Origin of the sequence: Streptomyces sp. NPDC018693, from assembly GCF_044391385.1 — a bacterium.
GTDB lineage: Bacteria > Actinomycetota > Actinomycetes > Streptomycetales > Streptomycetaceae > Streptomyces.
In genome coordinates, this window is record NZ_JBIRZZ010000002.1 from 634,018 (window position 1) to 691,558 (window position 57,541).

General features: G+C 70.3%; 47 protein-coding genes, 1 tRNA gene and 2 pseudogenes (2 of these 50 running past the window's edge). 30 read left to right on the forward strand and 20 right to left on the reverse strand.

All coding sequences use genetic code 11. From position 1 onward, the window contains the following. From ACH5AC_RS07340 to ACH5AC_RS07355, 4 genes are all read left to right on the forward strand, one after another. On the forward strand, positions 1–1,971 hold the 3' portion of the coding sequence (locus tag ACH5AC_RS07340) for an ATP-binding protein (RefSeq protein WP_398860704.1). The gene continues 576 nt to the left of window position 1, outside the view; the window shows 1,971 of its 2,547 coding nt (coding positions 577–2,547); its start codon lies off the left edge, out of view; its stop codon occupies positions 1,969–1,971. A gap of 150 nt (positions 1,972–2,121) precedes the next feature. Further along, positions 2,122–3,534, forward strand: a complete 1,413-nt coding sequence (locus ACH5AC_RS07345) for a TrkH family potassium uptake protein (protein WP_398860705.1) — start codon at positions 2,122–2,124, stop codon at positions 3,532–3,534. Next, complete coding sequence (locus ACH5AC_RS07350; RefSeq protein WP_398860707.1) at positions 3,527–4,249, forward strand: potassium channel family protein; 723 nt, start codon at positions 3,527–3,529, stop codon at positions 4,247–4,249. Before ACH5AC_RS07345 ends, ACH5AC_RS07350 begins: the two co-directional genes overlap by 8 nt. 182 nt (positions 4,250–4,431) lie before the next feature. After that, positions 4,432–4,800, forward strand: a complete 369-nt coding sequence (locus ACH5AC_RS07355) for a hypothetical protein (RefSeq protein WP_398860708.1) — start codon at positions 4,432–4,434, stop codon at positions 4,798–4,800. Positions 4,801–5,021: 221 nt separating this feature from the next. Here ACH5AC_RS07355 and ACH5AC_RS07360 read toward each other — a convergent pair whose 3' ends face one another. Together ACH5AC_RS07360 and ACH5AC_RS07365 are read right to left on the reverse strand one after the other, a co-directional pair. Continuing rightward, on the reverse strand, positions 5,022–7,646 hold the full coding sequence (locus ACH5AC_RS07360; protein ID WP_398860709.1) for an RICIN domain-containing protein: 2,625 nt from the start codon (positions 7,644–7,646) through the stop codon (positions 5,022–5,024). 158 nt (positions 7,647–7,804) lie between these two features. Then, positions 7,805–8,266 (reverse strand): GNAT family N-acetyltransferase, encoded by a 462-nt coding sequence (locus tag ACH5AC_RS07365; RefSeq protein ID WP_398860710.1) that lies wholly within the window; start codon positions 8,264–8,266, stop codon positions 7,805–7,807. A 206-nt stretch (positions 8,267–8,472) separates the two neighbouring features. On the opposite strand from ACH5AC_RS07365, the gene ACH5AC_RS07370 reads away from it, so the two are divergent. The 7 genes and pseudogenes from ACH5AC_RS07370 to putP all read left to right on the forward strand — a co-directional run bounded on the left by ACH5AC_RS07370 (position 8,473) and on the right by putP (position 20,409). Then, positions 8,473–9,174, forward strand: a complete 702-nt coding sequence (locus tag ACH5AC_RS07370) for an SDR family oxidoreductase (RefSeq protein ID WP_398860712.1) — start codon at positions 8,473–8,475, stop codon at positions 9,172–9,174. 28 nt (positions 9,175–9,202) lie between these two features. Then, entirely contained in the window at positions 9,203–10,081 is an 879-nt protein-coding gene (locus ACH5AC_RS07375; RefSeq protein ID WP_398860713.1) for an alpha/beta fold hydrolase, read from the forward strand. Between the two features lie 157 nt (positions 10,082–10,238). Further along, positions 10,239–10,697, forward strand: coding sequence for an SRPBCC family protein (locus ACH5AC_RS07380; protein WP_398860714.1), 459 nt, complete (start codon positions 10,239–10,241; stop codon positions 10,695–10,697). A gap of 280 nt (positions 10,698–10,977) precedes the next feature. Beyond that, positions 10,978–13,812, forward strand: a complete 2,835-nt coding sequence (locus ACH5AC_RS07385) for a glycoside hydrolase family 2 TIM barrel-domain containing protein (RefSeq protein WP_398860715.1) — start codon at positions 10,978–10,980, stop codon at positions 13,810–13,812. Positions 13,813–13,915: 103 nt separating this feature from the next. Then, positions 13,916–14,727 (forward strand): annotated as a pseudogene (locus tag ACH5AC_RS07390) (DUF418 domain-containing protein). A 138-nt stretch (positions 14,728–14,865) separates the two neighbouring features. Then, positions 14,866–16,671 (forward strand): ABC transporter ATP-binding protein, encoded by a 1,806-nt coding sequence (locus ACH5AC_RS07395; RefSeq protein ID WP_398860716.1) that lies wholly within the window; start codon positions 14,866–14,868, stop codon positions 16,669–16,671. A 147-nt stretch (positions 16,672–16,818) separates the two neighbouring features. Beyond that, positions 16,819–20,409 carry a sodium/proline symporter PutP gene (gene putP / locus ACH5AC_RS07400; protein WP_398860717.1) on the forward strand — a complete coding sequence of 1,197 codons (3,591 nt, stop codon included), beginning with the start codon at positions 16,819–16,821 and terminating at the stop codon, positions 20,407–20,409. Between the two features lie 112 nt (positions 20,410–20,521). On the opposite strand, the gene ACH5AC_RS07405 is transcribed toward putP, so the two are convergent. Then, on the reverse strand, positions 20,522–21,667 hold the full coding sequence (locus tag ACH5AC_RS07405) for an FHA domain-containing protein (RefSeq protein WP_398860718.1): 1,146 nt from the start codon (positions 21,665–21,667) through the stop codon (positions 20,522–20,524). 163 nt (positions 21,668–21,830) lie between these two features. Between ACH5AC_RS07405 and ACH5AC_RS07410 the strand changes: the two genes are divergently transcribed. After that, complete coding sequence (locus ACH5AC_RS07410; RefSeq protein ID WP_398860719.1) at positions 21,831–23,729, forward strand: serine/threonine-protein kinase; 1,899 nt, start codon at positions 21,831–21,833, stop codon at positions 23,727–23,729. 29 nt (positions 23,730–23,758) lie between these two features. Here ACH5AC_RS07410 and ACH5AC_RS07415 read toward each other — a convergent pair whose 3' ends face one another. Further along, the gene (locus tag ACH5AC_RS07415) at positions 23,759–24,298 is read right to left on the reverse strand and encodes a hypothetical protein (RefSeq protein WP_398860721.1); all 540 of its coding nucleotides are present in this window, start codon (positions 24,296–24,298) and stop codon (positions 23,759–23,761) included. A gap of 471 nt (positions 24,299–24,769) precedes the next feature. On the opposite strand from ACH5AC_RS07415, the gene ACH5AC_RS07420 reads away from it, so the two are divergent. Then, the gene (locus ACH5AC_RS07420; protein ID WP_398860722.1) at positions 24,770–26,107 is read left to right on the forward strand and encodes an FtsX-like permease family protein; all 1,338 of its coding nucleotides are present in this window, start codon (positions 24,770–24,772) and stop codon (positions 26,105–26,107) included. A gap of 175 nt (positions 26,108–26,282) precedes the next feature. Here ACH5AC_RS07420 and ACH5AC_RS07425 read toward each other — a convergent pair whose 3' ends face one another. After that, a complete protein-coding gene (locus ACH5AC_RS07425) occupies positions 26,283–27,338 on the reverse strand; it encodes a hypothetical protein (protein WP_398860723.1) in 1,056 nt (351 codons plus the stop codon). Positions 27,339–27,572: 234 nt separating this feature from the next. Between ACH5AC_RS07425 and ACH5AC_RS07430 the strand changes: the two genes are divergently transcribed. Both ACH5AC_RS07430 and ACH5AC_RS07435 read left to right on the forward strand, forming a co-directional pair. Continuing rightward, positions 27,573–28,253, forward strand: a complete 681-nt coding sequence (locus ACH5AC_RS07430; RefSeq protein WP_398860724.1) for a hypothetical protein — start codon at positions 27,573–27,575, stop codon at positions 28,251–28,253. 208 nt (positions 28,254–28,461) lie between these two features. Then, a pseudogene (locus ACH5AC_RS07435) lies at positions 28,462–28,741 on the forward strand (transposase); the annotation flags it as partial. 128 nt (positions 28,742–28,869) lie between these two features. Here ACH5AC_RS07435 and ACH5AC_RS07440 read toward each other — a convergent pair. Further along, the gene (locus ACH5AC_RS07440) at positions 28,870–30,315 is read right to left on the reverse strand and encodes a family 43 glycosylhydrolase (RefSeq protein ID WP_398860725.1); all 1,446 of its coding nucleotides are present in this window, start codon (positions 30,313–30,315) and stop codon (positions 28,870–28,872) included. 589 nt (positions 30,316–30,904) lie between these two features. Continuing rightward, the gene (locus ACH5AC_RS07445) at positions 30,905–31,561 is read right to left on the reverse strand and encodes a TetR/AcrR family transcriptional regulator (RefSeq protein ID WP_398860726.1); all 657 of its coding nucleotides are present in this window, start codon (positions 31,559–31,561) and stop codon (positions 30,905–30,907) included. Positions 31,562–31,664: 103 nt separating this feature from the next. Between ACH5AC_RS07445 and ACH5AC_RS07450 the strand changes: the two genes are divergently transcribed. The 3 genes from ACH5AC_RS07450 (at position 31,665) to ACH5AC_RS07460 (ending at position 33,971) form a co-directional block, all read left to right on the forward strand. Further along, positions 31,665–32,696: a medium chain dehydrogenase/reductase family protein gene (locus ACH5AC_RS07450; RefSeq protein ID WP_398860727.1), complete on the forward strand. Its 1,032-nt coding sequence runs from the start codon at positions 31,665–31,667 to the stop codon at positions 32,694–32,696. Positions 32,697–33,294: 598 nt separating this feature from the next. Then, complete coding sequence (locus tag ACH5AC_RS07455; protein WP_398860728.1) at positions 33,295–33,576, forward strand: hypothetical protein; 282 nt, start codon at positions 33,295–33,297, stop codon at positions 33,574–33,576. Further along, entirely contained in the window at positions 33,573–33,971 is a 399-nt protein-coding gene (locus ACH5AC_RS07460) for a PIN domain-containing protein (protein ID WP_398860729.1), read from the forward strand. Before ACH5AC_RS07455 ends, ACH5AC_RS07460 begins: the two co-directional genes overlap by 4 nt. Positions 33,972–34,697: 726 nt before the next feature. Here the strand turns inward: ACH5AC_RS07460 and ACH5AC_RS07465 are convergent. Next, positions 34,698–34,771: transfer RNA gene (locus tag ACH5AC_RS07465), tRNA-Gly, on the reverse strand. A 525-nt stretch (positions 34,772–35,296) separates the two neighbouring features. On the opposite strand from ACH5AC_RS07465, the gene dcd reads away from it, so the two are divergent. Then, positions 35,297–35,872: a dCTP deaminase gene (gene dcd, locus ACH5AC_RS07470; RefSeq protein WP_398860730.1), complete on the forward strand. Its 576-nt coding sequence runs from the start codon at positions 35,297–35,299 to the stop codon at positions 35,870–35,872. A gap of 12 nt (positions 35,873–35,884) precedes the next feature. Continuing rightward, positions 35,885–36,382: a phosphoribosyltransferase gene (locus ACH5AC_RS07475; protein ID WP_398860731.1), complete on the forward strand. Its 498-nt coding sequence runs from the start codon at positions 35,885–35,887 to the stop codon at positions 36,380–36,382. Between the two features lie 88 nt (positions 36,383–36,470). On the opposite strand, the gene ACH5AC_RS07480 is transcribed toward ACH5AC_RS07475, so the two are convergent. From ACH5AC_RS07480 to ACH5AC_RS07490, 3 genes are all read right to left on the reverse strand, one after another. Continuing rightward, positions 36,471–37,529 carry a Yip1 family protein gene (locus ACH5AC_RS07480; protein WP_398860732.1) on the reverse strand — a complete coding sequence of 353 codons (1,059 nt, stop codon included), beginning with the start codon at positions 37,527–37,529 and terminating at the stop codon, positions 36,471–36,473. Between the two features lie 187 nt (positions 37,530–37,716). Then, positions 37,717–39,993: a (Fe-S)-binding protein gene (locus ACH5AC_RS07485; RefSeq protein WP_398860733.1), complete on the reverse strand. Its 2,277-nt coding sequence runs from the start codon at positions 39,991–39,993 to the stop codon at positions 37,717–37,719. A gap of 99 nt (positions 39,994–40,092) precedes the next feature. After that, complete coding sequence (locus tag ACH5AC_RS07490) at positions 40,093–40,758, reverse strand: hypothetical protein (protein WP_398860734.1); 666 nt, start codon at positions 40,756–40,758, stop codon at positions 40,093–40,095. 165 nt (positions 40,759–40,923) lie between these two features. On the opposite strand from ACH5AC_RS07490, the gene ACH5AC_RS07495 reads away from it, so the two are divergent. The 5 genes from ACH5AC_RS07495 to ACH5AC_RS07515 all read left to right on the forward strand — a co-directional run bounded on the left by ACH5AC_RS07495 (position 40,924) and on the right by ACH5AC_RS07515 (position 46,242). Next, positions 40,924–41,979, forward strand: coding sequence for an undecaprenyl/decaprenyl-phosphate alpha-N-acetylglucosaminyl 1-phosphate transferase (locus tag ACH5AC_RS07495; protein ID WP_398860735.1), 1,056 nt, complete (start codon positions 40,924–40,926; stop codon positions 41,977–41,979). Positions 41,980–42,074: 95 nt separating this feature from the next. After that, positions 42,075–43,913 carry a molecular chaperone DnaK gene (dnaK, locus tag ACH5AC_RS07500; RefSeq protein WP_398860736.1) on the forward strand — a complete coding sequence of 613 codons (1,839 nt, stop codon included), beginning with the start codon at positions 42,075–42,077 and terminating at the stop codon, positions 43,911–43,913. Next, a complete protein-coding gene (grpE, locus tag ACH5AC_RS07505; RefSeq protein WP_398860737.1) occupies positions 43,910–44,566 on the forward strand; it encodes a nucleotide exchange factor GrpE in 657 nt (218 codons plus the stop codon). Before dnaK ends, grpE begins: the two co-directional genes overlap by 4 nt. A gap of 45 nt (positions 44,567–44,611) precedes the next feature. After that, positions 44,612–45,790 carry a molecular chaperone DnaJ gene (gene dnaJ / locus ACH5AC_RS07510; RefSeq protein WP_398860738.1) on the forward strand — a complete coding sequence of 393 codons (1,179 nt, stop codon included), beginning with the start codon at positions 44,612–44,614 and terminating at the stop codon, positions 45,788–45,790. Between the two features lie 5 nt (positions 45,791–45,795). After that, positions 45,796–46,242: a heat shock protein transcriptional repressor HspR gene (locus tag ACH5AC_RS07515; protein WP_398860923.1), complete on the forward strand. Its 447-nt coding sequence runs from the start codon at positions 45,796–45,798 to the stop codon at positions 46,240–46,242. A 70-nt stretch (positions 46,243–46,312) separates the two neighbouring features. On the opposite strand, the gene ACH5AC_RS07520 is transcribed toward ACH5AC_RS07515, so the two are convergent. Further along, positions 46,313–46,612: a hypothetical protein gene (locus ACH5AC_RS07520; protein WP_398860739.1), complete on the reverse strand. Its 300-nt coding sequence runs from the start codon at positions 46,610–46,612 to the stop codon at positions 46,313–46,315. A 14-nt stretch (positions 46,613–46,626) separates the two neighbouring features. Here ACH5AC_RS07520 and ACH5AC_RS07525 point away from each other — a divergent pair, with 14 nt between their 5' ends. Beyond that, positions 46,627–46,818 carry a TraM recognition domain-containing protein gene (locus ACH5AC_RS07525; RefSeq protein WP_398860740.1) on the forward strand — a complete coding sequence of 64 codons (192 nt, stop codon included), beginning with the start codon at positions 46,627–46,629 and terminating at the stop codon, positions 46,816–46,818. Between the two features lie 121 nt (positions 46,819–46,939). Then, positions 46,940–48,043, forward strand: a complete 1,104-nt coding sequence (locus ACH5AC_RS07530) for a sugar ABC transporter substrate-binding protein (protein WP_398860741.1) — start codon at positions 46,940–46,942, stop codon at positions 48,041–48,043. A gap of 2 nt (positions 48,044–48,045) precedes the next feature. Here ACH5AC_RS07530 and ACH5AC_RS07535 read toward each other — a convergent pair whose 3' ends face one another. From ACH5AC_RS07535 to ACH5AC_RS07545, 3 genes are read right to left on the reverse strand one after another with little or no spacing between them, the layout of a single operon-like run. After that, on the reverse strand, positions 48,046–48,591 hold the full coding sequence (locus tag ACH5AC_RS07535) for a hypothetical protein (protein ID WP_398860742.1): 546 nt from the start codon (positions 48,589–48,591) through the stop codon (positions 48,046–48,048). 31 nt (positions 48,592–48,622) lie between these two features. Then, positions 48,623–48,985 carry a Uma2 family endonuclease gene (locus ACH5AC_RS07540; RefSeq protein ID WP_398860743.1) on the reverse strand — a complete coding sequence of 121 codons (363 nt, stop codon included), beginning with the start codon at positions 48,983–48,985 and terminating at the stop codon, positions 48,623–48,625. Continuing rightward, positions 48,975–49,280, reverse strand: coding sequence for a hypothetical protein (locus ACH5AC_RS07545; RefSeq protein WP_398860744.1), 306 nt, complete (start codon positions 49,278–49,280; stop codon positions 48,975–48,977). The genes ACH5AC_RS07540 and ACH5AC_RS07545 overlap by 11 nt, the downstream gene beginning before the upstream one ends. A 722-nt stretch (positions 49,281–50,002) precedes the next feature. On the opposite strand from ACH5AC_RS07545, the gene ACH5AC_RS07550 reads away from it, so the two are divergent. After that, positions 50,003–51,037 carry a LuxR C-terminal-related transcriptional regulator gene (locus ACH5AC_RS07550; protein WP_398860745.1) on the forward strand — a complete coding sequence of 345 codons (1,035 nt, stop codon included), beginning with the start codon at positions 50,003–50,005 and terminating at the stop codon, positions 51,035–51,037. On the opposite strand, the gene ACH5AC_RS07555 is transcribed toward ACH5AC_RS07550, so the two are convergent. After that, positions 51,000–51,992, reverse strand: coding sequence for a response regulator transcription factor (locus tag ACH5AC_RS07555; RefSeq protein WP_398860746.1), 993 nt, complete (start codon positions 51,990–51,992; stop codon positions 51,000–51,002). The two genes, ACH5AC_RS07550 and ACH5AC_RS07555, sit on opposite strands and share 38 nt — an antisense overlap. Before the next feature lie 13 nt (positions 51,993–52,005). Further along, on the reverse strand, positions 52,006–52,986 hold the full coding sequence (locus ACH5AC_RS07560; protein ID WP_398860747.1) for a helix-turn-helix transcriptional regulator: 981 nt from the start codon (positions 52,984–52,986) through the stop codon (positions 52,006–52,008). A 327-nt stretch (positions 52,987–53,313) separates the two neighbouring features. Here ACH5AC_RS07560 and ACH5AC_RS07565 point away from each other — a divergent pair, with 327 nt between their 5' ends. Next, a complete protein-coding gene (locus tag ACH5AC_RS07565; protein WP_398860748.1) occupies positions 53,314–53,652 on the forward strand; it encodes a hypothetical protein in 339 nt (112 codons plus the stop codon). Positions 53,653–53,805: 153 nt separating this feature from the next. Here ACH5AC_RS07565 and ACH5AC_RS07570 read toward each other — a convergent pair whose 3' ends face one another. Beyond that, on the reverse strand, positions 53,806–54,219 hold the full coding sequence (locus ACH5AC_RS07570; protein ID WP_398860749.1) for a pyridoxamine 5'-phosphate oxidase family protein: 414 nt from the start codon (positions 54,217–54,219) through the stop codon (positions 53,806–53,808). Positions 54,220–54,338: 119 nt separating this feature from the next. Between ACH5AC_RS07570 and clpB the strand changes: the two genes are divergently transcribed. Continuing rightward, entirely contained in the window at positions 54,339–56,936 is a 2,598-nt protein-coding gene (gene clpB, locus ACH5AC_RS07575; RefSeq protein ID WP_398860750.1) for an ATP-dependent chaperone ClpB, read from the forward strand. A 9-nt stretch (positions 56,937–56,945) separates the two neighbouring features. Here clpB and ACH5AC_RS07580 read toward each other — a convergent pair whose 3' ends face one another. Both ACH5AC_RS07580 and ACH5AC_RS07585 read right to left on the reverse strand, forming a co-directional pair. Beyond that, on the reverse strand, positions 56,946–57,437 hold the full coding sequence (locus ACH5AC_RS07580) for a hypothetical protein (RefSeq protein WP_398860751.1): 492 nt from the start codon (positions 57,435–57,437) through the stop codon (positions 56,946–56,948). 47 nt (positions 57,438–57,484) lie between these two features. Next, positions 57,485–57,541, reverse strand: the 3' portion of a protein-coding gene (locus ACH5AC_RS07585) for a hypothetical protein (RefSeq protein WP_398860752.1). Its footprint extends 234 nt past the window's final position; the window shows 57 of its 291 coding nt (coding positions 235–291); its start codon lies off the right edge, out of view; its stop codon occupies positions 57,485–57,487.

Sequence of the window (57,541 nt, forward strand, 5' to 3'; positions counted from 1 at the left end):
CCCGGCAACCTGACCGCGCTGCGGGAGCTTGCGCTGCTGTGGGTGGCGGACCGGGTCGACGAGTACCTGCAGCAGTACCGCGGGGAGCACAACATCCGCTCCACCTGGCAGGCCCGTGAGCGGATCGTCGTAGGGCTGACCGGCGGCCCGGAGGGGCGGACGCTGATCCGGCGGGCGGCGCGGCTGGCGGAGAAGGGCGCCGGCGGCGAGGTCATCGCCGTGTACATCGCGCGCAGCGACGGGCTGACCTCCGCCTCGCCGAAGGAACTCGCCGAGCAGCGCGCCCTCGTGGAGGGCCTGGGCGGTACGTTCCACCATGTCATCGGCGACGACATCCCGTCCGCGCTGCTGGAGTTCGCGCGCGGCGTCAACGCCACCCAGATCGTCCTCGGCGTGTCCCGCCGCAAGAGCTGGCAGTACGTCTTCGGCCCCGGCGTCGGCGCGTCCGTCGCCCGGGAGTCCGGACCCGATCTGGACGTCCACCTGATCACCCACGACGCGGCGGGCAAGGGGCGCGGCCTGCCCCTGGCGCGGGGCTCCCGGCTCGGCCGCTCCCGGATCATCTGGGGCTGGCTGGTCGGTGTGGCCGGCCCGCTCCTGCTCACCTACGCCCTCACCCACGTCGCCACGGGCCCGGACCTCACCAACCACGTCCTGCTCTTCCTGACGCTGACGGTCGCCGCCGCACTGCTGGGCGGCCTGCGCCCGGCCCTCGCCTCGGCGACCGCGGGGTCACTGCTGCTGAACTACTTCTTCACCCCGCCCGTGCACACCTGGATCATCGCGGAGGCGGAGGACGTCGTCGCCATCGCGGCCTTCTTCGCGGTCGCGGTCGCCGTGGCCTCCGTGGTCGACGTGGCCGCCCGGCGCACCCAGCAGGCCGCGCGGCTGCGCGCGGAGTCGGAGGTGCTGTCCCTGCTGGCGGGCAGTGTGCTGCGCGGTGAGACCAGCCTGGAGGAGCTGCTGGAGCGCGTCCGGGACACCTTCGCCATGGAGACGGCGGCCCTGCTGGAGCGGGCGAGCGACCTCGATCCGTGGACCTGCGTGGGCAGCGTCGGAGACACCCGTGCGATCGAGCGGCCCGAGGACGCCGATGTCGACATGCCGGTCGGCGACCACATGGCGCTCGCCCTGTACGGCCGTGTCCTGCCCGCCGAGGACCGGCGCGTGCTGTCCGCCTTCGCCGCCCAGGCCGCCGTAGTCCTGGATGTCCAGCGCCTTCAGGTGCAGGCCGACCAGGCCAAGGAACTGGCCGAGGGCAACCGCATCCGCACGGCGCTCCTCGCCGCCGTCAGCCATGACCTGCGCACCCCGCTCGCCGCCATCAAGGCGTCCGTGTCCTCGCTGCGCTCCGACGACGTCGCCTGGTCGGAGGAGGACCGGGCGGAGCTGCTGGAGAGCATCGAGGCGGGCGCGGACCGGCTCGGGGGTCTGGTGGACAACCTGCTGGACATGTCCCGGCTGCAGACGGGCACCGTCACCCCGCTGATCCGGGAGATCGACCTCGACGAGGTCGTCCCGATGGCCCTGGTCGGCGTGGACGAGGACAGTGTCGGCCTCGACATCCCCGAGACGCTTCCCATGGTCGCCGTCGACAAGGGGCTGCTGGAGCGGGCCGTCGCCAACGTCGTCGAGAACGCCGTCAAGTACAGTCCCGACGACCGCCCCGTGCAGGTCTCCGCCAGCGCGCTCGGCGACCGTGTCGAGCTGCGGGTCGCCGACCGCGGCCCCGGCGTGCCGGACGACGCCAAGGAGCGCATCTTCGAACCGTTCCAGCGCTACGGCGACGCCCCGCGCGGCGCCGGCGTGGGACTCGGCCTCGCGGTCGCCCGCGGCTTCGCCGAGGCCATGCGGGGCACCCTGCACGCCGAGGACACCCCCGGCGGCGGCCTGACCATGGTCCTCACCCTTCGCACCGCCCCCGGCCGGCCCCCGGCCCGCCCCGATGTCGCGGCCACAACGATGACGTAACACCTGCGCCGCCGGGTCGGGGCCGATCGCTGCCGCTCGCTCTTCCGTTCGGTTAGGGTGTGCCGCCGGGATCTGGGCGCCGACCTGTCGGAACCATGACGATGACTTGGCGGACACGACAGCGGACACGACAGGTGGAGGAGCCGAAGCGTGGCGGGACGTGCCATGGCGCGGTCGACGGGACCGACGCGCCCATCCAGGGCGGTGCGGGGATGGCACGCGCTGTTCACGGCTCATCCCGCGCGGACGGTGGTGACCGGATTCGGCGCGGTGATCCTGCTGGGGACCGTGCTGCTGATGCTGCCGGTGGCCAGCGAGGGCGGCGGCCGCACGGACGTGGTGACCGCGCTGTTCACGGCGACCTCGGCGGTCTGTGTGACGGGCCTGGTGGTCGTGGACACCGGCACCTACTGGAGCGGTTTCGGCGAGGGCGTGGTCCTGGCGCTGTTCCAGGTCGGCGGCTTCGGCATCATGACGATGGCCTCGCTGCTCGGCCTGCTGATCTCCGGCAAGCTGCGGCTGCGCATGCAGCTGACCGCGCAGGCCGAGACGAAGAGCCTGGGCATCGGGGACGTACGGCGGGTGCTGCTGGGTGTCGCCGGGTGCACCGTGGCGGTGGAGCTGGCGGTGGGCGCGGTCCTGGCGCTGCGGCTGCGCTTCGGGTACGCGGAGTCGATCGGCGACGCGACGTATCTGGGGTTCTTCCACGCGGTGTCCGCCTTCAACAACGCCGGGTTCGGCCTGCACGCGGACAGCCTGACCCGGTACGCCCAGGATCCCTGGATGACGCTGCCCGTCGCGGTGGCCGTGATCCTCGGCGGCATCGGCTTCCCGGTGCTGCTGGAGCTGCTGCGGCACCGCCGACGGCGGCAGCTGACCGGCCGGCGCGGCTGGTCGCTGCACCTCAGGCTGACGGTCGTCACGACGGCGGTGCTGCTGCTGGCGGGCACCGTGCTGACGTGCGTCCTGGAGTGGACCAACGCGGGCACGCTGGGCCCGTTCGACTGGTACAAGAAGATCCTCGCCGGGTTCTTCCACTCGGCGATGTCCCGCACGGCCGGGTTCAACAGTGTCGACGTCGGCGCGATGACGGACGCGACGCTGCTGCTGACCTGCATGCTGATGTTCGTCGGCGGCGGCAGCGCGGGCACGGCGGGCGGCATCAAGGTCACCACCTTCGCGGTGCTGGGCGCGGCGATGGTGGCCGAGGTGCGCGGCGAGCCGCACTCCGGCGTGATGGGCCGCCGGCTCGCTCCGCATGTGCTGCGGCAGGCGCTGACCGTGGCGCTGGCCGGGGTGGGCTTCGTGATGACCGCGACCCTCGCCTTGCTCGCCGTCGTCCACAAACCCTTCGAGCAGGTGCTCTTCGAGGCCGTGTCGGCGTTCGGCACGGTCGGGCTGTCCACCGGTATCACCGGGGACCTGCCGACCTCAGGGCGCCTGATCGTCATCGTGCTCATGTTCGTCGGCCGGCTCGGACCGGTCACCCTGGTCTCGGCGCTCGCTCTGCGCGAGCGGACCCGCCGCTACCAGCTACCCGAGGAGCGACCTGTCATTGGCTAGTTACCTGCACTCCCTGCGCCGCCGCCGCGCCAAGCAGCTCTCGGTCCAGTACGCCAACCCCCACGGCGACCAGCGCGTCGCGGTGATAGGTCTCGGCCGGTTCGGCAGCTCGCTGGCCAACGAGCTGATGCGGCGCGGCTGGGACGTCCTCGGTGTCGACACCGACCCCCACCTCGTGCAGAAGATGAGCGACGACCTCACCCACGCGGCCGTCGCCGACTGCACCGACTCCGAGGTGCTGCGGCAGCTCGGCGTGCACGAGTTCACCAGCGCCGTCGTCGGCATCGGCACCGACATAGAGGCGTCCATCCTCATCGCCTCCAACCTGCTGGAGGCCAGGGTCCCGAACATCTGGGCGAAGGCCATCAGTCGCCAGCACGGCCAGATCCTGGAACGCCTCGGCGTCCACCACGTGGTCCTGCCCGAACACGAGATGGGCGAGCGCGTCGCCCACCTGGTGACCGGCCGCATGCTGGACTTCATCGAGTTCGACGACAACTACGCCCTGGTCAAGACGGTCACCCCGGCGGTGGCCACCGGCGTACCGCTGGGCGAGAGCGGGGTCCGGACCAAGTACGGCGTCACCGTCGTCGGGATCAAGCGGCCCGGCGAGGGTTTCACCCATGCCACCGCCGAGACGGTCATAGAAAAGGGCGACGTCATCATCGTCACCGGCAAGATCCAGGCGGTGGAGTCCTTCGCCGAACTGGACTGACGGTACGCAAGCCGTCGACCGCGTACCCGATGAACCCGTACGGAACCCGTTAAGAAGACCGGCCGGCCCGCCCGGAACCGTTGTCGCTGCGCTGAGATGTCACCAGTGGTATGTGGCGCCGTGATCGGGAAGGGAAGCCGCCGATGGTGGAATGGCGGCCGTGGAGGGCCGGGATCCGGCCGGTGCCCGAGCCCGTGGCCACCCCACTGGTGTGGGCCGCCGCCTTCACCGGCGCGCTCCTGGTCACGGCCGCCCTGGCCGCGACCCGCGCGCTGACCGAGCCGCCCCACGCCCTGCTCGCCCTGTGTGCCCTGGCCGCCCTGCTGGGCCTGTGCGCCCGCTTCACCGCGGCACCGGGCACCGCACTGGTGTGCTGGCTCTTCCACAACGGCTTCGCCACCGCCCCGCACGGAGAACTCGCCTGGCAGCCCGGCACGGACGCCTGGCACCTGACCGCCCTGACCACGGCAACCGTCCTCGGCACGACGACCACCCACCTCGTCAACGCCCATGGCGCCTACCGCCGCGTCACCCCGGGCGGCGACGCGTAGCCGAGGGCCATTCGTCGATGGCCGAGCAGTGACCTGCCGGCGCCGACCGCGCACGCCGCAGGGGGCGTGAGCGGGTGCGCTCACGCCCCCTGGGGTACGGGGGTCTCCCGAGGGCTCTCACGAAGAGGCGGGCCCCTTTGGGCCACCGGGGCCTCCGCGAGGTGCCTCAGCCGTGGCGGGGCCGCAGGGCGTTGTGGCCGCGGCCCCGTTCGGGGGTGGGGTCAGGACGGGTCGCCGTACTGGAGGCCGCGGCCGTTGGTGCCGACGTAGACGCGGCCGAAGGTGTCGGGGTCGCCGGTGATGACGCCCGAGCTGCCGATGGCGCCCCACTGGTGGGCGTCGTCGTTGACGCGGAGCCAGGTGGCGCCCTTGTCGGTGGAGCGGAAGACTCCGGTGACGTCCTTGACGGTGCCGATCAGGTACAGCGCCTGGTAGGAGGCGCCCGGCGCGGCCTTGCCGAAGCCGAGGGCGGAGGCCGACTTCACCGTGCTGAGCGTGGTGAAGGTGCGGCCGCCGTCGGTGGAGTGCAGCAGCCCCTTGCTGTCGCCCGCGATCCACAGGTCCCCGGCGATGCCGGGGACGGCCTCGAGCCGGCCGTTGGGCAGGTTGGTGGCGCGGGCGGTGAAGGTCGCGCCGCCGTCGGTGCTGGCGTAGAGCGTGCCGCCGGACAGTGAGTAGAAGGTCTTGGCCGAGGAGCGGTCGGCGACGACCACGGCGCCGGTGCCCAGGCCGCCGACCCTCGACCAGCTGGCCCCCTTGTCGGTCGAGCGGTACGGGGCCTGCCCGTCCTGGGTCCAGACGATGGCGGAGCCGTCAGCGGCCAGCGCGATGTGGCCGTCCTGGGCGCCGGCCACCGGCTCCGACCTGAAGCCGGTCCAGTTGCTGCCGCCGTCGGTGGAGTAGGCGCCGTCCTTCTCGCCGCCACGGCCGACGCGGACCATCAACGACGGGTTGGACTGGGCGAAGTCGATGTCGGTGCTGTTGGTCATCATCGGGTTGTCCAGTCGCCCGTCGGGCACCTTGGTCAGGGAGTCGTGGCGGAAGCCGCCCTGGTCGCCCATGGCGGTGACGACGGTGGCGCCGCCGGGCGGGGCGACCGCGTCCAGCAGCGCGGTCTCCTCCAGTCCTCGAGCCCCCGCGGTCCAGTGGCTGGTGCCGCCGCTGTCGCTGGCGTTGGCGTTCTTGCTGCGCCAGATGCCGTTGCCGGTGCCGTACAGCACGTGCCCCGAGTTGAACGGGTCGATGGCCAGGGCGGTCATCCAGTGCCCGGTGTGGTCACCGATGTAGGGAGCGGCGGAGGCGTTCCGTTCCGACTGGTTGGCCAGCGCCTTCCACGTCCCGCCGCCGTCGGTGCTGCGGTAGATCTCGTCCTCGGGCCACCAGCGGCCGAGGGTGGTGACCATCACCGTGGACGGCTTCTGCGGGTCGACGGCCAGGCCGGAGAACCCGTAGTTGCCCTGGGACGGGGAGATGTTCTTCCACGTCCCGCCGGACGGCGTGTGCTTCCAGACCGAACCCGCCGTCACGCCGTTGGGTCCGAGGTTGTTGGTGTACGTCAAGTACAGCGAGCCGTCCCCGGAGAGCACGCCGTGCTGCGGCATCTGGCCGGTGGGCTGCCCGGAGACGGGCTGCCAGGTGCTGCCGCCGTCGGTGGAGCGGTACAGGGAGGTGGACCTGTCGTTGACGCCGACGTAGATCGTCTTGCTGCCGGCCGGGCCGTACGTCACGAAGGAGATGCCCGCGCCGCTGCTCGCCCCGTCCTTGACGGGGAACGAGGAGACCGGCTTCCAGGTCGCACCGCTGTCCGTGCTGCGCCACAGGCCGTTCTTACGGGTGCCCAGCAGCAGGTTGCGGTTGTCCGCGGGGTCGACCACGAGCCGCTCGCCCGCGCCGCGGCCGTCCTCGTTGGCGCCCAGCTTGAACGGCAGATCGGTGCGCTCGAAGGTGCGGCCCCGGTCGGTGGAGCGCAGGATCGCGCCGTTGCCCGCCCAGTTGTTGGTGTAGGTGCCCGCCGACAGGTAGAGCCGGTTGGGGTCGACGGGGTCGGTGGCCAGCGCGTCGATGCCCAGCAGGTTCCAGTCCTTCTCACCGATCCAGTCGGTCAGCGGGATCCACTGCTCGGCCGCGGGGTCCCAGCGGTAGGCGCCGCCCATGTCGGTACGCGCGTACAGCAGGCCCTTCTCCCGCGGGTTGAACACCAGCCCGGTGACATAACCGCCGCCCACCACCTGGGCGTTCTTCCACGCGTACGGTCCGGTCGCGGCCGTCTGCGCCTCGGCCACCTTCACCAGCTCCCACTGCTGGTTGGTGCCGCCGTGGCCCGGATACTGGATGACCACCGCGCCCTGGGCCGTGGAGCCCCCGTGGACGTCCAGGACCTGGCCGCTGCTGCGGGAGGTGAAGGTGACGGCGCCGGAACCGCCCACCTCGTCGATGCGCCACTCCTGGGAGGGGGAGGAGCTGTCGGTCTGCTGTTCGGCGGCGGCCGCCCGGGCGGTGGAGTTGCCCGCTATGCCAAGGACTTTGCCGCTGTTGCGGTTGACCAGCTCGTAGTAGCCGTCCCCGACGGGCCGCAGCTTCCACTGCTGGTTGGCGGTGTTCTGGTCGGTGTACTGCTGGATACGGGTGCCGTCGGCGGTGGAGAAGGAGCTGACGTCCAGCACCTTGCCGCTGCGCACGGAGACCAGCCGGTAGTAGGCGTCGCCGTCGACCGTCGCGGCCTGCGAGTCCTCCTGCGCGAACAGGAGATACGGCACCAGGACGGCGGGCACGCCGATCAGCAGACCAGTGGCGGTCCAGCGACGCCGGTGACGCCCGCGGCGCCCGCCGTTCGTGGGGTTCTTCATGGGGGGTGTTACTCCTTGCAGCCGTTCACCAGAGGGAGGTGGATCCGGTCACCGGAACTGACCGGATCCGCCTCCTTGTTGTCACAGGCGCCGCACAGGGTTGCCGCGAGTCGGGAAATTTTTTTCAGGGCACCTCGCGGTGCGGTCGGACCGCGGATTCAGTCCTGGATGGTGACGACCATCCGCGGCAGCACTCTGCCGACGATGGAGCCCGAGGGGACGTTCCCTGTGCGGACCGCGCCCATCGCGCGGTAGAACGGCTCGGCATGCGGGTCCGCGTCGATCGCGAGCCGGGTGAACCCCAGGTCGCGTCCGGCGGCGATGGTGTGTTCGAACAGCAGGCGGCCGATCCCCTGGCCCATGGCCTGCGGCTCGACGAACATCATGCCCAGAACGCCGGTGGGTGGCTCTCCCTCAAGAGTCGTGAAGCCCAGGATGTGGCCGTCCCTGTCAGCCACCGTGGCTCGTCGGCGTGCGATCTCGTCCGCGGCAACGGTGAGTTCGTCCCGACACGCCTCCAGGAACTCGGCGTCATAGCCCCAATACGCCTTGGACCGCAGGGCCAGGTCGGTGAGTACGCCGGCCTCCGTTGCCCGCGCGGGCCTGATCATCACGTCCATCTACGTCCCCCCGGTTCAGGTGTGGGTCCTTCGACCTTCGCACCCCGCAGCCGTGCGGGAACAGTACGCGATGGCCTCCGGCCGGGCGGGACGAGCGTGGGGGCGGTCGACTGACCCTCCCGGCACCGCCCTGCCGGGCTTGCGTATGGAAACCGATCGGTTTACCTTGGTGGAAACCGATCGGTTTCTCATCTGTGGAGGCAGTCATGACCGCACTGAAGGGCGCAAACGTCTTCGTCACCGGCGGCAGCCGCGGCATAGGCAAGGCGCTGGTGGAGGAGCTGTACGCGCGCGGTGCCGGCAAGGTCTACGCCACGGCCCGCGACCCGCGCGGCGTCACGCACCCGGACGCGGTCCCGGTTGCGCTGGAGGTCACCGACCCGGCCTCCGTGGCGGCGGCCGCCGCGCAGGCGGAAGACGTCACCGTGCTGATCAACAACGCCGGCGCCGCGGTCGGCGCGTCCTTCCTCGACTCCCCGGTCGACGACGTGCGCCGGGAGTTCGAGACCAACTTCTACGGCCCGCTGCTGGTCACCCGGGCCTTCGTACCGGTCATCGAGCGCAACGGCGGCGGCCACCTCCTCAACGTGCACTCCGTGCTCTCCTGGATCGCCCTCGGCGGCTCCTACAGCGCCTCGAAGGCCGCCCTGTGGTCGCAGACCAACTCCCTGCGCCTGGAGCTCCAGCCCCGCGGCATCGCCGTCACCGGACTGCACGTCGGCTACGTCGACACGGACCTGGCGGCCGATGTCGACGCCCCCAAGGCCGACCCTCGCGACGTCGCCGCCCTCGCCCTCGACGGGGTCGAGACGGGTGCGTACGAGGTGCTCGCCGACGACATCTCGCGGCAGGTCAAGACGGGCCTGGCCGGCGACCTGGCGGGACTGTACGCCCAGCTGGCGAAGTAAGCCCCAACGCACCCAAGGAGTCGGCGAGATGCCCACCCAGGAGTCCCGTCCCACGATCCACATTCCGGGGACCACCAGCCACACCCTCGCCCCGCGCGCGGGACGCCACAGCCGCGAGGGAACGCTGCGCCACCTCAAGGCGGGCACCGGTGCCCCCCTGGTCCTGCTGCACACCGTGCGCACCCAGGCCGAGCACTTCCGCCTCCTCATCCCGCTGATCGCGGAACACTACACCGTGTACGCCCTCGACCTGCCGGGGATGGGCCACTCCGAGATCGTGCCCGGGGCGTCGTACGACGAGCCGGCCATGCGCGCGGGCGTCGAGCGGCTCCTCACCGGACTCGACCTCCACGACGTGACGCTGGTCGGGGAGTCGATGGGGGCGGTGCTCGCCCTGACCACCGCCGCCGATCTCCCGGAGCGGGTACGGCGCGTCGTCGCGGTCAACGCCTACGACTTCCGCGGCGGAATCGCCCGGTCCGGCCTCCTGGCCCGTGTCGTGGTCAGTGGTGTCCTCGCCCCGGGGGTGGGCCCGGTGATCGCCGGGGTCGAGCCCAGGCCCGCCCTCAGCAAGATCCTTCAGGGCGGGCTCGGCGACAAGAGCGCGCTGCGGGAGGACTACGTGGACGAACTCCTCCAGGTGGGCAGCCGCCCCGGCTACCCGACCGTCGCCCGAGCCGTGTACCAGGCCCTGCCCAGCCTCATCGCGGCCCGCTCCCGCTACCCCGAGGTACAGGCCCCCGTCCACCTCGTCTACGGCGAGAAGGACTGGTCCCGTCCCTCGGACCGGGAAGCCAACAAGCGACTGCTTCCGGCCGCCGACTTCACGCAGGTCCCCGAGGCAGGCCACTTCATCGCCCTGGAACGTCCCGACGTGCTGGCCGACCTGTTGACCGCGGTGGCCTGACCGGACGTCCAGCGGTTCGGACGGAGCGGGTGGTGGGGGCAGGTATGTGACCGCCCTTCCCTACGCGCGGGTGGTCCGCTGCGGCCTCCGGTTGCCTCCGACCGTCCGGGGTGCCTCCATGGAACGGCGGCCGGGCATCCGGGGAACGGGGCGGCGGATGAGTATCGACGTGACGGTGGAGCGGGTGATCCCGCTGACGTGTGACCGGGTGGCGGCGTATGCCATGGACTGGCACCACGATGCCGAGTGGACCCAGGGGATCCGGACGGCTCAGCTGACGCGGCAGGCGGAGGCGGGCGGTTTCGGGGTCGGGGCGGAGGTGACGCGGACGGCGTACTTCCTGGGCAAGCGGATCGACTACGTGCTGCGAGTCGCTGAGTACGACCCGCCGAGGCTGCTGGACATGGTCTCGGTGGCAGGCCCGATGCCGATGCACGTGACCTACTCCTTCGACCCGCTTCCGGACGGCGGCACGCTCGCCCGGATCCGTGTGCGCGGTGACGCCTCCGGCCTCTACCGGTTGGCCGGGCCGATGATGGGGCGCCAGGTGCGCTCGTCCCTGGTCAAGGATCTTCGGGACCTGGAGCGGCAGGTGAGCCGGCGAGCGGGAGGGTGAGCGGATCGACCACGGGCACGCCTTCGTGGCGAGCATGACGCCCGAGTAACGCCGGTCGGCGGCAGGCATCCCGAAGATGCCTGCCCGTCCTGCGACTTCTGCTGCCCTCTTGTGTTCGATTCATTCGACTCCTAATGTCGTCGTCGCTCCCCCGAGTGTGCTCTGATCTGCGGCGTTGTGCGCGCAAGCGCTTCGACGATTGTGTGCCGACCGGGCTCGTCGGCCACCCCGCACGTCCCCGCCGCCCCTCCCCGATGACCACCTGAAGGCTGGAGATTTCATGCAGATGTCACGCCGTGGCGTTCTGATACTCGGCGCCGCCGGGGCCGCCGGCGCGGCCGTCGCCGGAGGCATTCCCGCAGGCTCGGCCCTGGCCGCCGAGACGGCCGAGGCAACGGACGCCTCCACCCGCACCGAGCGCCTGTATCTGTCCGGAGAGGACGCCGACCACCCGGTCGACTGGGACTTCCTGTGCACCAGCGGGCGGCGCAGCGGCAGTTGGGACAGCATCCCGGTTCCGTCCAACTGGGAGTTCCACGGCTACGGCACGTACAACTACGGGTGGAATCTGCGCCCGGAGGAGAACGGCCACTACCGGCACACCTTCACGCCCCCCGCCCACTGGCGTGACAGACGCGTCTTCCTCGTCTTCGAAGGGGCGATGACCGAGACCGAGGCGTGGATCAACGGCGAGTCGGTCGGGCCCGTCCACCGCGGCGGCTTCTACCGGTTCCGTTACGAGGTGACCGGAAAGCTGCGTCCGGGCCAGGACAACCTCCTGGAGGTGACGGTCAGCAAGGAGTCCACCGACGACTCCGTCAACCGGGCCGAACGCCTCGGCGACTACTGGAACTTCGGCGGCATCTACCGCCCCGTCCACCTGGAGGCGTTCCCGCTCCAGCACATCGAACGCATCGCCGTCGACGCCCGCGCCGACGGCACGCTGCGGATCGACGCCCATCTGTCGGGCACCGGTTCCGCCGACCGTCTCGTCGCCCGGGTCACCGACCTGTCCGGCCGCCCGGTCGGCGCCCCGTTCACCGCGGCCGTCGCTCCCGGCGACACGAAGGTGACCCTCAGGACCACTGTCGACTCCCCCCGCCAGTGGACGGCGGAGACCCCGCACCTCTACCGCGTCGAGGTCGCGCTCCGCGCCGGCGACCGCCGCACCGTCCACCGCGTCGACGAGAGATTCGGCTTCCGCACCGTCGAGGTGCGCCCCGGCGACGGCGTGTACGTCAACGGCGTCAAGGCCATCCTCAAGGGAGCCAACCGGCACACCATCTGGCCCACGTCCGGCCGGGCGACCAGCGCGCGCATCAGTCGCAAGGACATCCTGCTGATGCAGGAGATGAACATGAACGCGGTCCGGATGGCCCACTACCCGCCGGACACGCACTTCCTCGACCTCGCCGACGAACTCGGGCTGTACGTGCTCGACGAACTGGCCGGCTGGCAGAAGTTCTACGACGAGGAGCCGGGCAGGCCCCTCGTCGCCTCGATGGTCACCCGTGACGTCAACCACCCGTCGATCCTGTTCTGGTGCAACGGCAACGAAGGCGGCTGGAACACCGCCCTCGACGACGACTACGCCCGCCACGACCCCCAGCAGCGCACCGTTCTCCACCCCTGGGCGAACTTCGGCGGCATCAACACCGACCACTACGAGACGTACGAGAGCACGCGCCGCATCCTCCAGGAAAAGGGCGACGTCTTCATGCCCACCGAGTTCCTCCACGGCCTGTACGACGGCGGCGCCGGCGCGGGGCTCGACGACTACTGGAAGCTGATGGGGCATGAGCGTCTCTCCGCCGGAGGCTTCCTGTGGGCACTGCTCGACGAGGGCATCGTGCGCGACGACCTCGGCGGCGCCATCGATGTGGCGAACAACGCCGCACCCGACGGCATCCTCGGCCCCTTCCGCGAGAAGGAGGCCAGCTTCTACACGATCAAGGACATCTGGTCTCCCGTACAACTCGCCGAGCCGGAGCGGTTCACCTCGGGCCTGCCGGACGACTTCGACGGGCGGATCCGCCTCACCAACCACTACGCCTTCACCAACACCCGTACCTGCCGCTTCTCTTGGCGGCTCCTGAACTTCCACACCCCCTCGCAGCGGCGGGACGGCCACACCGTACGCGCCCAAGGCACCGCCTCCGCCCCGGACATCGAGCCCGGCGCGCAAGGAGTGCTGCGCCTGCCCCTGCCGTACGGCTGGCGGCGTGCCGACGCCATGGCGCTCACCGTCACGGACGCCGACGGCCGCGAGATCCGCAGCTGGACCTGGACCATCGCGTCCGCCGCCGACCAGGCCCGGCGACTGGTACGGACGGGCCCGGGCCCTGCCGTACGCGGCTCCCTCACAGCCGCTGACAGGCTCACCCTCACCTCCCGCCACACCACGGTCACGCTCGACGCCACGACGGGCTTGCTGGCCGGTGTCACCCACCGAGGGACGGACTTCGCGCTGTCCCGCGGCCCGCTGCCCACCACCGGAACGGCCGACCTCACCCGCCTGACGCACGGCCCCGACGGCAACGGCTACTCGGTGCAGGCCGAGTACTCCGGCGTCCTGCGCCACGTCCGGTGGCATCTGCACCCCAGCGGCTGGCTGCAACTGCACTACCGCTACCACCTCACCGGCGAGCACGACTTCTTCGGCGTCGGCTTCGACCACCCCGAATCGCAGGTGACCGGAGTGACCTGGCTCGGCCACGGCCCCCACAGGGTGTGGAAGAACCGGCTGCGCGGCGTGGCGCCGGACGTCTGGACGAAGCAGTACAACGACACCGCCACCGGTGCCGACGGCTGGGAGTACCCGGAGTTCAAGGGCTACCACGCGGACGTCCGCTGGGCGTCCCTGCACACCACCGCCGGACGTCTCACGGTCGTCTCCGAGGACGAGGACCTCTACCTCCGCCTCTTCACCCCCCGCTTCGGACCCGACCCCCGCCACACCGCGCCGCCCTTCCCGAACGGCGATCTGTCGTTCCTCGACGCCATCCCGGCGATCGGCACCAAGTTCGACCCGCCGGCCGCGACCGGCCCCAGCGGCGGCCCCACCACGGCGACGGGCGACTACGCCCGAACCCTGTACTTCTCGTTCTCCCAGTAGCGCGTCCCGTCCACCACAGCCGTTCGTGTACGGCCGAGACCGACCCCCGCCGATCGGAGGGGGTCGGTCTCGGCCGACCGGCGGGCCTCCCGAAGCCCGGCGGATGGTCGACCGCCGGTCCGCCACGGCGACGGAACGCCCCGCTCCGACGGCGCGGCCGGTCGGGGTGGACCTCGCCCGTGCACTGGCCGTGTTCGGCATGTTCGGGCGTCGGCGCTGTTCGCCACCCTCGCCGGGTTCTCGTTGACGCTGATCGCAGGCCGCTTCGAGCCGAAGACCGGACTGGCCGGCCGGCAGGCGAAGGCGCGGATCGTGATCCGGGCCGTGATCCTGCTGGCCCTGCCCTGCTGCGGCTGCGGGCCAGGACGCTCCGATCACCGCGGTCACGCTCGCGGTCGTCACGCCGCAGGTGGCGTACGTGATCCGGGCGCTGCTCACCGAGTCGATCGTGAACAGCGTCGACTCCTGGGACCCGATCGCACGACTCTCCGGCGTGTGCCGTGCTCGATCTCCTGCTCACCGGCCTCTACGCGGCGATCACCTGGACGACGTTCGTAGTCACCGGCATGGCATCGGGATCCTTCGACATGCCGGTCGGCGGTGGGCTGGGTGGGCACCGACGCGTGGGGACTGCCGGCAGCCGAGCCGCACAGCGGTTCCACGTTCGACCTCATCGGCAGCCTGGGGATCGTGGTCGGCACCATGTCCCCGACCCTTTACGTGGGCCACATCCTGGTGATCCTCGCCCTGCCCGGCGAAGCGGCCACCCCGCCGCAGTCCGCCTCCACCGCGCGGCTGCTCTGCTTCATCGTCGGGGCCACCGGGTTCGCGGCGATCTGGTCCCGCTTCTTCCGCCGCGGACCGCTGGAGCACCTGCTCAACAGCGCCACCAAACGGGCGAATTCCGTCCGGTGAGCCTTGGTTGCTCCGGTCTCACTGTGCGCGGGCGGCTGCAGCCACTTGGCGGGGGTGCACCCGACGACCGTCGGATGGCCGACGGAAGGCCCGGGCTTCCACGCTGGCGGCATGACACAAATGTAGGGAAGGAATCCTGTGAACACCGCATCCGCCCCCAAGGCGACGGGTGCCGAGTCCTTGCGCGCCCACGAGACGTTCAAGGCGCTGTACGGGTACGTCCGGCCGCACCGGTGGGCCGTCGCGCTCGGTCTGTTGTGCGCGCTGGCCGGGGCCGCCGGGGGGCTGCTGCAGCCGCTGGCCACGAAGACGCTGGTCGACCGGCTCGCGTCCGGTGGCACGATCGGCACCGTCCTGCTGTTGTTGACCGTGCTGGTGCTGCTCAGCACGGTGGCCGAGGCGTTCGGTGCCTATGTGCTGGAACGGACGGCGGAGTCGGTGGTGCTCGCCGCCCGCCGCAGCCTCATCGGACGGTTGCTGCGGCTGCGGCCGGCGGAGGTGGACCGGATGCAGCCGGGCGATCTGATGTCGCGGGTGACCTCCGACACCACGCTGTTGCGGGCCGTCAGCACCCAGGCGGTGGTCTCCGCGGCGACGGGGGCGGTGACGCTGGTCGCGGCGGTCGTGGTGATGGCGTTTCTCGATGCCGTTCTGCTCGGTGTCACGCTCGGTGTGGTCGCGGTACTCGGTGCCGGCGTCGCGCTGGTGATGCCGAGGATCGGGCAGGCCACCGAGCGTTCGCAGGCGGCTGTCGGGGAGATGTCCACGGGCCTGGAGCGGGTCTTCGGCGCATTCCGTACGGTGAAGGCGTCCGGCGCCGAGGAGCGGGAGGCCGCTCGCGTCGAGGCGGCGGCACGCAGGGCTTGGCGCCACGGCGTGCGCAGCGCGAAGTGGGAGGCCCTGATGGGTTCGGCGGACAACCTCGCCGTCCAGCTGGCGTTCCTCGCGGTGCTCGCCGTCGGCGGGGCTCGCGTGGCGTCCGGGGAGATCGCCGTGTCCACGCTCATCGCGTTCCTGCTGTACCTCTTCTACCTGATGGAGCCGGTGTACAAGTTGGTCGAGGCCGCGTCCCACTACCAGGAGGGCGCGGCGGCGATTGCCCGGATCGCGCAGGTGGACGGCCTGGCGGTGGAGCCGCGGGACCGGCACCGGCCGGTGCGGGCGGCGGCGACGGAAGCGGTGCGGCCGCGTCCGGCGTCGGTCCGCTTCGAGGAGGTGTCCTTCCGGTACGGGCCCGGGCTGCCGTGTATCCACCAGCGGGTGGAGTTCGAGGTGCCGGGCGGCGGGATGACGGCCTTCGTCGGCCCCTCGGGCGCGGGCAAGTCGACGGTCTTCGCGCTCGTCGAGCGGTTCTACGAAGCGGCCGGCGGCCGCGTCCTGGTCGACGGCAAGGACGTGACCAAGTGGCCGCTGTCCGAGCTGCGGTCCGTCATCGGATACGTCGAGCAGGACGCGCCGGTGCTGGCCGGCACGCTGCGGGAGAACCTGGTCTTCGCCGCGCCCGACGCGACCGACGACGACATTCGCGAGGTCATCGCCCGGACCAGGCTCGACGCCCTCGTCGAGCGTCTCCCGCACGGCCTGGACACCCTGGTCGGGCACCGCGGCTCGAAACTGTCCGGCGGCGAGCGCCAGCGCATCGCGATCGCCCGCGCGCTGCTGCGCGGGCCCCGGCTGCTGCTCCTGGACGAGGCGACCTCACAACTCGACGCCGTCAACGAGCTGGCACTGCGGGACGCCATCGCCGAGACCGCACGCGAGACCACCGTGCTGGTGGTGGCCCACCGCCTGTCGACGGTCACGGAAGCCGACCGCATCGTCGTCATGGACGCGGGCAGGGTACGCGCGGTCGGCACCCACGAGGAGCTGGTGGCCAGGGACGAGCTGTACGCCCAGCTGGCGGCGACCCAGCTCCTGACCCCGGCGGGACACCCCCGCGGGTGAGACGGTGCGGCCGTGCGGCAACCGGTGCGGAGGTTCCGGTCGCTCCCTTACGACCCAGATCTGTACATTTGTACGCCAAGGCATACATGGCTGCCAGGCGTGCCGACGGTCGCGCCCATGCTCAGGAACCTCGCAGGCTAGGACACCATGTTCGACTTGAGTGCGCCGATCGTGACCACGTTCCTCGTGTATGTGGCCGCCATGATCGGAACAGGTGTCTGGGCGTACACCCGCACTCACACGTTCGCCGACTTCGCCCTGGGCGGCCGTCGGCTCAGCGCGCTCGTCGCCGCCCTGTCCGCGGGGGCCAGCGACATGTCCGGCTGGCTGTTCCTCGCGCTTCCCGGAGCGGTGTACGCGGCCGGGATCGGTGCCAGCTGGATCGCGGTCGGCCTGGTGGTCGGCACCTACCTCAACTGGCTGTTCGTCGCGCCGAGGCTGCGTACCTACACCGAGCACGCCGGTAACGCCGTCAACCTGTCGGCCTATCTGGAGGAGCGGTTCGAGGACCGCACCCGGATGCTCAGGATGGCCTCGGCGGCGGTCACCCTCGTGTTCTTCACGGTCTATGTCGCCAGCGGGCTGGTGGCCGGCGGTCTGTTGTTCGAGCAGGTCTTCGGCCTCCGTTTCGGGCTCGGGGTGACCCTGACCGCCCTGGTCATCGTCATCTACTCGGGCCTGGGCGGCTTCCTCGCCGTGAGCCTGACGCATGTGATGCAGGCCGCGCTGATGTTCCTCGCCCTGCTCGTGCTCCCCCTGGTCGGTGTCGGGTTCCTCGGCGGCTTCGGGGCACTGCGCGACGCTCTCGACGACAAGGCGCCGGGTCTGCTGGACATGGGGGCCGAGGTCGACTACGCGGACGGCCGGTGGTCGGCAGGCGGGTCACTCGGCGCCGTCGCGATCGTCTCGCTGCTCGCCTGGGGTCTCGGCTACTTCGGGCAGCCGCACATCCTGGCCCGCTTCATGGGCATCCGCAGCATCCGTGCCATCCCCGCGGCCCGCCGTATCGGAACGGGCTGGGTCGTCGTCGTGCTCGGCGGTGCCACGCTCGTCGGCCTCGTCGGGATCGCCCGGCTCGGCCCGCCGCTCAGTGACCCGGACACGGTGTACATCGTCCTGAGCCGGGTGCTGCTGAACCCCTGGATCGCCGGGGTGATGCTGATCGCGGTACTGGCCGCGATCATGTCGACAGCGGACAGCCAGCTCCTCGTGTCCTCCACCGCCCTCACGGAGGACTTCTACCGCGCGCTCCTCAACCGGCGTGCCTCGGACCGGGCGCTGGTGTGGGTCGGTCGCGGCGCCGTCGTCGTGGTGATCCTGGTGGCCTTCGTGATCGCGCTCAGGGGCGGTGGGCTGCTGGGCATCGTCGCCCACGCCTGGGCGGGCTTCGGAGCCGCCTTCGGGCCGGTCGTCCTCCTCTCGCTGTACTGGCCGCGCATGACCTGGGCGGGGGCCATGGCCGGGATCGTGTCGGGCGCGGCCACGGTGCTGCTCTGGAAGAGGATCAATCCACTGCTCGGGCCGCTCGAGTCGGGCATCTACGAGATGGTCCCGGGCGTGCTGGTCGCCACGGTCGCCGCACTGGCCTTCGGCAGGTTCGTCGGCCGTCCGCCGAAACGGGCCTTCTGGCGGATGCCGGGCGGCGGCGTGAACCAGCTGATGCTCGCGCCGTTCCTCACCCACGCACCGGTCGGTATCGCCGTCCTGGACACGGACCTGCGGTACGTCTGGGTGAACGAGCCGCTGGATCGCCTGATCCCCCTCGGACAACGGCTGGGACGGCGGGTGAAGGACGTGCTGCCGGTGCTGGAGGCGGAGGTGTTCGAGGAGAAGATGCGGACCGTTCTCCAGACCGGGGCCCCGGTGATGGACTACGAGTTCCGCGGCCCCCCTTACACGGCCCCCGACCGCGAACGCTTCTTCTCCGCCTCCTTCTTCGCGATGAAGGACCGCCAGGGCCGGGACGTGGGCATCTGGTACATGGTCATCGACGTCACCGAGCGCCGGCAGGCCCAGGAACGCCTGGCCCTGCTGAACCACGCCACCGCCTGTATCGGCAGCACGCTGGATGTGACGCGGACCGCGCAGGAACTGGCCGACGAGGCCGTGCCGTCTCTCGCCGACTTCGTCGCCGTCGACCTGCTGGACTCGGTCATGAGGGGCGAGGAGCCTGCCCCCGGACCGGTCGGCATGACGCCCGTCATCCGCCGCGCAGGGCAGCAGTCGGTGCGCGAGGGCAGTCCGGAGGCGAGTCTGGCCGTGGGAGAGACGGTACGGCGCGCTCCCGCGTCGCCCGTCACCCGCTGCCTGCTGGAGAGCAGGACCCTGGTGGAACGGGTCCTGGACCCCTCCACCAGCGCCTGGGTGACCGAGGACCAGTCCCTGGGCGCCTCCATCCGCGCGTTCGACTTCCGCTCGCTGATGGTGGTCCCGGTGCGGGCACGCGGCGTCACCCTGGGCGTGGCGACGTTCGCCCGGTCCGGGCGTCTCGGCCCCTTCGAGGACGACGACGTACGCCTCGCAGAGGAACTCGTCTCCCGCGCGGCGGTGTGCGTCGACAACGCGCGCCGCTTCACCCGCGAGCGCATCGCGGCCCGTTCCATGCAGCGTTCTCTGCTCCCGCAGGAGCTGACGGGAGGGTCCGCTCTGGAGGCGGCGTCGTGGTACCTGCCGGCGGATGCCCCCAGCGGTGTGGGCGGCGACTGGTTCGACGTGATTCCGCTCTCCGGAGCCCGCGTCGCCCTGGTCGTCGGGGATGTCGTCGGCCACGGCATGAACGCGGCGGCGACCATGGGGCGCCTGCGCACCGCGGTACGCACGCTCGCCAACCTGGACCTCCCCCCGGACGAACTGCTGGCCCATCTGGACGACCTGGTCATCGGCCTCATGGGAGCGTACGGCGACAAGGAGCCGGCGGAGGCCGGGGACGAGACCGCGGGTACCGCGTTCCTGGGGGCCACCTGCCTGTACGCCGTGTACGACCCGGTCATCAGACGCTGCACGCTGGCCCGGGCCGGTCACCTCCCGCCCGTGACCGTCGGCCCCGACGGTACCGTCGACATCCTCGACCTGCCCGCCGGACCACCACTCGGCCTCGGTTCCCTCCCCTTCGAGTCCGCCGAGGTGGAGCTGGCCGAAGGCAGCCTCATCGCCCTCTACACCGACGGTCTCATCGAGACCTACGACCGGGACATCGACGTCGGGCTCTCCCGACTGTGTGACGCTCTCGCGGTGCGCGGGCCGACGCTGGAGGAGATCGGCCGGGGCGCGGTCGATGCCCTGCTGACGCGTCCGCCGTCCGACGACGCGGCCCTGCTCCTCGCCCGGACCCATGTCCTGGCTCCGGACCAGGTCGTCTCCTGGGACCTGCCCCGCGATCCGGCCGCCGTCGCGCACGCCCGCACCCTCGCCGTCGGGCAGCTGGCGGAGTGGGGCATGGACGATCTCGGCTTCACCACGGAGCTCATCGCCAGCGAACTGGTCACCAACGCCATCCGCCATGCGACCGGACCGGTCTGCCTGCGCCTGATCCGGGACCGCGGCCTGATCTGCGAGGTCTCCGACGCCAGCAGCACTTCACCGCGCCTGCGCCATGCCCGGACCACCGACGAGGGAGGGCGGGGCCTGCTGATCGTGGCCCAGCTCGCCCAGCGATGGGGCACCCGCTACACGGCGACCGGCAAGACCATCTGGACGGAGCAGACCATTCCCGCCGACACGTTGGCGCCTTCCAGGTAGGTCACTGGGCCGCTGACCTGGGCCTCGCGGCTCCTCGGCACAGCCGAAGTCCGACACTCCGCCTCCGACACTCCGCCTCTCCCGGCTTCGGGGCCGTGCGGAGAAGGTCCGATCAGGTCCGGCGGGTGGGCGCCGCCGCGCTGGGGGACACCGGGGCGCGGCCGGCTTCCGTACGCCAGGCGTCGGCGAGTTCGGCGGGGAAGCGCCGACCGCTGCGGGTGAGGACGACGCCGGGTGCGAGTTCGACCTCGTCGCCGGGGCGGAAGGGACGGTCGGTCTGCGGGGGCAGCGTCTCCCAGGGGCCGATCCCGCCCCGCCTGCCGGTGCGGCGTATGCGGGTGCCGTACGTGCTGATGTCGCGGATCAGGACCGTACCGTTCCGGGCGGAGACGGCCACATGTCTGCGGCTGACCTGCTGGGCGACCTGCGGGGACAGCAGGCTGTGCAGGGCGATGCCCGCTGGGCCGGGGAGGCGGCCGACGTGCGCTTCGGAGCCTTCGTCGAGGGTGTAGCGGGCCAGGCAGGTGCCGTCGATGACGGCCTTGAGCTGGGTGGTGCCCAGGCGCGGGCCGTCGTCCTCCAGAGGTGCGCCATGGAGTTCGCAGGTGGGGACGCCGCGCCGCATGCGGGGCAGCAGGATCCGGTCGCCGCGGCGGATGTCGTAGAGGGAGCAGCGGGGCTCCGGGCAGCGCCAGGCCCGCATGATCACCTCGGTCAGCGGGGTGCTGGAGGGTCCGAGGAGACCTTGTTTCTTGAGCGCGGACAGTTCCATCTTGCGGGAGATCTCGGCCGCGGAGCGCCGACCCATGTCCATCGCGACGAGCGCGACGGATCCGTCGGGGCGGGGCTCGGGTTTGAGGAACTGCCAGGTGTTGCCCTGGATCCACGGGTGTTCGGCGCGGTGGTCGACGTACTGGTCGCCGGTGACGACCGGGGTCGCGGTCATGCGGGCCAGTTCGAGGACGCGTTCGTCGGCGTCGTCGACCTCCTCGACCAGCCCGTCGGCCACCCAGCCCCGCAGCCGCCGGACCTCCGCCTGGTCGCCGAACTCCCGCTGCCCGCCCAGCAGACTGGTGTCCGCGACCAGGTAGACGGAGACGTCGGGATCCCTGGTGAGCTCCATCAGGGCCCGCAGGACCAGGCCGAGGCGGCGCAGGGAGCGCGGCCCGCGTGGGCCGATGGAGGTGTCGCGTACGACGTTGGACAGCTCCACCAGATAGTCGGCTCGCTCCGCCGACGCGGCCAGATGATGTTCCATGAACGCCCAGCCTCTCCGACTTTCCCTTGATACTCGCCGTTTCTCCTTTGATACTTGCTGCTTTTCCTTGATCTCCAAGAATGTCTACCGTCGGCGGGGTCACGCGGTTACGATCACGCCTGGGAGGGTGGATTTCTTGAACAGTCCTGGAGCAGCTGGTCACTTGAGCCCGCTGGGCCCCGACGACCCGCGAGAAGTGGCCGGTTACCGTTTGCTCGCCCGGATCGGCGAGGGCGGGATGGGATCCGTCTACCTGTCCCGTACGCGCGGCAACCAGCCCGTCGCCCTGAAGGTGATCCGTCGGGAGTACGCCCAGGACGAGGAGTTCCGCCGCCGCTTCGAGCAGGAGGCGACCTCCGCCCGCCGGGTGCGGGGCTACCACATCGTCCCCGTCGTCGACCACGACACCACCGGCCCCCAGCCCTGGCTGGCCACCACCTATGTTCCCGGCCTCGCCCTGGACCAGATCCTCATCGGCCACGGAACGCTCCCGCTGCCCGCGGTGCTGCAGCTGACCGGCTGCGCGGCGGAGGCGCTGCACGCCGTGCACAAGGCGGGCGTGATCCACCGCGACATGAAGCCGAGCAACATCCTCGTCGGCTCCGAAGGCCCCTGGATCATCGACTTCGGCATCGCACGGGCCGCCGACGCCACCCAGCTCACCCGCAGCGGCGGGCTCATCGGCACACCCCAGTACATGTCGCCGGAACACGCCAACGGCCAAGACCTCACACCGGCGACCGACATCTTCTCGCTCGGCCTGATCGCCGCCGTCGCCGCGACCGGCCGCCACCCCTACGGCGACGCCGGAGCCATCACCCTGGCAACCAAGATCGCCAACACCGAGTTCCGCCCACCGGATCTGACGGCCTATCCCGAGCCGCTGCGCACCGTTCTGGAACGCACGCTCGCCGCCGACCCGGCCGCCCGCCCCGCCCCCTCCGAGCTGGCCGAACTGTGCGAGGAGTTGGGCGAGCGACCGCTGCGGGACTTCACCGGCTGGCTGCCCGCGCCCATCGCGGCGGACATCGCCCACCGGGAACGACTTGCCCAACAGCAGGCAGAGACGGAGCCCGGTCCGGATTCCGGGGACGCGGCGGGGGCCGTGACCGCGCCTCCGGGTCCCGTGGCGGGGGCCGCCGCGACCGCGGCTCCGGATCCCGTGGCGGGAGCCACGACTGAGCCTCCGGGTTCGGTGGCGGACGCCATGACCGTGCCTCCCGGCGCCGCCGCGGCAGCGGGCAGCGCACCGCCGGACGGCCCGGCGTCCGGCGGATACACGCCCACCCACACCTCCCGGCCCGGCTCCCGGCCCGGCGAGCGACCGCACCACGACCCGGCGCGCCCTGTGCCACCGCCCGGATTCCCCTCCGGCCCGCCCACAGCGTCGGCTCCGGCCCGCCGCCGGACACCGCTGACGATCGGCGCGACCGCGCTGGCCGTGGTCGTGGTCGCGGCAGCCGCCTGGGTCTTCACCCGCGACGACGACGCGGACGCGGACGCCCGGGGCAGCGGCGGACAACCGACCGCCTCGACGTCCGGCGGATCCCAGGCCCCTCCCGCCACCACCCCGGGCGCCGCCGCACCGGGCAGCGACGCCTCGCCCACCGCGAACGCGACGCCGAACGGCTATACGGAGATCTTCAAGGACAAGCCGCTCACCCTGCGCGCCCAGTTCACCGCCGGCCGCAGCTCGTACACCGCCGTCGATCTGGACGCACCGAAGATCGACACGAACGCCTCCAGCGCCACGACCGGAATCGAGCTGCAGTACGAGGAGTTCGGAGGCAGGTACACCCTGCGCTTCGTGACGACCGCGGGAAAGAGCGCGGGCAGCACACCCGAGGAATGCGCCGAGGGCGCGGCGACCAACGCGCTGCCCTCCGAACTCGCCGACGACGCCCAGGAAGACCAGCTGACCCCGGGCACCGTGCTGTGCACTGTCACCGACGAGGACAACCTGGCGATGCTCACCATCAAGGACGTCATCGTCCAGAAGGACGACGCCGGTTACAAGGCACGCGACTACGTCACCGAACTGACCCTCTGGAAGGCCCCCTGACCCGGTCGAGGGTGCGGTGGGTCGGGGACTCAGTCCGTCTTGACGTACTCGCCGGGCTCGCCCTCCGCGATCATGCCGTACATCAGCAGCCGGTCCTCGCCGTTGAAGCGTTCGACGCGCAGGCTCTGCGAGGAGTCCCACTTGTTGCAGCCGGGCCCCCAGGCGCCCGCGGCTGTGTCCGGTTCCGGCGGGCCGATGATCAGCAGGTTGCCGGCGCCGCCGACGACGGCGGTGCTCGCGCAGTTGACGGTGTCGCCGGTCTCTTCGCCGGTCTCCTCGTCCGTCTTCGGGTAGCTCTCCGCTATGTGGACGAGCGAGGCCCCGATCGGGCCCTGGCTGATGGTGATCCGGAACGACCACAGGTCCTGCTGGTCCGCCGGCAGTTCGGGGTTCGGGGCCTGCTTCCAGTGGCCCACGAGCTCCGCGGGCACGACCTCCGGCGCCGCCTTCACTCTGCGGAACGAGGCCGTCGCCGCCCCCGACCTCCACTGCAGGACGTCGGGCGAGCGCATGGTCAGCGTCTGGTGCGCGGCCGGGGTGCACTGCTTGGCGGGCACGCTGGTCGTCACGTCGCTCTCGCGCCGAACACGACCTTGTCCTCGTTCGCCGAGACAAGGGTCGAACGCCCCATGCAGAGCCGCTCGCCCGTGACCGTGACGTAGGTGGCCGCCTTGTCGCCCGGTTCGCCGTCGGTGATCTCAATGCGGGCGGTCTCCGTCGGGACTTCCTGAGTGCCCGTGACGACGCCTTCCCAGGCGCCATGGAAGGCGGCGGGGATCTCCGAATCGCTGGTCGTGGTGGTGCGCTTGCCAGGCCACAGGGCGAAGGCGAGGCTCCCGGCGAGCGCGAGCGCGAGCGCGAGTGCGACGGCAGAGCCTACGCCGATGAGCAGCGGGCGTTTGGTGGTCCGCGGGCGTTTCCTTCTGCGCCGGGACGCGGCTACGGGTGTCGGTACCGGGGTGGGGTCGCCCTCCTCGTCGAGGAGCCTGGCGGCGTGCCGTCCGAGGTGGGCGAGCAGCCCGGCGGGGAGCCAGGGGTCGGTGGCCTGGACCGTGGCGGCCAGCCGCGCGGCGGTGGGGCGGGCGGCCGGGTCCTTGTGGAGGCCGGGCCGGCAGGACTACGACCGTGACCTGGCCATGCTGGGCACCGTCGCCTCGGCGACCCTGGCCTTCCTGGCGCTGGTCGCTCTCGGCCCGCTCCTGGTCCGCCCTGTCCTGGCCGTGGCCGGGTGGCCGCTGCGCCGACTGGGCGCCACCGGCCAACTGGCCGTCAGCGGCGTCGGAGGCACCCCGCGCCGGGCCGCAGCGGTCTCCGTCGTCGTCGCCCTCGGCGTCGCCCTGGTCTCCGGCGCACTCGTCGGCGTCGCGTGCCTCACCGGCTACATGGAGCGTGCCGACGCCCTCCAGGCTCCCGCCGACTTCCGGGTCGCGGACGGCGGCAAGGGCCTGGACCCGGCCGTCGTACGGCAGTTCGCCGCATTGCCCGAGCTCAGCCATGTCATCAGCTACCGGACTCTCCAGTTCCCCGTCGGCCCCGAGGGGGCGCGACAGGAGATCGAGGTGTCGGACCTGGATCCGGACGCCCTGCCCACCGGCAAGGACATCGACGCCGCCACAGGCGCCTTCGACGACCTGGCACCGGGCAGCGCGGTCGTCGCGGCCGACCTCCTCGGCGTCACCACGGGCGACACCTTCGCCCTCCCCTCCCGCCGCGGCGACATCCGGCTGACCGTCGCCGCCACGCTGCCGGGCCAGGGGCCGCTCCAGGCAGGCGTACTCGTCGCCCCCGCCGATCTCGACCGGATGGGCGCCGACCGGAACGCGACTGGCATCCTCGCCGACGCCGCCGGCGAGGGCCTCGCCGCCCGCGGCGAAGCGCACCGGGCGCTGGAGACCACGATCCGTGCCCACGCCGCCGACCCCGACGCCGTCACCATCAGTGTTCTGGCGGAAGCCCGGGACGGCAGCCGGGACACGATCCGGCTCACCGGCACCACCGCACTCGGTCTCGTCGCCCTGACCGTCCTCATCGCGGTCGTCGGCGTCACCGCCACCACCAGCCTGACCGCGATCGAACGCACCCGTGAGTTCGGACTGCTGCGCGTGCTGGGACTGGGCGGCGGCGCACTGCGCCGGACCATCACCATGGAAGCGGGCCTGTACGGAGTGCTCGGCGGTGTCCTCGGCCTGGCACTCGGCATCCCCTACGCCTGGCTCCTCATCCGGACCACCGTCACGGAAGCGCCCCTGCGCCTGCCCGCAGGGCAACTGCTGGCGGTCTTCACCGGCCTGGCACTCCTCACCGCCCTCGCCGGCCTCCTGCCCGCCCGCCGCGCCACCCGCATCACCCCGATGACGGCACTGGGCGGTACCGAATGATCCGAAGGCCGAGCGGCCTCCTCCGGCTCAGCGGACCCGGACATCCGACAGGCAACAGCGGACCGCCAGCGACCTCGTGGCGCCGACTCCTGTCGGCGGCGGGACAGGGGACAGTGCGCCTGATACATCAAGGTCTTTGCCGCGCCCGCCGGCGGTCGTTGCGTTCGCGGGCCGGTCAGGACGTGGGCGCAGGGTTGCGGGAGGCGAAGGCGCCGAGGACCTGGCCGGTGGCCCGGATGTCGACCGCCAGGAGGACCTCCCAGGCGCCGTCCCGGCACTCGATGACATGGCACTCCGCCGGCCCGCCGGCGGGATCCTCGGCGCGGGGCTCGCGCACCCGAATCGGGGTCAGCGTGGATGGCAGGTACGCGCGGGGGCCGGGGAGGGGATCCGGGTACGTGCCGCGTCGGACCTTGCCGGCGCCGGGAACAGAGGCCAGCAGTCCGGGGGCGGCCACGAGATGGGTGTGGCCCGGCAGGGCGTACGGGACGTTGCCGAGGACCTTTCCTGGTACGACGATCTCGCCGTACGGCACCTGGGGATGGACGGGGACCGTCGGGCTCGGCCGGCGCTCCCGCCGAAGCTGTACGCGGGCGCGCACCAGGGCGACGGTGAGAATGACGGCACCGACGCCTCCCGAGACGACCAGGCTCACCGCCATCGAGGTGGTGCCCCTCACGGCGATGGCGAAGTTCGCCATCGCGTAGAGCGTGCAGGACATCATGGGGATGAGGGCACGCCAGTCGTGGCGGGCCCTGGGCCGCCCCGCGGTGCGCCAGGCGCGCCACGCCACGGAGGTGATTCCGGCGCCGAGGGACAGCAGGGCGAGGCCGCCGCCGAGCGGCAGCCGGTAGGCGGTCCCCGGATGGTCGTCGGTGCCCTGCCGCAGCTCTTGGTAGGCCACTTCGCGAACGAGCCCGCGCCAGTAGACGGCGGTGACGGTGTCGCCGGCCTCGACGGCATCGTAGACATCGCGGTCGATGCCGAAGCCCTGCTGGCCCATCTTCACCCACTGCGACGTCCGGGCGTCGCGGGAGAGTTGCAGGTGATAGCTGCCGGGCTTGCCCGAGCGGTACTCCTTGCCGGTGACGGTGACGAGGCCCTGCCAGCGGCACTCCGGCGCCGGTTGGTGGGCGGGGCAGCGCGGAGCCGCTTCGTAGTCACGCCCTTCTCGCACGGCACCGGGCAGGGCGAGGGCGAGGACGCCGATGCCGGCGAGCAGAAGGAGCACGCCGAGGGCAGCGGGCAGTGCTGCCCTTCCACGTGGCGTGATGGCTGACAAAGCGACCCCCCGAGTTCGTGTGGCCATCATCGCGATTCTTGCATGGACACGAACACACACGATCGGGCCCGGGGAAGGGAACGTGGTGGTCGACGCCCTGTTACGGAGGGCGGGGGCTGCCGGACTGATGGCGAGCGAGTGAGACTTGGGCCCCGCCTGGCCCCATACCGAGGAGCACGCCGAGTGAGCAACATACTGACCATGTACGACGGCCCGAAGAGCGACGATCACCGTAGTTCGGCGGCGGTGGGAACCATGGTCCGCTTCTCCGATGCGTCGGGACCGGCCCCCTCGATCGTCTACGTGGAGCGAGAGTTGCCGCCGGGAGGCGTACCCGCGTATCTCAAGGCTCGTGGCAGCGGGGCTCGTTCCTTCGCGCTGTGGGCCGACGACCGGCGCCGGGAGCGGGTGGCCACCGTGGCCACCGTGTCGGCCGGCGGCGGTGTCGCGAGGTTTCAGGTGCTCGGCGCGCACGGCGAGGTCATCGGCACACTCGTGCGTGAGAAGGCGCTGCGCGGCAGGGGCCTGCGCACCCGCTGGACCGTGCACCAGTCCGGCGGCCCCGAAGCGGTCGGCTTCAAGGGGAGGATCGTGTGGTGGTGGATGTGGTGGCTGCTGTTGCCCCTGATGACGTTGGCGCTCGTGATCACTGTCTTCGACAGTGTCCCCGGCAACGAGGGCGGCTTCGCACGCGCACCCCGGCGCATCCGGTGGCGCGCGAACGGACAGATTCCGCTGGAGTTCAGGTCCAAGGGTGACAAACTGCACGTACACGCACCCGGTGTGGACTGGCGGCTCGGGGTCGCGCTGATCGCCCTCCTGCGCAGCTTCAACGTCGGCGCGTGGGACGCCTCGAAGAAGTGATCCGGGACGTGTGAACACGGCGGACGCGGAGGCGGGCCGTCGCCCTGCCGGCCTTCCTTCGATGAGCAGGTGACGCAGCATCCGCGACCATTACGCCCTGCCGCTGGTCCGGCCCCGACCGCCCCAGAGCCTGCGCACCGGCACCATGAGTGCCTCACCGGCCCTGATCGGCTGAGCCTTGCGCTGTGCGAAGCCGCTGGCCACCATCCTGGCGGGCGCTCAGCACTGGCAGCAGCCCCTGACCACTCGAACCCGCAGGACCACCCGCCACGACGCGGCAGCCACGGCGAGCGGCAGGCGCGCCCTGGGGCATCCGGTCCGGCGGCGGACGGCACCGCCCCGTAACGACCAGCACGATCGTTACGGGCATCGGACCAGGCCCGACCGGCATACCCCAGGGGCGTGAGGCTCTGCCCATCAGCGGCCTCCGGCCGCGGGCCGCCCCCCGCGTTCCTGGACTCTGTCGCGAAAGGGGCGCCGATTCATGACAGTGAGCCACCCACGCGCCGCCCTGAGGCGACGCGCCGATGGCTCACTGATCACTCCGCTCCTCGCGGAGCCGGTCGCCCGGCCCGCTTCCTGTCTCGCGGAAACCCGACGGTGCGTCCGCCCGGTCCTACTCCTTGTAGAAGGTGGCGTCCTGCCGGCCGATGGTGGTGGTCACCGGCTGGGTGTAGAGCAGGTGGTTGTAGTGCCGGATGTAGCGGCCGGGGAAGTTGAACGACTCGTACGACACGGCCGCGGGGTCGGCGAGACCGGCCCGCTCGTGGAACGAGGCGTCGTTGTCGAACAGGGTGGTGCCGTCGTCCTTCTCCACCCACACCTCGTTGTTCTTGTGGCGCAGGTAGTAGCCGGGGAAGTTGGCCGATTCGAGGGAAACGGTGCCGTTGCCGGCCAGGCCGGGGACGACGCGGAACTGCGAGTCGGCGAGTTCGGTGACGTCGGACTCGGTCCTGGCCCGGAACTCCCAGTGCCGGATGAACTTGTCCGGGTAGTTGTACGAGGAGAAGCGGACGGGGGTGACACCGTCGGCGACGGGGATGCCGAAGTTGGGTGTGCCGTCGGCGTTCCAGTAGATCTTCTGGTAGCGGGTGCGGCGGTTGGGGTCCTTGAGCGGGTCGCCGACGATGTCCCGGTAGTTGCGGGCGTGGTAGACGAGGATGTCCGACTTGCCGTCCTCGGAGACCGTGAAGGAGTTGTGGCCGGGGCCGTACTGGCTGGTCTTGTCGTTGCTCTTGAGGACCGGCGTGGGCGTCTTGCTCCAGGAGGCCGGGTTCATCAGGTCGGCGGTGGCGTCGGCGGTCAGCAGCCCGAGGCAGTAGTTGGCGTTGGTGGCGCTGGCCGAGAAGGTCATGAAGACCTTGCCGTTCTTCTGGATGACGGCCGGGCCCTCGTTGACGCGGGCGCCGGCGGTCTCCCAGGCGTACTGGGGCTTGGAGATCATGGCCGGGGTGCCCTCGATGGTCCAGGGGTTGGCCATCTTCGCCAGGTAAATTTGCGTGCCCTTGCCGAACGCCGGGTCCTCCTGGGCCCAGCTCAGGTAGCGGGTGCCGTTGTGCGTGAAGGTGGTGGCGTCCAGCGAGAAGGTGTCCATGGGCAGGCTGATCCTGCCCTTCTCGGTCCAGGTGCCGGTGAGCGGGTTGGCGGCGCTGGTCTCCAGGACGTACGGGCGGATCCGCCAGATGTCGTTGGACCAGCCGGCGGTGAAGTAGATGTACCACTTGCCGTCGATGAAGTGGATCTCCGGGGCCCAGATGTGGGCGCCCATCTCACCGGTGGCGTGCTTGGTCCAGATCGTGGTCTCCGGGGCCGTGGCGAGGCCCTGGAGGGTGGTGGCCCGACGCATCACGATCTTGTCGTACGCGGGGACCGTGGCGGTGAAGTAGTAGAAGCCGTCGGTGTGCTTGAAGATGTGCGGGTCGGCACGCTGCTCGGCTATCGGGTTGGTGAAGGTGACGGCGGGGGACGCGGGCGCGGCGGCCTGGGCGGGGGTGGTCACGGTGGTGAGCACGGCGAGTGCGGCCGCCGCGGCCACCAGAACCCGTCTGGCGAGATGTCTCATGTTTCTGTTGCGGCCTTTCGGGATCACGCGGTCGTGGGGACGAGCCGCCTGCCGGCAGTTGTTGCTGAGCCAGCCCCACCGGCGTACGTCGGTGCCGGTGGCGTGCCGCGGTTGGCGACGTCCATGACCTTGCCGGTGGAGGCGTTGACGAATGCGGGCGTAGTCGCCGCCGAGGTAGACCACGCCTGACTGTGTTCGAAACTGCGAACAATGTGCGGAACTGCGGACGAAACGTAAAGGCGGCTCAGGGGCGCCGTCAATGGGTCGAACGAAACCGATATCCCGAACGCCGCCGACCACCCGACAGCCACTGTCAGACACACGGGAAGCCCAGGGCACGCGCCGCGGCGAGTCGTACGCCTTGTCGGCCCGGACCCGGACGGACCAGGACCGCTTCAAACCGCTGCCGGCGCCGGAACAGGTATTGCCACCGTTGCCCAGGTCGATGCCCTCGCCTAAGCGATGGGTATCCGCTGGCGCGTCATGGTCCACCTCGGCGCGTATGGCCCGATGCGACCGAGGTCGAGCACATGACTGTCCGCTCTGAACGGCACGCCGTGGGCACGCACCAAGGCCGGGCGTGACGTGGTCAGTTCGCCGACACACCCGCCAGGTCGTCCAGCTCGGCGGCGAAGAGCTGCGCGGGGTCGATTCCCATACCGGTGAAGTGGCCGGCGAGTTCCAGAGACAGGACGCCGTGCAGCCGGGTCCAGAAAGTCAGGGCGCGATGGAGTGCCGCGGGCGGGGCGGGATGGCCGTCCGCCCAGTCCCGGTGGTCTTCGAGGTGCGCGTCGAACGGTGTCGCCGGTCCCTCCAAGGGCAGCGCGGCACAGGCGTCCAACAGGGTCGCCATGATCTCGGAGGAGATCGCGGTGGTGTCGTCGGGTGCTCGGTAGCCGGGGACGGGCGTGCCGTAGATGAGGAAGTAACGCTGTGGGTCCCGCAGGGCCCATTCCCGCAAGGCGTGCGCCAGCGCGGTCACATCGGCACCGCCCTGCGAGGCCGCGTGGAAGGTGTCGGCGAGGCTTCGGTACGCGTCCCTGACGAGCTCGGTGATCAGCTCGTCACGGCCGCCGAAGTACCGGTACAGCGCGGGTCCGCTCATGCCCATCTGCTTGGCGATCGCGTTGAGAGAGAGCGCGGACGCGCCCGCCGCGGCGATCTGTTCCCACGCGCGCTCTTTGATCTCCGTACGCACCTGGGCGCGGTAGCGCGCACGCGGGGTCTTCGCTTCCGAGTTCACCATGGTTAGAGGTTATCACTGAAGTTATTGACACTTCCGAATCTGTGCAGTTATAACTTCTAGCGAACGCGAAGCTGAGTAACTCACTGACTCTGTGGAGGTCGCCATGAACGCCGAAGGACTCGTCGAGGTCGTTCTGCCAGGCAAGGTCGAGCCCGAGGGACTTCAGATCCGGCATGGAGCCGTACCCGCCGCGGGCCCCGGCCAGGTCGTGATCCGGATGGAGGCGACCGGCGTCTCCTTCGCCGAGCAGCAGATGCGGCGCGGCCGCTACTACGACCAGCCGCCATTCCCGTTCGTGCCCGGCTACGACCTCGTGGGGACGGTGCTGGCGACCGGTGAGGGAGTCGAGCGGGGCCTGGCCGGCACCCGGGTCGCCGCGCTGGTCAAGGTCGGTGGCTGGGCCAGCCACGTGCTCGTCGACGCGGCGGACGTGGTACCCGTGCCCGACGGGATCGGTGCGGCGGAGGCGGAGACCCTCGTCGTCAACGGCGTCACCGCCTGGCAGATGCTGCACCGCAAGGCCCGCGTCCGTGCGGGACACACCATCGTGGTGCACGGCGCGAACGGTGGCGTCGGATCGGTCCTGGTCCAGCTCGCACAGGCCGCAGGCGCGCAGGTGATCGGCACGGCGTCCGCGCGCCACCACGACGCCCTGCGGGAACGGGGAGTCGCCCCCGTCGACTACCGCACCGACGACGTCGCCGCACGGATCCGCGAACTCGCCCCCCATGGGGTGGACGCCGTCTTCGACCACGTCGGCGGCCGCGGCATCGTCGACTCCTGGCGCCTCCTCGCCCCCGGCGGCACGCTCGTCTCGTACGGCAGCGCCTCGACCCGGGACGACGAGGGCTCCAAGCAGTGGCCCGTCCTCAAGCTGCTCGGCCGGGTGTGGCTGTGGAACGCCCTGCCCAACCGCCGTCGCGCGTACTTCTTCAATGTCTGGGCCGGCCGGGCCCTGGCCAAGAACCGCTTCCGCGCCCGCCTCCGCACCGACCTCACCCAGGTCTTCGCCGCCCTCCTGCGTGGTGAGGTCACAGCCCAGATCGCCGCGCAACTGCCGCTCACCCGTGTCGCCGACGCCCTGCGGCTGGCCGAGTCGGGCACCGCCGCCGGAAAGGTCGTTCTGAACCCGTAGCAGAACCCGAGTGGCCCGCACTGGGGAACGCGGTTGTGGGTACGAACCCGCCGCGTCATTCAGCCGGCATCCCGGCCTGGGCGACAGTGACACACACGGTGGCCGCATCGACGTCCAAAACAGGCCCGGACGCACGGAGTTCACCGTCACGCTGCCGTACGCCGCCGACGGCCGGGCCGCGCTGCCCGCCGCGGACCCGACGTCCACGGCGGACTCGGAGCCCGCGGCACGCACGACACCGACGCCGGGCCGAGCAACCCGCGAACGCACCGAGCCGACGAACCGCGCTCCACCACCGCACCGAACCGCACCCTGCGGCGAATCCGTCGAAGCCTTCGTGGGCCGTGCCAAGGCCGACGCCGCCAAGGTGAAGACGGCCGAAGTCCGCAAGCACCTTGCACAGCCCCGTCGTGTGGGTCGAGGTCGACTGCCAGTCACCCGGCCCGCTCGCCGGCGCCTACAACGCCACTGGACGTGGGGCTGCGGCCAAGTGCCATGCCGGAGCCCCACGCCTTCAGTGCTGCATGCATCCCCCGCCAGCAGATCGGAAGCCGACCACATCACTCGCAATAGCATTCCTAATGGCATACTCGGACTCATGCCTGACGATGACCTGGACTTCCTCCCCGGTGACGGCCCCACCAGCGGTATCTCCGTCACTCTGACGGCGGGCACCCTGCAGGCGATCCGTGAGCGGGTCGGCAAGCGGGGCGTCTCGGCGTACCTGGAGAAGGCGGCGCAGCGGCAGATCGAGCGGGACAACCTGGACGAGCTGATCGCCGACTTCGACAAGGTGCACGGCCCGGCCGACCCGGAGGCCGTGGCGGCCAAGCGTGCCAGGCTCACCGGCGGTGCCTCGGGTGCCGGGGCCGCTGCGTGAGCGGTGTCCTGGTTCTGGACAGTGAGGGTCTGGCGAAGGCGGTGCAGCGCGACCGGGAGGTGCACGAGTGGCTGACGGCCGCCCGTGACGCCGATCTGCCGGTCATCACCTCGGCTGCCGTGCTGGTCGAGGTCATCCACCCGAAGATCAACGACGCCGCACTGAAGTGGACCCTCTCGCGGCTCCGGGTCGAGCCGGTCACACAGAGCGTGGCGCAGGCTGCCGCCGCTCTGCTGCGAGCGGCGGGGCTGCACGGTCACAAGTACGCCATCGACGCCATGCTGTGCGCGACCGCGCTCCAGCACCCTGGCCGGGTGACGATCCTGACGTCCGACGTCGAGGACATCGGTCTGCTCACGGCCGGACATCCACGCGTGCTGGCCGAGAAGGTGTGAGGAACAGAGCCGCGTCACCGACCGGTGCGGTCGGCGATCCGCCGTCGCGGACTGCGCGCGTGCCGTCCGGCACTACGGCTGCCGCCGCGAGCTTCCTTGCCGACCTCCGCCACGAGATTCCTACCGCGCTGTTGCCGCCGTTGCTGACCTTCACGTTGGGCGCCCGGCCGCCACCCTCGGCGCGATCCGGACGCCTTGGCCGGCGCGGTCCGCTCCGGCTGCGGCGTGCTCACCGGCCCTCAGTCCGTTGCCGCAAGGTCGCCGGCGGCGACTGCACCGACACCGCCGCGGCCCAGCTGATCACTCAGGAAACGGGAGCGGTGTCCACTCAGTGGACGCTCGCTTTGTTCACTCAGGAAACGCTCGGATCTTCTTGATCAGAGCCTGAGCGGGTGGCCCGCTCAGGCTCTCCCGCGGCGGCATCACCGCCCTGGCCTTGGCGGGTCTCAAGGATGAAGCTGGCTAGTCACTGCCCTCCGCAGCCGACGCCAGCGCGAACTGGCGCTTTGCGTATGCGACTTCACCGACCCGGCGTCCACAAGTGGCGCAGGTCACAGAAAACGCGTCTCGCCATTCGAGATAAACGGCTGACGTGTCATCAGAATCGCCCATTGAAATCCCCTCCGGTGGCACATTGGGGCGACTTAGGGCACGCGGAGGGCACGGAGCCCTCAAATTGGACTAGACAATAAACAAACCCCAGGCCGCTGACCTGGGGTTTCATCATGGAGCGGGTGACGAGAATCGAACTCGCGCTCTCAGCTTGGGAAGCTGATGTTCTACCATTAAACTACACCCGCGCAAGACGCCGACCGGAGTCGGTGTCCGACTGCTTGGTCACTGTACCTCATCGCAGACCCCCGGCGCTGATGCCGTGGGGTCTGAGTGCGTTTCAGGGGCGTTTCGAGGGTGGGATCCGGCTGCGGGGGGCGGGAGTTGGGGCGTACGGTGGTGGGGTTGGAGAGGGTCCCGCGGGGTCGGAGTGCCGCCTGGAGGGGCGTCCCTTTCATCCCGTAATGTGGCGTTCGTCGTCACGGCATCCCAGCCAGACGTGACGCGGCTCTTGGGGAAGGGACTCTAGGACTTGATGGAACGCACCGTCGTCCGCTGTGCCGATGGGCACGTGTTCAGCACCGCTTCGTTCCCGATGCAGCAGGCCGAGCGACTCGGTCCCGGACGGCTCGTCCGGTGTCCTCGGTGTGCCCGGCTGCGCAGCGCCGTGCCGGTGACTCTGCAGAAGCGGTAGGAATACGGGCAGTAGCGATACAGGCGCGCGTGGGTCGTCCGATTGGGGCGAGTCCGCGCGCCTTGCGTATCCTCAGGGCGTGCTTCTCTCAGACAAGGACATCCGGGCCGAGATCGACGCCGGGCGGGTACGGATCGATCCCTACGACGAATCCATGGTGCAGCCCAGCAGTATCGACGTGCGCCTCGACCGGTTCTTCCGGGTGTTCGAGAATCACCGGTACCCGCACATCGACCCCTCCATCGAGCAGGCGGACCTGACCCGGCTGGTGGAGCCCGAGGGCGATGAGCCGTTCATCCTGCACCCCGGGGAGTTCGTCCTCGCCAGTACGTACGAGGTCATCTCACTGCCTGACGATCTCGCGTCGAGGCTGGAGGGAAAGAGTTCGCTGGGGCGGCTCGGGCTGGTGACGCACTCCACCGCCGGGTTCATCGATCCCGGGTTCAGCGGGCACGTCACCCTTGAACTGTCCAACCTCGCCACCCTTCCCATCAAGCTCTGGCCGGGCATGAAGATCGGGCAGCTGTGCATGTTCCGGCTCAGCTCGCCGGCCGAGTACCCGTACGGCAGTGAGCGCTACGGCTCCCGTTACCAGGGGCAGCGCGGGCCCACCGCCTCCCGGTCCTTCCGTAATTTCCATCGGACGCAGGTGTGAGGCCACACGAACATGAGTGACGTCCGTGAGAACCTGACCTACGAGCGGTTCGGAGCCGCCGTCCGTGAGCTGGCCCAGGTCATCGCGGACGACGGGTACGAGCCCGACATCGTGCTCAGCATCGCGCGCGGCGGCGTCTTCGTCGCCGGTGGGCTCGCCTACGCCCTCGACTGCAAGAACATTCATCTGGTGAACGTCGAGTTCTACACGGGTGTCGGCACCACCCTTGAGATGCCCGTCATGCTCGCGCCCGTCCCCAATGTCATCGACTTCTCCGACAAGAAGGTTCTCATCACGGACGATGTCGCGGACACCGGCAAGACGCTCAAGCTCGTCCGTGACTTCTGCCTCGACACCGTCGCCGAGGTGCGCAGCGCCGTGATCTACGAGAAGTCCCACTCCCTCGTGAAGTGCGAGTACGTGTGGAAGCGGACCGACGAGTGGATCAACTTCCCGTGGAGCGTGGAGCCGCCTGTCGTGAAGCGGGCGGGGCAGGTTCTCGACGCCTGACCGCCTGACCGGACTTGCGGACTCACGCACGAGAAGGGCTCCCGGAGAGAACCGGGAGCCCTTCCTGGTCGTCGTACCGGCCGAAAAGCTAGAACGTGCCCAGCTTCACGATCGACACCAGCGCGATCAGCTGGATCGCCGACGCCCCGAGCGCCTTCGGCCAGGGCAGGTCGTGGGAGCGGCTCACCATCATCGTCAGCAGGGCGCCCGCGGCCGCCCAGGTGACCCAGCCCAGGCCCTGGACGAAGGTCGCGTCGCCGCCGAAGAACATCGCGAAGAGCAGGCGGGGCGCGTCCGTGACGGACATGATCAGCATGGACAGGCCGACCGTGGGCTGCCAGGCGCCGTTGCCGCCGAGCTGGCGGGCCAGGGTGTGGGTGACCACGCCCAGGACCAAGGAGCTCACGACCATCGCCACGGCCGTCATCAGGACGATCGGGACCAGGCTCGACAGGTTCGCGTCGAGCGCTTCCTCACGGGCACCGTCGAAGCCGAAGACGGCCAGCAGGCCGTAGAGGAACGTCACGACGAGGGCCGGGCCCCACATCGTGTAGTCGCGCATCTGGAGGAATGTCCGGGCGGGGGAGAGGACGATGCCCCGCAGCAGTTCCTTCCAGCGCAGGCGCGGGCCGATCGGGGCGGCGGGGGCCGCCGGGTCCGAGTAGTACGGCTCACCCTGCGGGTAGTTCTGCGTGCCGCCGCCCTGCGTGTAGGGCGCGTGGTCGTCGATCGAGAACGCCTGCGTGTGGCCCGGGTTGTTGGCCGCGTACGGGTCGTGCGGGGCGTTGGGCGCGTGCGGCGGGTACGCGTCGCCGCCGAAGTACTCCGGCTCGTCGCTGCCGGGGCGGCCCTGGCCGCCGTAGCTCGCGTTACCGCCGTAACTCCCGCCGTACGGCGGCTGCTGGCCACCCTGGTACTGGGGGTAGGGGGGCTGCGGCGCCGGCGGGTAGCCGTACGACGGGGTCGACGGAGCCTGGGGCGCCTGCTGCCCGTACGGAGGGTGTTGCGCTCGCGCTTGCGGGGCGCGGTCGTCCCGGCCGCCGCGTCCGATCCTGAATCCAGCCACGTCATCGAACGTACCTGGTCCTGGGGAGTGACGTGCGGGGTCCCCGCCTCCGGACGGGGCTTTGCTGCCGAGCTGTGACATCCCTTACGGCATTCCCGTGGGAACCCCCTAAGGGGTTGCTTCCGGGTTCTCGTCGCTCTTCAACTCCGCCTCCAGAACCCGTTGGTGGCCGGCACGCGAAGCGCGTTCCTGCCCGGCGCACATCCGGCAGACAGCGACGCCCCCCGTGCCGAACCGGCGCGGGGGGCGTCCTCGGTGGTGCGGTGTGCTACTTCACCGGCTCGGGCTCCGGCGCGCTCTCCGATTCCGCCGGGTCCTCCGGGTCCTCGGGGTCGACCGGCGTCTTCACCGACTCCAGCAGCAGCTGGGCGACGTCCACGACCTGGATGGACTCCTTCGCCTTGCCGTCGTTCTTCTTGCCGTTGACCGAGTCGGTCAGCATCACGAGGCAGAACGGGCAGGCCGTGGAGACGATGTCGGGGTTGAGGGACAGGGCCTCGTCGACACGCTCGTTGTTGATGCGCTTGCCGATGCGCTCTTCCATCCACATGCGGGCACCGCCGGCGCCGCAGCAGAAGCCCCGCTCCTTGTGGCGGTGCATCTCCTCGTTGCGCAGGCCCGGGACCTTGCCGATGATCTCGCGCGGGGGCGTGTAGATCTTGTTGTGGCGGCCCAGGTAGCACGGGTCGTGGTACGTGATGATGCCCTCGACCGGCGTCACCGGGATGAGCTTGCCCTCGTCCACCAGGTGCTGGAGCAGCTGGGTGTGGTGGATGACCTCGTAGTCGCCGCCGAGCTGCGGGTACTCGTTGCCCAGGGTGTTGAGGCAGTGCGGGCAGGTGGCGACGATCTTCTTCGCCGCCTTCGGCTTCTTCGTCTGGGGATCGTCGTCGTCCTCGCCGAACGCCATGTTCAGCGCGGCCACGTTCTCCATGCCGAGCTCCTGGAACAGGGGCTCGTTGCCGAGGCGGCGGGCGGAGTCACCGGTGCACTTCTCGTCGCCGCCCATGATCGCGAACTTCACGCCCGCGATGTGGAGCAGCTCGGCGAACGCCTTCGTGGTCTTCTTGGCGCGGTCCTCCAGGGCGCCGGCGCAGCCGACCCAGTACAGGTACTCGACCTCGGACAGGTCCTCGATGTCCTTGCCGACGACCGGGACCTCGAAGTCGACCTCCTTGGTCCACTCCAGGCGCTGCTTCTTCGCCAGGCCCCAGGGGTTGCCCTTCTTCTCCAGGTTCTTGAGCATCGTGCCCGCCTCGGAGGGGAAGGCGCTCTCGATCATGACCTGGTAGCGGCGCATGTCGACGATGTGGTCGATGTGCTCGATGTCGACCGGGCACTGCTCGACGCAGGCGCCGCAGGTGGTGCAGGACCACAGGACGTCCGGGTCGATGACGCCGTTTTCCTCGGCCGTGCCGATCAGCGGGCGCTCGGCCTCCGCCAGGGCCGCCGCGGGCACGCCCGCCAGCTGCTCCTCGGACGCCTTCTCCTCGCCCTCCATGGTCTTGCCGCCGCCGGCCAGCAGGTACGGCGCCTTGGCGTGCGCGTGGTCCCGCAGGGACATGATCAGCAGCTTCGGGGAGAGCGGCTTGCCGGTGTTCCAGGCGGGGCACTGCGACTGGCAGCGGCCGCACTCGGTGCAGGTGGAGAAGTCCAGCAGGCCCTTCCAGGAGAACTGCTCGACCTGCGAGACGCCGAAGACGTCGTCGTCGCCCGGGTCGGTGAAGTCGATCGGCTTGCCGCCGCTCGTCATCGGCAGCAGCGCGCCCAGCGAGGTGGAGCCGTCCGCGTTGCGCTTGAACCAGATGTTCGGGAAGCCGAGGAAGCGGTGCCAGGCCACACCCATGTCGGTCTTCAGGGAGACCGTGATCATCCAGATGAAGGAGGCCGCGATCTTCAGGGCGGCGAAGAAGTAGGTGAGGTTCTGCAGCGTGGCGAGGTCCATGCCCTCCAGCCACGTCACGACCGGGTACGAGATGAAGAACGACGCCTCGTAGCCGTCGACGTGGTGCTGGGCGCCCTCCAGGGCGTGCAGCATGAAGATGCAGGTGCCGACGACGAGGATGACCGCCTCGACGAAGTACGCCTGGCCGGTGTTGGAGCCCGCGAAGCGGGACTTGCGCCCGGGCCGGTCCGGCCGGGACAGCTGCCGGATGACGATCAGCGTGAGGATGCCGAGCACCGTCATGGTGCCGATGAACTCGACGAAGACGTTGTACGGCGCCCAGTCGCCGATGATCGGCAGCACCCAGTCGGCCACGAAGAGCTGGCCGATGGCGTTCACGATGGTCAGCAGCAGCGTGTAGAAGCCGATCGCCACGAACCAGTGCGCGATGCCGACGATGCCCCAGCGGTTCATCCGTGTGTGGCCGAGGAACTCCTTGGCCACGGTGATGGTCCGCAGGACGGGGTCGTTGGTCCGGGCACCGGCCGGGAGGGGCTGGCCGAGCATCACGAAGCGGAAGATCTGCGTGATGGCTCGGCCGAACAGGGCGACGCCGACTGCCATGAGGACCATCGACACGATGATCGCGGCGAGTTGCATTTCGGGGCTCCTCGGGCCTGCGAGGGTTCTTCGGGGAGATTACTAAGCGGTAACTTATGCAGTCCTCTGAGACTACCCGCATCCTCCGCCGCACTGTAGTCAGCCGTGCGGTGATCTGCGTCGCTGAGGCATGCCTGAGCGGGGCGATCGGCGCAGGGCGTCGAGGACCAGGGTGCGGACCGGGTGGGTCAGCGCGCGCATGCGCTTCTCCACCAGGATGCCCCATACATACAGCGCCCGTGCCACGCCGACCACGTACGCCCCAGCGGTCCATGGGGCCGACGTAGGAGTAGAAGAGGACCGCGGGGGGACAGGGCGGCCATGGTGGTCAGGGCGAGGGCGTTCTTGAGTACCAGGCGATTGCTGAAGTCGCCGCGCCGCAGGAGGACGCCCCAGCCGACAGCTGTCTGGACCAGCGCTGCGACGGTGTGCGGCCGGTCCGTCAGGCGCAGGGCCGCGTCCAGGCGGGTGGGAGCGCGGTCCGCGCCGGCGGCGCGCAGGGGGGACGTACACGGACTCCATCGGCAGCCGCAGCGCCTCGGCGACCTGGAAGGAGACGGGGAACTCGCGGTGCCGGCGGTACAGCTCGCGGGTGTACTTCTTCAGGGCGGCGCGGCGCAGCAGGCGGCTGCCGGCGAACCGGCCGTAGAGGGAGTCGAGCAGCAGTTTGAGCTTGGCGCCGAGCCAGTCCTTGGCGGCGGCCGCGAGCGAGGCGATCAGTACCCCGCCCATCGCAAAGAGCCAGTTCTGCAGTGTGGTGCCCACCGAGCCTCCCCCCACCCCGGTCCTCCCTCTGCCGGCCCAGACTCCCACAGGCCACTGACAGCCGACCCCGCTTCCGGCGTGCCGCAGGGGGTGGGGCGGGAGCCGCCACACGATCCGATCGTGTTATTCATACCGAATTGCCAGATTTGCCCCTAACGTGTATCCGTGCTCTACGGAATCGCCGCCGCCACCGCCGCCCTCCTCCTGGCCGCCGCCCTCACCGCGCTGCTGCGCGCTCCCGCCCTGCGGCTGGGGCTCGTCGACCGGCGGCAGCGCCAGCGGCGGGTGCCGCTGGCCGGGGGTGTGGCCGTGGTGGCCGCCACGTGCGGTGTCGCCGTCGTCGGGGACCGCGTCGGGTGCGCGCCGCTCGGGGACGGGACGGGCGCGCTGCTGACGGCGGCGGCCGTGGTGGCCGGGCTGGGGCTGGTCGCCGACGTGTGGCGGCTGCGGACACGCTTCCTCGTCGTCGGTACGGCGGTGGCGGCGGCCTGTGTCATGCCGTACGGCGATGTCGGCGTGGCCGGCGGGATCCTGGCCGTGGGCTGGGTGACCGTGGTGGCCCTCGCCTTCCGGTCGCTCGACCACGCGGACGGGGTGGCCGGCACCGTCGGGGTCGTGACCGCCTTCGCGGCGGCCGCCGTCGCCGCGGCGGAGGTGCTGGACGGGCTCGCGGTGCTGCTGAGCGTGCTCGCGGCCGCGCTGACCGGGTTCCTGATGCACAACTGGCCGCCGGCCAGGGCCGCCCTGGGTGCCTGCGGGGCGCTGTTCGCCGGATTCCTGGTGGCCGCGGCGGGCGTGCACGCGCGCGTGGGACACGATCCGGTGGCCGGCGCGGGGGTGCTGTTCGCGCTCACCGCGGTGGCCGTCGTGGACGCCGTGGTCGTGGTGGTGGCGCGGCGGGCCGCCGGGCGGCCGCTGCTGAGGGGCGCCCCGGACCATGTCGGCCATCGGCTGCGGCGGCTCGGCGTCACCCCGCAGGGGGTGACCGTGCTGCTCGGGATCGCCGCCTTCGCCGGGGTGCTGGTGGGTGTGCTGGTGCACGCCGGATGGCTGGGTCCGTGGTCCACGCTGTGGGTGGCCGGTGGGGCCGCGCTGGTGGTGCTCGGGATGCTGCGGGTGCCGGTCCAGGTCGCCCGGCGTCAACCTCTGTCCGGGGTGCGGCCGCCCCGTCAGTCTCCGTCTTCGCAGGTCAGCGCCCAGTTGCGTGTAAGGAACGGATAAGAGTTGAGCGTCACAGACTCAGGTCTGTTGACCGGGGCGCGGCGCCTCATGCACACTTGAGTCCGTTCCACTCAAGTCAGCTGGAGGAATCAACCATGGCACGTGCGGTCGGCATCGACCTGGGCACGACTAACTCCGTCGTCAGCGTTCTGGAGGGCGGCGAGCCCACCGTCATCACCAACGCCGAGGGCGCCAGGACCACGCCGTCCGTCGTCGCCTTCGCCAAGAACGGCGAGGTGCTCGTTGGTGAGGTGGCCAAGCGCCAGGCGGTCACCAACGTGGACCGGACCATCCGCTCGGTGAAGCGCCACATGGGCACCGACTGGAAGATCGAGCTCGACGGGAAGCCCTTCAACCCGCAGCAGATCTCCGCGTTCATCCTGCAGAAGCTGAAGCGGGACGCCGAGGCGTACCTGGGCGAGAAGGTGACCGACGCGGTCATCACCGTCCCGGCCTACTTCAACGACTCCGAGCGCCAGGCCACCAAGGAGGCCGGCGAGATCGCCGGTCTGAACGTCCTGCGCATCGTCAACGAGCCGACCGCCGCCGCCCTCGCCTACGGCCTGGACAAGGACGACCAGACGATCCTCGTCTTCGACCTCGGTGGCGGCACCTTCGACGTGTCCCTGCTGGAGATCGGCGACGGCGTCGTCGAGGTGAAGGCCACCAACGGCGACAACCACCTCGGCGGTGACGACTGGGACCAGCGCGTCGTCGACTACCTGGTCAAGCAGTTCCAGTCCGGCCACGGCGTGGACCTCAGCAAGGACAAGATGGCGCTGCAGCGCCTGCGTGAGGCCGCCGAGAAGGCGAAGATCGAGCTGTCCTCGTCCACCGAGACCTCGATCAACCTGCCCTACATCACGGCGTCCGCCGAGGGCCCGCTGCACCTGGACGAGAAGCTCACCCGCGCCCAGTTCCAGCAGCTGACCGCCGACCTCCTGGAGCGCTGCAAGACCCCGTTCTTCAACGTCATGAAGGACGCCGGCGTCTCCATCAACGAGATCGACCACGTCGTCCTCGTCGGCGGCTCCACCCGTATGCCCGCCGTCGCCGAGCTCGTGCGTGAGCTCACCGGCGGCAAGGAGGCCAACAAGGGTGTGAACCCGGACGAGGTCGTCGCCATCGGCGCCTCGCTCCAGGCCGGTGTCCTCAAGGGCGAGGTCAAGGACGTCCTGCTCCTCGACGTCACCCCGCTGTCCCTCGGTATCGAGACCAAGGGCGGCATCATGACCAAGCTGATCGAGCGCAACACCACGATCCCGACCAAGCGCTCCGAGATCTTCACCACGGCCGAGGACAACCAGCCGTCCGTGCAGATCCAGGTCTACCAGGGCGAGCGCGAGATCGCGGCGTACAACAAGAAGCTCGGCATGTTCGAGCTGACCGGTCTGCCGCCGGCCCCGCGCGGTGTCCCGCAGATCGAGGTCTCCTTCGACATCGACGCCAACGGCATCATGCACGTGACCGCCAAGGACCTGGGCACGGGCAAGGAGCAGAAGATGACCGTCACCGGCGGCTCCTCGCTGCCGCAGGACGAGGTCAACCGCATGCGTGAGGAGGCCGAGCGCTACGCGGAGGAGGACCACAAGCGCCGCGAGGCCGCCGAGGCCCGCAACCAGGGCGAGCAGCTGGTCTACCAGACCGAGAAGTTCCTCAAGGACAACGAGGACAAGGTCCCCGGCGAGATCAAGACCGAGGTCGAGGGCGCTCTCTCCGAGCTGAAGGAGAAGCTCAAGGGCGACGACACCGCGGAGATCCGCACCGCCACCGAGAAGGTCGCGGCCGTCTCCCAGAAGCTCGGCCAGGCCATGTACGCCGACGCCCAGGGCGCACAGGCCGCGGGCGGCGCCGGTGCCGAGGCCCCCAAGGCCGATGACGATGTCGTCGACGCCGAGATCGTCGACGACGAGCGCAAGGACGGTGCCGCGTGACGGAGGAGACCCCGGGCTTCGAGGAGAAGCCCGACGTCCCCTCCGGCGCGACCCCCGACGACGCCGAGTCGAAGGCCGCGACCTCGCCGGAGGGCGAGGGTGCGGCCCCGGCCGGGGACGGAGCAGCAGCAGACGCGGGCCTGGTGGCCCAGCTGGACCAGGTGCGTACGGCGCTCGGCGAGCGCACGGCGGACCTCCAGCGCCTCCAGGCCGAGTACCAGAACTACCGCCGACGGGTCGAGCGCGACCGGATCGCGGTCAAGGAGATCGCCATCGCGAACCTCCTGACCGAGCTCCTGCCCGTGCTCGACGACATCGGCCGGGCACGCGAACACGGCGAACTCGTCGGCGGGTTCAAGTCCGTCGCCGAGTCGCTGGAGACCGTGGCCGCCAAGATGGGCCTGCAGCAGTTCGGCAAGGAGGGCGAGCCCTTCGACCCGACGATCCACGAGGCGCTGATGCACTCCTACGCGCCGGACGTCACCGAGACGACGTGCGTGGCGATTCTGCAGCCCGGGTACCGGATCGGCGAGCGCACCATCCGCCCCGCGCGGGTGGCCGTGGCCGAGCCGCAGCCGGGCGCGCAGACCGTCAAGGCCGAGGACACCGCCGAGGCCGGCGACGAGAAGGACAACGGCCCTGAGGAGGGCTGACGTAAACGCTGACGTGGACACCGAGGGGAAGGAGGGGCGTCGAGGATGAGCACCAAGGACTTCATCGAGAAGGACTACTACAAGGTCCTCGGCGTCCCCAAGGACGCCACCGAGGCCGAGATCAAGAAGGCGTACCGCAAGCTCGCCCGCGAGTTCCACCCGGACGCCAACAAGGGCAACGCCAAAGCGGAGGAGCGCTTCAAGGAGATCTCCGAGGCGAACGACGTCCTCGGCGACCCCAAGAAGCGCAAGGAGTACGACGAGGCACGCGCCCTCTTCGGCAACGGCGGCTTCCGCCCGGGGCCGGGCGCGGGCGGCGGCAACTTCAACTTCGACCTGGGCGACCTCTTCGGAGGCGGCGCCCAGGGCGGGGCCGGCGGGGGCGGCTTCGGCGGCGGACTCGGTGACGTCTTCGGGGGCCTGTTCAACCGCGGCGGCGCCGCGGGCACCCGTACCCAGCCCAGGCGCGGCCAGGACATCGAGTCCGAGGTCACCCTGAGCTTCACGGAAGCCATCGAGGGCGCCACGGTCCCGCTGCGCATGTCCTCGCCCTCGCCCTGCAAGGCGTGCTCCGGCACCGGCGACAAGAACGGCACACCGCGCGTGTGCCCGACCTGCGTCGGCACCGGTCAGGTCGCGCGGGGCTCCGGCGGCGGCTTCTCGCTGACCGACCCGTGCCCCGACTGCAAGGGGCGCGGGCTGATCGCGGAGAACCCCTGCCCGGACTGCAAGGGCAGCGGCCGCGCCAGGTCGTCGCGCACCATGCAGGTCCGCATCCCCGCCGGGGTGACGGACGGGCAGCGCATCCGGCTGCGCGGCAAGGGAGCGCCCGGTGAGCGCGGCGGACCGGCCGGCGACCTCTACGTCGTCGTGCACGTCGGCGCCCACCCGGTGTTCGGCCGCAAGGGCGACAACCTCACGGTGACGGTGCCGGTGACGTTCGCCGAGGCGGCCCTCGGCGGCGACATCAGGGTGCCCACCCTGGGCGGCCCGTCCCTGACGCTGAAACTGCCGCCCGGCACGCCCAACGGCCGCACCATGCGCGCCCGCGGCAAGGGCGCGGTCCGCAAGGACGGCACCCGCGGCGACCTGCTGGTCACCGTCGAGGTGAGTGTTCCGAAGGACCTGTCGGGGAAGGCTCGTGACGCACTGGAGGCGTATCGCGAGGCGACCGCGGGCGAGGACCCGCGGGCTGAGCTGTTCGAGGCCGCGAAGGGAGCATGACGCAGATGGACGGCCGTCGACGTAACCCGTATGAACTGACCGAGGAGACCCCGGTCTACGTCATCTCGGTGGCGGCCCAGCTCTCCGGACTGCACCCGCAGACGCTGCGCCAGTACGACCGCCTGGGCCTGGTCTCCCCGGACCGCACCGCGGGCCGGGGCCGGCGCTACTCCGCCCGCGACATCGAGCTGCTCCGCCAGGTGCAGGCGCTGTCGCAGGACGAGGGCATCAACCTGGCCGGCATCAAGCGGATCATCGAACTGGAGAACCAGGTCGCCGCCCTCCAGTCCCGCGTCGCGGAGCTGGAGGCGGCGCTGGACGGCGCGGCGGCGGCCATGCAGCAGCGTGAGGCGGCGGTGCACGCCTCCTACCGCCGCGACCTGGTGCCGTACCAGGAGATGCAGCAGACCAGCGCGCTGGTGGTGTGGCGGCCGAAGAAGGCCAAGGAATAGCGAGGAACAGCGGACGGCTCGGTGAGGGGCCCGGAGTGTCGACTTTCGACTCCGGGCCCCTCACCGTTTTCTACTCCGGCTGCTCGGTGGTGCCGTCCGGGTGGACCAGGCCGTAGCTCGGTGAGGGGCCCGGAGTGTCGGAGAAGACGTGCACCTGGTCGTCGAGAGCGGGGGCGGTGGGTTCGGTCATCCGGTCCTCGTGTGGTCCGTACGGCAGGGGATCCGTGCTCCGGCGCGCTCGTATCCCAGGCGCTCTTGGGGCGATGCCCCCCGGCTGGGCCGGCAGACGGTCGCGCAGGGAGCGCGCGGCGGTGCGGATCGTGGCCAGCCGGTCCTCGCTGCCGTCCTCGGCGGCGGCCGGCACCTTCAAGGACAGGACGCGGCATGGAGAAGCTGTGGTCCGCGGCGAACGTCCGCGTCTACGGCGGCGGGGTCTCCGACACCCGCTTCCTCGGCGACCTCAGCGAACCGGCCGGCGAGTACGAGCTGCGTGAGTACCAGACCAGCCGGGAGTCGGAGTCCGGCGGCTGGTCCGGCAACCGCACGGTCAACGAGTCCGTCCGCCGAGAAGTGTGATGTTGCCATCTCGTTAAGCGGTTTCGCTTGACGCCGGTACGTGCCGACGCGTTGTCTTTTCAGACACTGGGTCGGCCCTTTCGTACCCATGTCCGAACGCACCCCTGAAGTGAGCCCCTGAATGCGTCGAATAGCCCTCGCCGTGGTCGCCTCCACGATGACACTCTCGCTCGCCGGCTGCGGCATGCTGGGCGCGACGCAGGACGATGTGGACGCGGGCCCCACCAAGGGCAACGACATCAGCGTGGGCGTGCTGATGCCGGAGAAGACGAACACCCGCTACGAGGTGTTCGACTACCCCATCATCAAGGCGAAGGTGGCCGAGCTCACCGACAACAAGGCCAAGACGGTCTACGCCAACGGTGAGGCGGACCACGACAAGCAGGTCCAGCAGATGGAGAAGATGATCGCCGACAAGGTCGACGTCATCCTGCTCGACGCGGTCGACTCCAAGGCCATCGCGGACACGGTCCAGCAGGCCAAGGACGCCGGCATCCCGGTCATCGCCTACGACAGGCTCGCCGAGGGCCCGATCGACGCGTACGTCTCCTTCGACAACGAACTCGTCGGCGAGGTGCAGGGCCGCACCCTGATCGAGGGCATGGGCTCGCCCGACGCCTCCGACAAGATCGTCATGATCAACGGCTCGCCGACCGACCCGAACGCCGGCCAGTTCAAGCAGGGCGCGCTGTCGGAGCTCAACGGCCGGGTCACCATCGCGGCGAACTACGACACCGACGGCTGGAAGCCGGAACTCGCCGAGCAGGAGATGACCGAGGCGATCGGCAAGATCGGCGCGGACAACATCAAGGGTGTCTACTCCGCCAACGACGCCATGGCCGGCGGCATCATCAAGGCCCTGGAGGCCGCGGGCGTGGACGAGCTGCCGCCCATCACCGGGCAGGACGCCGAACTCGCCGCCGTGCAGCGGATCGTCTCCGGCGAGCAGTACATGAGCGTGTACAAGTCCTATCCGCTGGAGGCCGAGGCGGCGGCAGAGATGGCCGTCGCCAAGGTCCAGGGCCGCGACATCCAGTTCGACGCCCTCACCCGCGACAAGGTCGACAGCCCCACCCACAAGAAGATCCCGGCCCAGCTGGTGACGGTGGTCGCGCTGACGAAGAGCAACATCAAGGACACCGTCATCGCCGACGGCATCTACAAGGTGTCCGACATCTGCACCGCCAAGTACAAGGCGGCCTGCCAGGCGCTGAAGCTGTCGTAGGGTCACCCGTCCCGCTCGGTCACCGGCTTCATGGGGAGGACCACGCCGTTCGGCGCGTGGTCGACGACCTCGCTGCTCATGAAGCCGGCCGGATCGCGGTCCCCGAACACCCGCAGACCGGTGACGTCGGCGTCGCGCGGGATGTCGTACCACAGCTCGACCTCGATCAGCGCGTGCCCGCCGATCTGCACCTCCTCGTGCTGGCGCCGTACGGCCATCGCGAAGCTGTCGGGCTGCCCGCGCCGCCCGCTCACGCCCTCCAGCCGCTGCTTTCCCGCCACATAGGTGTGGAAGTTCGGATCCGGGTTGTCCACCCGCAGCCGCACCGCACAGAACTGCCCGTCCGGCGCCGCCCCACTGTGCGACCCGGTCACCTCCGCGATCCCGCACCGCAGCGAGAGCAGCGTGAAGAGGAAATGCCCGTCCTTGCGGACGTCCGAGGGCTTCTGAGACTCCCGAGACTCCCGAGCGAAGTCATCCCCGCCCCCACCACAGGCCACCAACAGGAGGGCGGCCGCCGCCACCGTCGCGAGCCGCTTCATCGCCATACGGGGATTGTGCGGCGCCGGGTGACCGGCGTCAGCCCCTCTTGGGGCCGGTGATTTCCGCACCGATCACGAAGCCCTTGGCGGGGCCCTCGGGGATGGTTGCCTCGGTGCCGTAGGGCACGCGGTGGATGTCGTCCCAGTCCGCCTCGTCGGGACGGGGCTGCGTGAAGAGAGTGACGGCGCCCTGGCCGTCGTAGTCGTCGATGATCACGTACACGGGGATGCCCGCGCGGGCGTATTCGCGGCGCTTGCGGACGCGGTCACGGTCCTGGTTGCGCTTGCCGGGGGAAACCACCTCGACGACGAGGTGGACGGCCTTGGCCTCCACGCCCAGGCCGTCCTCATCCGGGTACGGCTCCAGGTCTTCCGGGGCGACAAAGGCGTCAGGATTCATCCCCTGCGTTTGTGGATGACGTTGGTGTCCTGATGGCAGGCGTGCCCGCTCTCCTCAAGGAACTTGTCAAGTCCCCGACGCAGACGATTGACGATCTGCGCATGGGACAGAGGACCGTGGGCGACACCTCGATGGCTCCCTCAATGATCTCGGCGCGGTAGCCCTCGGGGAGTTCCATTGCCTTCCAGGCCCGCCACAGAACGTCGTCGAGGTCAGGGCCGTTCTCGGCGGGGGACACGGGCTCAGTCCTGATATCGGACATGGTCTCGGGCCTCTCGTGCGCAAGAGCGGTCATGGCGGGATCACCTCCTCAAGTGTGGGCTTGGCGTCCTTCGGGGGACAAGCGAAGCGATCACGCCAGGAACCGCGGTGCGGCTGACCAGAGGAAATGCGGCCAGTTCATTCGTTCGAGTGAAGCTGGAGCGGATCCCTCACGGTCATGCCGTCGGGTGGGTACCTGAATGATCCTTTGCTGAGCCGGCCCATCCATCAGGGCGGCGGAGCCCAGGCGGCCCGCGTGAATACGGGGGATACGGACCGCCTGGGCAGCTTGCGGGAAGCCGTCGGACGGCTGCCTGTGAAGCTTTACTTGCCCTGCGTCGCAGCCGGCTCGCGTTCCGTCGGAAGGGGCATATCCGCGTTCAGAATCCATGGCGGCAGGCAAATTCCTCTGATGCGGGCGTAAAATATCTTCGTGATCAGCGCTGCTGTCTAACGGCAGTATCAATTCCGCTCCCCGTGGGCATGTTGCTCGCCCGTTTTCGAGAGTCGGTCAGTCTTCCGGACTCCTGATCGACTATGCGCGGCGCGTGCGTGCGGTGGAAGCCTCATCATGTGGCAGGCGCTTGATGCTGGGGGGTGCCAAAAGGGTACATAACGTCATATGTGAGCGGCTCTTTCCGTCCGTGATATTGGCGGGGCAGTAGCGACGTCGGAATCCGGGCCGTGTTGCGGAGCCGGGGCGGGCCGCGCATAGTTGCGCTGCGGAAGAGGCGTACGGCGGGGGTGGAATGGGCGATGGCCGGGCACGGGGCGGAGGAGCATCCACATGGTGCCGACCGACTGTGCGCGGCCGGGGACCGGGTGTACTCCCGGGCCGTACGGCGGGGGCGGGTGCCGCGTCGTGACGCCGAGCCGGTGCCCTGTCTGCTGGAACTCGCCCTGCTGCACCCGGACCCCGACGACATGGACTGGCTGGTGCCGACCTCCCCGCAGGAGGTCATGACCCGGCTGCTGCGCGGGCTGTACGACGAGGTCAGCGCGAGCCAGCGGCGGGTGGGGTCGGCGGTGGCGGCCTTCGAGTGGTACGCGGGGCTGGGCGGCCCCGTGCCGGCCGGGTCATCCGGCGAGGGGGCGGCGATCCGGGTCCTGGACGGCCTCGCCCGTATCCAGGCCGCGATGGACGAGGCCACCCAGGCGTGCACGACCGAGGTGCTCACCGTGCAGCCCGGCGGTATCCGGCGTGAGGACGAGCTGTCCGAGGGGCTGCCCCGGGCGCTGGCGCTGCGCGGGCGTGGCGTCCGCATGCGGGACCTGTACAACCATGTCGCCCGGCACGGTCAAGGGCTTCTGAACTACCTGGAGTTGATGGGCGGCGCGGTCGAGGCGCGGACCATGGACGAGGTGGTCGACCGGCTGATCCTGTTCGACCGGACCGTCGCCTTCATCCCCGCCAACGTCGACCACACCATGGCGCTGGAGCTGCGCCACCCGGCTCTGGTCACCTACCTGGCGACCGTCTTCGAGCGGCTGTGGCGGCTGGCGATCCCCCTGTCGTCGCCGCTGCCGGACACCGGCATCGAGGGCATCTCGAACCGCGAGCAGTCCATCGCCGCGCTGCTGGCGGAGGGGCACCAGGACGCGGTGATCGCGGAACGGCTGGGGATCAGTGTGCGGACCTGCCGTGCGCACATCGCGCGGCTCTCGGAGACGCTGGGGGCGGCCAGTCGTACGCAGTTGGGGGTGCGGATCGCGCAGGTGGGGCTGGACGGGCCGTCGCGTTCGGCCGCCGGCGTCAGCGTCCCTGATCAAGGATCCCCGACTGTCCGATGAGGTAGCCGAGCTGGGCCCGGCTGCCGCTGCCGAGGGTGGCGGCGAGCTTGGCTATGTGGACTCGGGCGGTGCGGATGTTCATGCCCAGGCGGTCGGCTATGACGGCGTCGGTGTGGCCTTCGACGAGGAGAGCGGCGATGGCCCGCTGACGGGGGGTGATGCCGTTGAGAGCGGGCGGTGCCGCCGCCTCGGGGTACATGGGGGTGGCCAGGCGCCAGAGGCGGTCGAAGGTGGTGGCGAAGAAGCCGACGATGGTCGGGTGGCGGATTTCCAGGGCGAGAGTGCCGTCCTTGTTGGCGGAGAGGAACGCCGTCGTGCCGTCCAGGATGAGGAGGCGATCGGTGACTTCGTCGAGGCTACGGGCCTGACTGTCACCGTTCAGGCGCTCGAAGTAGGCCAGCACGGTCGGCAGATGCCGAGTGGTGTGCTGGTACAGCGCGCGCATGCGGCAGCCGCGGTCGAGCAGCGCCTGGTCGCGCTTCAGGGCGACTTCAAAGGCCGCGCCGCCCCGCTCGTCGCTGAGCCCGGTGTTCGGCTGGATGCACAGCACTTCCCGTGTCACTCCTGCCACGGCGTCGGTGATGGCACCGTTGATGCGCTCCGTACCGCTCAACACCCTGATCACCGGGGTGTCCGCTGTTCCGGTGCGACGACTGTCGATCCGCATGAGCGGCTCGAAGAACTCGGCCAACCGCTGCTCGCGCCGTCGCTCGCCGGCGATGCGTTCCTCCGCTCTGCGCAGCATCCGGTGCAGGGCGACGGCCGGTGTGACTGGCTCCAGTCTGTCCAGGTCGGTGACGGTGGGGTGCAGCAGACCGAAGTCGACGAGACAGGGTGCCGCATGGGTGTCGGCCCTGCTCACGTGGCCCTCGCGCAGGGCGCGCGTGTACAGCTCCTGCCCCGCAGAGCACAGGTTTTCCTCCCCGTGTTCCGGATGCCTCGCCTCGATCACCATGCGCCTCCTCGGGTCAGTCCTGGTTCAGGATCCCCGACTGCGCGATGAGGTAGCCGAGTTGGGCGCGGCTTCCGCTGCCCAGGGCCGTGGCCAGCTTGGCTATGTGGGCCCGGCAGGTGCGGACGTTCATGCCCAGGCGCCGGGCGATGGCCTCGTCGACATGGCCCTCGACCAGGAGCTTGGCGATGGAGTACTGGATCTCCGAGATGCCGTCGGGGGCGATCTCGTACGGGTTGCCCATGCTCAGCGGGACCGCACGGTTCCACATGAACTCGAAGACCTTGATCAGATAGCGGATCAGGCCGGGGTTGCGCAGCTCCAGTGCGACCTGCTGGTCGTCGCGGGTGGGGATGAACGCGACCGTCTCGTCGCAGATGATCAGGCGCTCCACCAGTTCGTCGATGGTGCGGTACTCCGCCTTGCCGTCGGCGAGCCGGGCCGCGTAGGCCAGTTGTCCGGGGTTGTAGCGGGCGGTGTGCTGGTACACGGTGCGGATGCGCACGCCCCGCTCTATCAGGGGCCGGTCGCGTTCCATGCCCTGCAGCAGGCTGCGTTCGGAAAGGCGGTCGCTGGGCTGGACCGTGAGCATCTCCGTCTGGCACTGGGACACGGCCAGGTTGAGGGCCGAGTTGATCCGGTCGCCGCCCTCCAGGACCGTGAGGGCGTCGCTGGACGAGTGCACCTGGGTGCTCAGCGCCATGAACGGTTCGAAGGCGTCGGCCAGTTCCATGGCCGTCTGCCTTCGTTGGCTGATCTCCTGCTCCAGCGGGCCGAGTCGGCGGGCCAGGGCGACGGCGGGGGTGATGGGCCGCAGCCAGTCGGGATCGTCGGGGTCGGGGTGGAGCAGGGCCAGCTCCAGCAGGCACGGAGCGGTTTCCGTGCCGCGGCGCGCTATGCGCCCGGAGCGCAGCGCGGCGGCGTAGAGTCGGCTGCCTTCGTCACACAGATCGGCCACCCCATGGGGATGTGCCCCTTTCGCGCGATTCGTTGGCAAATCTCCACCCCCCAGGGTCCTGAACGTGCAGGAACATGATGCATCGATCCTGTGGCCATGACGTGCCTGAATGAGCCATCGTCTTACTCGACGGGGGAAAAGGGGACTTTCAAGTGAGGACGAAGCCGACTATGCGTAACAGAATGCTTCGCTCGGTGCTTGTCGCTGCCTTCTCCGCCGTCGCGGCCCTCGGAGTGCTGGGAGGCTTCTCCGATGCGAAGGGCGATGTCCGGGCGAACAGCTCGTGGCCGTCAGTGGCGGTGGGTGCCGAGCCGGTGAGCCCGGGTGTACCGGCCGATTCCACGGCCGAAGGGGCCGGGGACTGACGTGACCACTCCACCCGACGACCGCTCCTTCCGTCGCGAAATGGCCACCGCCTACCGCTCCGGCTGGCACTTCATCGACCTGGTCACCGCCATCCCCCACAGCGGTGACTCGCTGATGGTGACCGTCTTCGGTGAGCCGGTCGTCGTGACGCGGGACGAGGACGGTGACGTGCGGGCGTACCGGTGTCTGCGGCGGCCTCGGGGGGCGCCGCAGCCAGTGCGGTGTGCCATCCGGTACGGAATGATCTTCGTGAACCTCGACCAGCGCGACCACCAACTGGCGGAGTCGGCGAGCCCGACCGCCCCGCGGACCATCTCAGCCACCCCCCGCAGTGCCTGACGCGATTCCCCCGTCGTAACAGATCGCTCAGGTGCTTCCCCCCGCAGCGGCGTCACCGTGACCTGAACACGGTGACGCCGCTGCAGTTTTGCGGGACATTTCTGGCTATGGACCGTTTCATTCGGTGGCTGGAAAGCGACGGTGTGAATCAGGTCATCCCCGCCCCATCGCCCGGGTCAGGTTGATTTCGATCACCACGCGGGCCGGGTTCGGCCGCGGGGTCCTGCCGTAGCGCTCCTCGTAGCGCCGCTCCGCCTCCGCCACCCGCTCCGGCTCCGTGCGCACGCGCGCGTGCCCTTCGAGGGTGGCCCAGCGGCGCCCGTCCACCTGGCAGACCGCGACCCGTGCCCCGTCCGGCCCCGCCGCGAGCACGTTCTGGACCTTCGTGCTCGTCTTGTTCGTGATCACCCGCGCCAGCCGGTGCTCCGGGTCGTACGTCACGCCCACCGGGACGACGTGCGGGCTGCCGTCCGGGCGCGAGGTGGTGAGCGTGCACAGGTGCCGCTCCTGCCAGAAGGTGAGGTAGGACGGGTCCGGGGCGCCCGGATCCTGGGGATGTGAGGCCATGACTCCGGAAGTTATCCACAGATGGGTCCCACCGACACCTTGAGCGGAATAGACTCAAGTTTGTGTACGCTGATGGAGTCAGCACTGGAGACGGCTGACGCAAGGAGGAGACAGCGAACGTGGACGCCGAGCTGACCAACCGGAGCCGGGACGCGATCAACGCGGCCAGCAGTCGTGCCGTGGCCGACGGCCACCCCGACCTCACCCCGGCGCACCTGCTCCTTGCTCTGCTCCAAGGGCAGGACAACGAGAACATCATCGACCTGCTGGTGGCCGTCGACGCCGACCAGGCCGCCGTACGCGCGGGGGCCGAAAAGGCGCTTGCCTCGCTGCCCAGCGTGACCGGGTCCACGGTCGCGCCCCCGCAGCCCAACCGCGAGCTGCTCGCCGTGATCGCCGACGCCCAGGCACGCGCCAGGGACCTCGGCGACGACTACCTCTCCACCGAGCACCTCCTCATCGGGATCGCCGCGAAGGGCGGCGCCGCCGGCGAGGTGCTCGACCGGCAGGGCGCCACCGCGAAGAAGCTGCTCGACGCCTTCCGCAAGGCGCGCGGCGGGCGCCGCGTCACCACCGCCGACCCCGAGGGCTCGTACAAGGCCCTGGAGAAGTTCGGCACCGACTTCACCGCCGCCGCCCGGGAAGGGAAGCTCGACCCGGTCATCGGGCGGGACCAGGAGATCCGGCGGGTCGTGCAGGTCCTCTCCCGCCGCACCAAGAACAACCCGGTCCTCATCGGCGAGCCCGGCGTCGGCAAGACCGCCGTCGTCGAGGGGCTCGCCCAGCGCATCGTCAAGGGCGATGTGCCCGAGTCCCTGCGCGACAAGCGGCTCGTGGCGCTCGACCTCGGCGCGATGGTCGCCGGCGCCAAGTACCGCGGTGAGTTCGAGGAGCGGCTGAAGACCGTCCTCGCCGAGATCAAGGACTCCGACGGGCAGATCATCACCTTCATCGACGAACTGCACACCGTCGTGGGCGCCGGCGCCGGCGGGGACTCCGCCATGGACGCCGGGAACATGCTCAAGCCGATGCTGGCCCGCGGCGAGCTGCGCATGGTCGGCGCCACCACGCTGGACGAGTACCGCGAGCGGATCGAGAAGGACCCGGCGCTGGAGCGGCGCTTCCAGCAGGTGCTGGTCAGCGAGCCGAGCGTCGAGGACACCATCGCCATCCTGCGCGGCCTCAAGGGCCGCTACGAGGCCCACCACAAGGTGCAGATCGCCGACAGCGCGCTGGTCGCCGCCGCCACCCTCTCCGACCGGTACATCACCTCCCGCTTCCTGCCCGACAAGGCCATCGACCTCGTCGACGAGGCCGCCTCCCGGCTCCGTATGGAGATCGACTCCTCGCCCGTCGAGATCGACGAACTCCAGCGTGCCGTCGACCGGTTGAAGATGGAGGAACTGGCCCTCAGCAAGGAGACCGACGCCGCCTCCCGTGAGCGCCTGGAGAAGCTGCGCCGCGACCTCGCCGACAAGGAGGAGGAGCTGCGCGGCCTCAATGCCCGCTGGGAGAAGGAGAAGCAGTCCCTCAACCGCGTCGGCGAGCTGAAGGAGAAGCTCGACGACCTGCGCGGTCAGGCCGAACGCGCCCAGCGCGACGGCGACTTCGACACCGCCTCCAAGCTGCTGTACGGCGAGATCCCGGCCCTGGAGCGCGACCTTCAGGCCGCCTCCGCGGCCGAGGAGGAGGTCGCCAAGGACACCATGGTCAAGGAGGAGGTCGGCTCCGACGACATCGCCGACGTCGTCGCCTCCTGGACCGGCATCCCGGCCGGCCGCCTCCTGGAGGGCGAGACGCAGAAGCTGCTGCGCATGGAGGACGAGCTGGGCCGGCGTCTCATCGGCCAGACCGAGGCCGTGCGCGCGGTGTCCGACGCCGTACGACGCTCCCGCGCGGGCATCGCCGACCCGGACCGCCCGACCGGCTCCTTCCTCTTCCTCGGCCCCACCGGCGTCGGCAAGACGGAGCTGGCGAAGGCCCTCGCGGACTTCCTCTTCGACGACGAGCGGGCCATGGTCCGCATCGACATGTCCGAGTACAGCGAGAAGCACAGCGTGGCCCGGCTGGTCGGCGCACCCCCCGGCTACGTCGGCTACGAGGAGGGCGGCCAGCTCACCGAGGCGGTGCGCCGCCGCCCGTACAGCGTGGTCCTCCTCGACGAGGTCGAGAAGGCACACCCGGAGGTCTTCGACATCCTGCTCCAGGTGCTCGACGACGGCCGCCTGACGGACGGCCAGGGCCGCACGGTCGACTTCCGCAACACGATCCTCGTACTGACGTCCAACCTGGGCAGCCAGTTCCTCGTCGACCCCCTCACCACCGAGGCGGAGAAGAAGGAGCAGGTCCTGGAGGTCGTCCGCGCCTCCTTCAAGCCGGAGTTCCTCAACCGGCTCGACGACCTGGTCGTCTTCTCCGCCCTGACGAAGGACGAACTGGGCCGCATCGCCCAGCTCCAGATCGACCGGCTCGCGCGGCGCCTCGCCGAGCGCCGGCTGTCCCTGGAGGTCACCCCCGAGGCCCTCGCCTGGCTCGCCGACGAGGGCAACGACCCGGCGTACGGCGCCCGCCCCCTGCGCCGCCTCGTCCAGACGGCCATCGGCGACCGCCTCGCCCGCGAGATCCTCTCCGGCGAGATCAAGGACGGCGACACGGTCCGCGTGGACCGTTTCGGCGAGGGACTGATCGTGGGAGCGGCGACCGGCAAGACGCTGTAACGCCCCGGCTCACACGGTGAACGCCGAGTACCGCACCCACGCGGTCTCGGCGTTCACGTAGGTCACGTCCACGTTGACGTAGTGGGCGTCCACCCCCGGGAGCCCGGTGACGTCCAGCTGGGAGCAGTAGTCCGCGTCGTCCAGACAGCTCCCGGTCTCCGGCCCCGGCGCGGGAGCCTGCGGATAGGTGTCCGCCAGCCAGTCCCGCACACCCCCGCGCGGCATCCGGAACTCGGCGCTGTAGTGCGTGTCCAGCCAGACCTGCACCGCGCACTCCGCGTCGGACGCCCCTTCCGGCAGCCGCGCCCCGCCGAACTCCAGCGCCTCCTCGCACGACACCTCCTCGGGACCCCCACCCAGCGGATAGTCCTCGGTGGTGGCGGTCTCCACCATCCCGTACACGAACGGGCCGATCACCAGCAGCGCGGGCAGCGCGGGCAGCGCCGCGAAGAGTCCCCACCGGGTCCGTCCCCGCCAGCCCTCCGGTCTTCCCGCCGCCATACCGCCCCCGTTCCGTAGTGGACCGGCCAGATCATGCCAGCCGTTGATCACGTCGTCAGGGCGTCGACGATGACCACGACGGCCGTCTCCGACTCCTGGGTGAC

What these genes read in the sequence shown, in the direction of transcription:
- ACH5AC_RS07480 (WP_398860732.1), bottom strand. Translation starts at nt 37,529, where the DNA reads ATGTCACAGCTCGGCAGCAAAGCCCCGTCCGGAGGCGGGGACCCCGCA.
- ACH5AC_RS07375 (WP_398860713.1), top strand. Translation starts at nt 9,203, where the DNA reads ATGCCCACCCAGGAGTCCCGTCCCACGATCCACATTCCGGGGACCACC.
- putP (WP_398860717.1), top strand. Translation starts at nt 16,819, where the DNA reads ATGTTCGACTTGAGTGCGCCGATCGTGACCACGTTCCTCGTGTATGTG.
- ACH5AC_RS07525 (WP_398860740.1), top strand. Translation starts at nt 46,627, where the DNA reads ATGGAGAAGCTGTGGTCCGCGGCGAACGTCCGCGTCTACGGCGGCGGG.
- ACH5AC_RS07370 (WP_398860712.1), top strand. Translation starts at nt 8,473, where the DNA reads ATGACCGCACTGAAGGGCGCAAACGTCTTCGTCACCGGCGGCAGCCGC.
- ACH5AC_RS07440 (WP_398860725.1), bottom strand. Translation starts at nt 30,315, where the DNA reads ATGAGACATCTCGCCAGACGGGTTCTGGTGGCCGCGGCGGCCGCACTC.
- ACH5AC_RS07530 (WP_398860741.1), top strand. Translation starts at nt 46,940, where the DNA reads ATGCGTCGAATAGCCCTCGCCGTGGTCGCCTCCACGATGACACTCTCG.
- ACH5AC_RS07445 (WP_398860726.1), bottom strand. Translation starts at nt 31,561, where the DNA reads ATGGTGAACTCGGAAGCGAAGACCCCGCGTGCGCGCTACCGCGCCCAG.
- ACH5AC_RS07515 (WP_398860923.1), top strand. Translation starts at nt 45,796, where the DNA reads ATGGACGGCCGTCGACGTAACCCGTATGAACTGACCGAGGAGACCCCG.
- ACH5AC_RS07555 (WP_398860746.1), bottom strand. Translation starts at nt 51,992, where the DNA reads ATGGTGATCGAGGCGAGGCATCCGGAACACGGGGAGGAAAACCTGTGC.
- ACH5AC_RS07550 (WP_398860745.1), top strand. Translation starts at nt 50,003, where the DNA reads ATGGCCGGGCACGGGGCGGAGGAGCATCCACATGGTGCCGACCGACTG.
- ACH5AC_RS07535 (WP_398860742.1), bottom strand. Translation starts at nt 48,591, where the DNA reads ATGGCGATGAAGCGGCTCGCGACGGTGGCGGCGGCCGCCCTCCTGTTG.
- ACH5AC_RS07545 (WP_398860744.1), bottom strand. Translation starts at nt 49,280, where the DNA reads ATGACCGCTCTTGCGCACGAGAGGCCCGAGACCATGTCCGATATCAGG.
- ACH5AC_RS07385 (WP_398860715.1), top strand. Translation starts at nt 10,978, where the DNA reads ATGCAGATGTCACGCCGTGGCGTTCTGATACTCGGCGCCGCCGGGGCC.
- ACH5AC_RS07380 (WP_398860714.1), top strand. Translation starts at nt 10,239, where the DNA reads ATGAGTATCGACGTGACGGTGGAGCGGGTGATCCCGCTGACGTGTGAC.
- ACH5AC_RS07360 (WP_398860709.1), bottom strand. Translation starts at nt 7,646, where the DNA reads ATGAAGAACCCCACGAACGGCGGGCGCCGCGGGCGTCACCGGCGTCGC.
- ACH5AC_RS07455 (WP_398860728.1), top strand. Translation starts at nt 33,295, where the DNA reads ATGCCTGACGATGACCTGGACTTCCTCCCCGGTGACGGCCCCACCAGC.
- dnaK (WP_398860736.1), top strand. Translation starts at nt 42,075, where the DNA reads ATGGCACGTGCGGTCGGCATCGACCTGGGCACGACTAACTCCGTCGTC.
- ACH5AC_RS07405 (WP_398860718.1), bottom strand. Translation starts at nt 21,667, where the DNA reads ATGGAACATCATCTGGCCGCGTCGGCGGAGCGAGCCGACTATCTGGTG.
- ACH5AC_RS07580 (WP_398860751.1), bottom strand. Translation starts at nt 57,437, where the DNA reads ATGGCGGCGGGAAGACCGGAGGGCTGGCGGGGACGGACCCGGTGGGGA.
- ACH5AC_RS07365 (WP_398860710.1), bottom strand. Translation starts at nt 8,266, where the DNA reads ATGGACGTGATGATCAGGCCCGCGCGGGCAACGGAGGCCGGCGTACTC.
- ACH5AC_RS07570 (WP_398860749.1), bottom strand. Translation starts at nt 54,219, where the DNA reads ATGGCCTCACATCCCCAGGATCCGGGCGCCCCGGACCCGTCCTACCTC.
- ACH5AC_RS07475 (WP_398860731.1), top strand. Translation starts at nt 35,885, where the DNA reads ATGAGTGACGTCCGTGAGAACCTGACCTACGAGCGGTTCGGAGCCGCC.
- dnaJ (WP_398860738.1), top strand. Translation starts at nt 44,612, where the DNA reads ATGAGCACCAAGGACTTCATCGAGAAGGACTACTACAAGGTCCTCGGC.
- ACH5AC_RS07450 (WP_398860727.1), top strand. Translation starts at nt 31,665, where the DNA reads ATGAACGCCGAAGGACTCGTCGAGGTCGTTCTGCCAGGCAAGGTCGAG.
- ACH5AC_RS07485 (WP_398860733.1), bottom strand. Translation starts at nt 39,993, where the DNA reads ATGCAACTCGCCGCGATCATCGTGTCGATGGTCCTCATGGCAGTCGGC.
- ACH5AC_RS07540 (WP_398860743.1), bottom strand. Translation starts at nt 48,985, where the DNA reads ATGAATCCTGACGCCTTTGTCGCCCCGGAAGACCTGGAGCCGTACCCG.